The sequence below is a fragment of the Pseudomonas sp. LG1D9 genome, assembly GCF_002949995.1.
Lineage (GTDB): Bacteria > Pseudomonadota > Gammaproteobacteria > Pseudomonadales > Pseudomonadaceae > Aquipseudomonas > Aquipseudomonas proteolytica.
This window is the reverse complement of the sequence record NZ_CP026881.1, coordinates 2,278,225-2,334,210: the sequence shown is the minus strand read 5'-3', so window position 1 is coordinate 2,334,210 and position 55,986 is coordinate 2,278,225. Positions and strand designations below refer to the sequence as shown.

Genomic DNA, 55,986 nt, shown 5'->3' with positions numbered 1-55,986 from the left:
CTACACCTACATCGAGCAGAAGCTGGAGGTGGTGCTCAACCTGGCCAACTACAGCCTGCTGGCCGGCGACGAGCTGTACATCGCCGCCTACCTGGGCTCGTTGAAGATGGCGTTTTTCAGCACGGCCTTGTGCCTGCTGATCGGCTACCCGATGGCCTACGCCATCGCCAGTGCGCGCAAAGAGATGCAGACCGTGCTGGTGCTGCTGATCATGATGCCGACCTGGACCGCGATCCTGATCCGCGTGTATGCGTGGATGGGCATCCTCAGCAACAACGGCTTGCTCAATGGCTTCCTGATGTCCATGGGGTTGATCAACGAACCGTTGCAGATCCTCAACACCAACATTGCGGTGTATATCGGTGTGGTCTATTCGTACCTGCCGTTCATGATCCTGCCGCTGTACGCCAACCTGGTCAAACATGACCAGAGCCTGCTGGAAGCGGCATCGGACCTGGGTTCGAGCACCTTCAACAGCTTCTGGAAAATCACCGTACCGCTGTCCAAGAACGGCATCATCGCCGGCTGCATGCTGGTGTTCATCCCGGTGGTGGGCGAGTTCGTGATCCCGGAACTGCTGGGCGGCCCGGAAACCCTGATGATCGGTAAAGTGTTGTGGCAAGAGTTCTTCAACAACCGCGACTGGCCGGTGGCTTCTGCCCTGGCGGTGGTGATGCTGGCGATCCTGATCGTGCCCATCATTCTGTTTAACCGCAGCCAAGCCAAAGAGATGGAGGGCAAGGTATGAAGCGCTTCAGTTTCTCCAGCTTCATGCTGGTCGTAGGGCTGCTGTTCATCTACCTGCCGATGCTGATCCTGGTGATCTATTCGTTCAACGAATCGAAACTGGTGACGGTGTGGGGCGGTTGGTCGATCAAGTGGTACGTGGGCCTGCTGGACAACACCCAGTTGATGGGCTCGGTGGCGCGCTCCCTGGAAATCGCCTGCTACACGGCGGTGGCCGCGGTGGCGCTGGGTACGTTGGCGGCGTTTGTGCTGACCCGTATCAGCCAGTTCAAGGGCCGCACGCTGTTCGGCGGCCTGGTGACGGCGCCGCTGGTGATGCCGGAAGTGATCACCGGTCTGTCGCTGTTGCTGCTGTTCGTGGCCATGGCGCAGATGATCGGTTGGCCCCAGGAGCGTGGCATTGTCACCATCTGGATCGCCCACACCACGTTCTGTGCGGCGTATGTGGCGGTGGTGGTGTCGGCGCGCCTGCGTGAGCTGGACCTGTCGATCGAAGAAGCGGCCATGGACCTCGGTGCGCGGCCGTGGAAGGTGTTCTTCCTGATCACCATCCCGATGATCGCGCCGTCGTTGGCGGCGGGCGGCATGATGTCGTTCGCGCTGTCCCTGGATGACCTGGTACTGGCCAGCTTCGTCTCGGGCCCGGGCTCCACCACCTTGCCGATGGAAGTGTTCTCGGCGGTGCGCCTTGGGGTCAAACCCGAGATCAACGCCGTGGCCAGCCTGATCCTGCTGGCGGTGTCGCTGGTGACATTCCTGGTGTGGTACTTCAGCCGTCGCGCTGAAGAGCGGCGCAAGAAGGCGATCCAGCAAGCCATCGAAGAAGCGGCAGCGGATGGCTGGAAACAGCCGGATGTACGCCGGGCGCCCGCACCGGTCTAAAGCCCGGTACGCGGTCAAAATGTGGGAGCAGGCAAGCCAGCTCCCACATTTGATTGCATTTCAAGTTGATTAGGCAGTCCACGGCGACTGGCGAATCACCTCGACAAAGTTCAGCGGCTTGAACCCCGGCTCCTGATCCACCAACACATCGGTCTTCACGTTGCCAAACGTGGTCTGCGGGCGATGGCGCAAGCCGTCGGCAAACGCGCAGATGATGCATTCCTTGAACCCTTCGCCCCGTGGATGCGCATGCACCACTGCCTCGCGCTGCACGTGGGTAAACGCGGCGTAGTCCATGCCCAGCACATCCATCTCCACGCCAGCGGTCACCAGGGCGACGGTAGGGCGCAGGTGCTGAGGTACCCCCGGCGTGGTGTGCAGGGCAATGGACAGCCACACTTGCTCGATATCGTCGTCGCTTAAACCATAGGGCTTGAGAAAGGCGGCGGCAGCGTTGGCGCCGTCCACTTCAAAACGCTCGTTGTCGCTGCGATGGCCTGCCACCAGGCCCAGGTCATGGAACATTGCGCCGACGTAGAGCAGCTCCGAGTTGTAGGTCAATTGCTTGCGCTCGCCGCTCAGGGCGCCAAACAGGAAGACGCGACGGGAGTGGTGGTAGAGCAGGTCGGATTCAATGTCGCGGATGTATTCGGTGGTAGCCTTGGCCAGGGCACTGTCGGGGATTTTGATGCCGGCGATGGTGGTGCTCATGGTCATGCTCCTCACGAGGGCGCCGGGTTGGCGCTGGTGAGTGCAGTCTGGACGCGCCTGTGCGCGAGGGCCATCGGGGTGAGGATGCGATCCCGGCCAATGTGCGGTCACATCGTGCCACGTGAAATCGGCTAGGGTGTAGCAGGCACTGCTATCCCTTGAAGCCTGCAACAATCCAAATGTGGGAGCGGGCTTGCTCGCGAATGCGCAGTGTCAGTCACCAGATGTATAGACTGATCCACCGCTTTCGCGAGCAAGCCCGCTCCCACATTTGTTTCTTCGTTTATTCCGGTAGAAAGGTGTGCCATCCATGCACAAGACCGTCGCGATCCTGATCTTCCCCGGCGTCCAGTCACTGGATGTGACCGGTCCCATGGACGTGTTCTGCGAGGCCAATCGCTTCCTGGCGCCTGCGGATCATTACCAGCTCGAAGTCATCGGCCAGGTCCAGGGCCAGATCGCCTGTTCCAACGGTCTGTCCTTGCAGGCCCACATCCACTACAGCGAGGCATTGCAAGCCTATGACCTGTTGCTGGTAGCCGGTGGCCCGCAGTTGCCCTTCGAGGATTTCGGCCCGGGGTTCAATCAGTGGTTGCAGGGCGCCAGTGCCAGGGCTCGGCGTTTCGGCTCGATCTGCAATGGCGCGTTCATGCTCGCGCGTGCCGGTTTGCTGGAGGGGCGCACGGTCACCACGCACTGGGGCGACGCGGCGGATCTGGCGCGACTGTGCCCCTCGACCCGGGTCGACGCCGACCGCCTGTACGTGCAAGACGCCAACCTCTACACCTCGGCCGGGGTCACGGCGGGCATCGATCTGTCGTTGTACCTGCTGGCCCAGGACCACGGCCCGGAAGTGGCGTTGAGCGTGGCCAAGCGCCTGGTGGTGTTTACCCAGCGCAGCGGCGGGCAGTCCCAGTTCAGCCCGTTCCTGACGCCCCATGCCGAATCTTCCTCGGCCGTGGCGCAGGTGCAGTTGTACGTGCTGGCGAACCTGACCGGTGACCTGGGCATTGCCGACCTGGCCCGCGCGGCCAACATGAGTGCGCGCAACTTTTCGCGGGTATTTGCCCGGGAGGCGCGGATCACCCCGGCGGAATTTGTCGAGCGGGCGCGGGTGGATGCGGCGCGGGTGATGCTCGAAAGCAGCAGCGCGCCGCTCAAGACCGTGGCCTATCAATGCGGCTTTCGCGATGCCCAGCACCTGCGCAGTGTGTTCAACCGCCGGCTGGGCGTGACGCCGCAGCAGTTTCGGCTCAACTTTGCGGCGCCGGTTTAAGCGTGTCGTAGGCTTCCAGCGCGCGCAGCGAGTAGATGTAGGCGGCGCCGGCATTCAGTGAAATGGCAGTGGCCAGCGTTGCGGCGACTTCTTCGCGGGTGGCGCCGGCCTTGATCGCGGCGTCGGCATGTACGCCGATACAACCGTCGCAGCGCGTGGTGATCGCCACTGCAATCGAGATCAGTTCGCGGGTCTTGGCATCCAGGACGTTGTTTTCCTCGGCGGCTTCGCCAAGCGCCATGTAGGCTTTGACCATCTTCGGGTTGCTCTTGCCCAGTGTGCCAAAGGCTTTCTTCACGGTAGGCAGCAAGTCGGACCAGTTATTGAACATTGCGATGACTCCTGAACGGGTTGGGTGTGAAGCCAGTGTGTGCCGTTCGGGTTTGGCGGTATTGTTCGATCCGCTCAACTTTTTGACCGATATTCGCAAATGAACGCTATCGACACCCTGATCACCCTGGCCAACCTGCGCGGCAACCTCGATGTACGTTGCCAGTTCCAGGGCGACTGGGCCCTGGACCATGCGCCCGAGGCCCTGGGCGTGGCGCCGTACCACATTGTGGTCAGTGGCACTTGCCGCGCCGAACTTTCGGGTGGGCAACGAGTGACCCTGGAGGAGGGCGACATCCTGCTGTTGCCCGGCGGCGCGACTCACCTGTTGCGTAGCCAGGGCGCGACGGTGCCGGCGATGTTACCCAGGGTGATCGACGACGGTGTCCTCACGGTGCATCGCCTGGGTGGCGATCAGCCGGAGGTGGAGATGCTCTGTGGCAGTTTTCACTACAACCGCCAGTCGTTGCTGTTCGCGGCCTTGCCGACGTATCTGGTGGTGTCCAGCCGGCAATGGCAGACCGATGGGCAACTGGCGGCCCTGATTGCCCTGATGCGCAGCGAAGCGGATGGCGAACGGCTCGGTGCGCGGTCGTTCATTGATGCGCTGTCGGTGGCCCTGTTCACCTTGCTGGTGCGCACCTGGCTGGCACAACAGGCCCCGCTGGCGGGGACGTTTGCCTTGCTCACCGACAAACGCCTGGGCCGCGCCTGGCAGGCGATGCTGGCCGAGCCCGGGCATGACTGGACCATCGACAGCCTGGCCGGCGCGGCGTCGATGTCCCGAGCCACGTTCATGCGCGCGTTTGTCAAAGCGGCGGGCGTATCGCCGTGGGTGCTGCTGACCCAGTTGCGCATGGAGCTGGCGTTCAACCTGTTGCAGCAGTCGCGGTTGAGCCTGACGGATATCGCCGCCCGGGTGGGTTATCAATCCCAGGCGGCGTTCAGCAAGAAATTCAAGGAGGCGTATGGCCAGGCGCCCGGTCGGATGCGCAACGCAGATTAAAACTGTGGGAGATTAAAGTGTGGGAGCGGGCTTGCTCGCGAATGCGGTGGATCAGTCTATACATGTGGTGACTGACACTACGCATTCGCGAGCAAGTCGAATCGTCGCACCGCCCCTCCCACATTTCTTAAGCCATGTTTCGTCAGGGCTGTTGTGGGGGGCGGGCCGGCAATAGCTTGAGGGTGCCGCGAGTATTGGCCTGGACCTCTTCTTCATCAAAATGCGCTTGCTCGTACCCGCCTTCGATGTAGGTCTCGGCCTGGTCGGCATAGTGCTTGTCGAACGGTACGCCGCTCTGTCCCACCGGGTTGATGGTCAGGGCGTGGGCGGCGTCGGCGAAGTCGACCAGGCGCCGGGTAGACGGACCATAAGTCACCGGCCATGGCGCCGGGCCAATGATTGCGGACAGGTTGTTCGGCACTTCGTGGCTGCCCGGTGAGGCAAACGGGCCGACATTGACGATCTGGTCCAGCGGCTTCTTGATGCCCAGCGGATGGCCATGGGTCAGGGTATGGGCCTTGCCCCATTGCCATTGTGCCGGGTCGTCGCCGAAGGTGGTTTTCAGGTGGGCCAGGCTCTTGTCCCAGGCGCGCTTGACCGTCTCGGCACGCTGCCCGTTCCACCACGGCGAATCGGCGGCGGCGGCCAGGCGTGGCAGGGCGGCGTCGACCACGCGGGTGGTGATCAGGGTCTTGAACATGTCGTCGCCCAGCTTGGGGCGGAAGGCGGCGTCCGTCAGGTCATACAGCAACTGGTTGAACAACGTGGCCGGGATCGACTCCACCGGGTAATCACCTTTCCATCCTGCCAACTGCTCCACCAGTTTGAGCTCGGACGGCTCCTTGACCACCTCACGCAGCACCGGCAACAGCGGCGCCAACAGGCGGGGCCCGTAGGCGGTAGTGGTGCCCAGTTGCAGGGCCTGGCTGTTGTCCAGGTCCCATTTGACCTGGTTGTCGCTCAACTGCGCGTTCAACTGTTGGCCGCGGTCCGCCAGGTTGTAATAGCCGGGGATCTGCAGGCCAGTAGGCGATACCGGCTGGGCATTGGCCGAGACCACATAACCCCGCGCCGGGTTTTCTTCCTGGGGGTTGGCGCTGAACGGGTAGAAGCCCAGCTTGTCAGCCTGAGACGTGCTGCCGTCGAGGATAAACCCGGCATTGGCCCCGGCCGGGCGGATCGGCAACTGCGCCGCGGCCCACCAGCCGATATCGCCCTTGGCATTGGCCCACACGATATTCAGCCCCGGTGCATGTACCTTGGCCACGGCCTGACGGGCCTTGGCCAAGGTGTCGGCGCGGTTGAGTTGGTAGAACCCGTCGAGGATCGGGTTTTCGGTGTCGAGGAACGCCCACCACATGGCAATCGGCGTGGTGCCGGCATTGGCGCCGAGCACGTCGTTGATGATCGGGCCGTGGGGCGACTGGCGTAGCGTCAGCGTCACCGGTGCCTGGCCCTTGACCGCGATCTGTTGCTCGCTGGTGGTCATGTCGACCCACTGGTCGTGGTAGCGCACCTGGTTGGGGTTGTCCGGGTTGACCTTCTCGGCGATCAGGTCGAGGTCATCGTTCTGGAACATCGTCAGGCTCCAGCCAAACGCTTTGTTGTGGCCCAGGAACGCCACCGGGACCAGAGCGTTGTGATAACCGTAGAGTTCGAAACCGGGCGCCGACAAGTGCGCCTCGTACCACACCGACGGCACCGAGAAGCGGATATGCGGGTCGCCCGCCAGCAACGGCTTACCGCTCTTGGTACGGTTGCCACTGATGGCCCAGGCGTTGCTGCCCTCGAACTGCGGCAGGCCGTTGTCGGCCAGGGCCTGCTCGCTGAGGCGGGCGATGGCACTCAAGCCTTGCCAGTCGGCGGCGGCCAGGCCGAGGTCGCCCTTGGGCTTCCAGTCGAGGTCAAACACCTTCAGGTAGTCGCTGCCCAGTTGGTCCCGCACATAGGTCAGCAAGGGCTCGGTCCGGAAGGCTGCGGCAAAGCTGTAGGCCAGGTAGCCAGCGATGCTGATGGTGTCTTCGGCGGTGAATGGCCGCTTGGGGATGCCCAGCACGTCGAACTCCATGGGGCTGGCGTGGCTGTCCTGATACTGGTTGATCCCGTCCAGATAGGCTTGCAAGGCCTTCCAGTGCGGCGACTGGCGGTCCATCTGCGCCGCATAGGTCGTGGCGCGCTCGCGGATGCGCAGGCTGCGGAACAGTTTGTCGGTGTCCAGCAACTTGACGCCGAGCACTTCGGCCAACTCGCCTTGGGCCAAGCGCCGCATGATCTCCATCTGGAACAGGCGGTCCTGGGCGTGCACATAACCCAGGGCGCGATACAGGTCGGCCTCGTTCTCGGCGCGGATGTGCGGCACGCCCCGGTCGTCGTAGCGCACCGTGACCGAGCCCTGCAGGTTGGCCAGCTCCACCGTGCCCTGGCGGGTGGGTTGCTTGCTGTAGACATACCAGCCGGCCCCGAGGGCGATCAACACCAGCAGGGCCGCGAGACCCGACAAGACGCGCTTCATGAACAATCCTTATTATTAGAAGTGGGACTTTTAGCCTTGTGGCCAGGAACAATAGCAGCCCACCGCCAGGGTGTGGGTCGCATTCACCGCCCGCCCGCTCTTGAGCGCCTGCAGGATCGGTTCGATAAAGCTGTTGCTCGAATTACAGGTCAGGCCCTCACTGTAAGGGCCGAAGTACGCCAGTTTGCCATTGCTGTCCCAGATGCCCACCGCCGGGCTGGCGGGCACTTGGTCGGCGCCGGGCAAGGTGGTGAGGATTTTCATGGCGCCAAGGGTCGCGGGCAATTGGCCGTGGCTGCCGGTTTTTTGCAGGGCATAGAACTCCACGCCCTGGGGCGCGTATTGCTCGATCAGTTCACTCAGGTGCTGTTGGTTGCCGACATTGCACGGGCAGGCCGGGTCCCAGAAGTGCACCAGGCGGATCGGGCCGGGGCCTGCCAGGTCGTCCGGCAGGCGCAGCAGGTCGCCGGAAAACACCGCCGTATGCTCGCTGAATGCCCGCAGATAGCGACCCTGGAACCAGTCATACGCGGCCCACAGCACGGCGGCGCAGATCAGCATGATCAGGCTGGCGAGCAGGGCAGTGCGGTAGGGTTTTCGCATTCAGAACAATCCTCGACGGTGGCGTAGCTTGCCATGCTTGCCCTGACAGATGAATATCGCGACTCGATATTCATCTGTTCAAGGCTGTGAAGCCCTAGTCTGGAAGTTCTTATGCCCGTTACCTTTGACCCCGATCATCTGCGCGAAAGCTTGCGGCCGCTGGTGGACGCGCAACCGCTTTCGGCCGAGGCCAGGGTCTACCAGCGCTTCTATGGGCTGGACCTGGCTGCGCGCAAAGAGCCTGTGATCAGTCGCCTGGGGCGCTTCGAGGTGGACGGGTTTGAGGTGGTCAGCCAGGTCTGGTGGCCGTCGAAACCGGTGGCCACACTGTTTATGTTCCACGGTTTCTACGACCACATGGGGCTGTACCGCAGCGTGGTGGAGTGGGGTCTGGACCAGGGCTTCGTGGTGATTGCCTGCGACTTGCCGGGCCATGGCCTGTCCAGTGGCGCGCGGGCCAGCATCGATGATTTCGCGGTGTACCAGCAGGTGGTGAACGGCTTGTTCGAACAGGCCGACGCGCTGCAACTGCCCAAGCCCTGGCATCTGTTCGGGCAAAGCACCGGCGGGGCGATTGTGGTGGACCATCTGCTCAACCATGGTCCGGACAGCCCGGCGCAAGGCCAGACCTTCCTGTTGTCGCCGCTGGTGCGGCCGCGAGCCTGGGGCTGGTCGCAGCTCAGCTATTACCTGCTCAAGCCGTTCGTCAAAGGCATCGCCCGGCGCTTCAGCGATAACAGCAACGACCCGGCGTTTCGTCCGTTCCTCGAAGCCGACCCCTTGCAGCCCCGGCAACTGCCTACCGCCTGGGTGGGTGCGCTGGCGCGCTGGATCAAGCGCATCGAAGCTGCCCCGCGCAGCACGCGGCGGCCACTGATCGTGCAGGGCGAGGAGGATATGACGGTGGATTGGCAGCACAACTTGCAGGTGCTACGCGGCAAGTTCGATCAGCCGCAGGTCCTGATGGTGCCGCGTGGGCGGCATCACATGGCCAATGAGCTGCCTGAAATCCGCGAGCAATACTTCAAGTTCCTCACCGACCACCTGAAATAACCCACCCCCCTCGTAGGAGCGAGCTTGCTCGCAAAGAACGTCAACGATAACGCGTGCTGCTTGGTTAGACGCGGCGTCCTTGAGTTCTTCGCGAGCAAGCTCGCTCCTACAGGGGAGGGGCGTCAGGGGGCCAGGCTGGAGGTGCTTTGGCCGACCGCCAGGCCGGCGCGGATCGCTGCCAGCGCTGCTTGGTAATACGCCTTGCCTTCCGGCGATTCGGCAAACGTGGCGAACTCTTCCAGCTCCGGGTCTGACAGGTCCCGATACACGTACAGCAAGGTGTTGTTCAGGTCATTGCCGATCTGCTGCATCAACCGCTCGCGCTGGCCGTTGAGCATGCCTTGCGCCTGACCGCCGCCCAACAGGCCGGGGATCATCTGGCTCAGGCTGTCTGCTGCCACGCCGGCAATCGCCAGGCTGACCTCGGCCCCGGCTTCGCGGGCGGGCAACGCCTGGGCCAGGTGGCCGATGATCAGGCTACGAGTGGCGTCGGCCTGGATCTGCGGCAAGCCCTGGGCGTTCTTGGCCAATTGGTCGCGGCGGGTCGCCAGCAACTCGGCGGCGACAATCTTGCGCCCCAGCGGCGACTGGAAAAACGCCAGCGCGGGTTTTGGATCGGCCAGGTTCTGGCGCAACTGGGCTTCGGCGCGCTGATCCATGGCCTTGGGGGCGAAGCGTTTATTGCTGTTGTCCACCAGCGCCTGGTACACCGCCGGCGGCAAGCTGTTGCGGTAGCGCTGCTGGGCGGCACTCAAGGCGTCATTAAAATGCGCACGTTGTTCCGGCCAGCCGGCGACCGCGTACAACTGGTCATGGCTGTCTGCCCAGGCGGGCAACACGCAGAACATCAGCAAGGATAAAAACAAACGACGCATAGGGACTCCTGTCAGTCGGCCACTATTGTCCGTGTCGGGCGTAGGATTTGTCGAGAAGTCCTATCAATCGCCTGACTAAAGTGTATTTAGGCGCTAGGCGGCGCTGTCGGTTTGCCAGGCGTATGGATACTATGCGCGCCATGCAAATATCCCCTGATGACCCGCTGCTGCTACGCATCGTCGACGACCTGGCCGTGAAAGGCTGGTCGCAGCAGAACATCTTCCTGCCAGAGGCTCTGACCCTGGAACTGGCGGCTGAGTGCCATAAACGTGCCGCTGAAGGTGAATTGGCACCGGCCGCTGTCGGGCGCGGACCGGCCCAGGAGATTCGCGAGGGGATTCGTGGCGACCATATCCAATGGCTGGAGCCCGGCCAGGCGGCTATCTGCGACCGCTACCTGGTGTTGATGGACAGCCTGCGGCTGGCGATGAACCGGGGGTTGTTCCTGGGGTTGGAAGAGTTTGAATGCCACTTCGCCATGTACCCGCCGGGAGCGTTCTACCTCAAACACCTTGACCGTTTTCGCGATGATGACCGGCGCATGGTCTCGGCGGTGGTCTACCTGAACCAGGACTGGCTGCCCGAGCACGGCGGCCAGTTGCGCATGTACCTCAAGGATGGCATTGAACACGATGTGGACCCCACCGGCGGTTGCCTGGTGGTGTTCCTGTCGGGGGAAGTGCCCCATGAAGTCCTGCCCGCCCACCGCGAGCGCCTGTCGCTGACGGGCTGGTTTCGCCGGCGGGGCAACGAGCCGTTTTGAGCATGCAAAAGATTCTGGTCAGCCGCTGCCTGCTGGGGCATCGCGTGCGTTATGACGGTGGGGCCAGCGGGCCGTTCGACCAACTGGCCGCCTGGCAGGCCGAAGGGCGAGTGGTTGCGGTGTGCCCAGAGGTCGCTGGCGGCCTGCCTACGCCACGCCCATCCGCCGAGATTCCGGGCGGGCAGGGGATGGATGTGTGGGAAGGCCGCGCCCAAGTGTTGACCGCCGATGGCCAGGACTTCAGCGAAGCCTTCCTGGATGGGGCGCGCCAGGCCCTGGCTCTGGTGCAGCGCCACGGCATCCGTATCGCGGTGCTCAAGGCCAACAGCCCGTCATGCGGCAACCTGCTGACTTATGACGGCACGTTCAGTGGGGTGAAAGTCACGGGTGAAGGGGTGACGGCAGCGTTGCTCAAGCGCCATGGGGTGCAGGTGTTCAGCGAGTTGGAGTTGGCCGAGGCGGCTGCGGCCCTGCTCTCAAACCCCGCCTAAATCCCATGTGAGGGTGGGCTTGTGTGGGAGCGGGCTTGCCCGCGATGGCGCTATATCAGTGACAGATTTTTTGGCTGACCCACCGCAATCGCGGGCAAGCCCGCTCCCACACAAGCCCGCTCCCACACAAACCTGGCCCCACATTGGTTATTTGGCAGGTTTGCTGGTGTCAGCCTCGAACCACTTCTCCGACAGCGCCGTCAGCCGCCCATCGGCCTTGATCCGTTCCAACGCCATGTCCAGGCTCGATTTGAACGCCGGGTTGCCCTTCTGGAAGGGGATGGCCAGGGTCAACGTGGCCTTGGCATCGACACGGCTGCGCAGATCCACGCCCTCGGTGGGCTTGGCGGCAAATTGACTGCTGGTGAGGGTATTCAGGCCGCTCAACAGGGGTTTTTGCTGCTTGTTGGCAAGCATCTGGGCATTGGCATAGCTATACGGTGCGCTGAAATCGAAACGATCGCGCAATTGCGCAGTCACAGCGATGTGGTTGATCGCCACGTCGTACTTGCCGCTTTCCACGCCGGGCAGCAAGTCTGCTTCGTCGGTGGTGATAAAGGAGGCGCGTACGTCCATTTCCCGAGCCAGCAACTCACCCAGTTCCACTTCAAAACCGGTGAGTTTGTCGCCTTCCTTGAAGTTGAAGGGCGGCGTATCGGCCTCCAGGGCAATGCGCAACTCCCCACGGTCAAACACGTCGTCAAACAGTTCGGCGTGAGCCAAAGGGCTCAAAAAAGGCAGGACAAGTAACAGGCCAGGCAAAAAACGCATGGTCACTCCTAAAGAATTCGAAGGTGCGAGACGCGGTTCAGGCTCGCTTTGCTATGGTGTCGAGTGCCTTGGACAACGTTTCGTCACTAAGTTGTCATAACCCTACAGATTTCACAGAAAAACTGGAGAAGTTAATGAAAGCCATTTTGTCTCGTGCAACCCTGGCCAGTCTTTTGCTGGGGGCTTCCATGCTGGCGTCTGCCGCCGATATCCCACGTACACCTGCGCCCAAGGGTGCTGAAGTGTTTATTGTCTCGCCTAAGGATGGCGCTACCGTCGACAAGACCTTCACCGTTGAGTTTGGCATCAAGGGCATGGACCTGGAACCTATCGACAAACAAGTCCCGGGTGCCGGCCATCACCACTTGCTGGTTGATCAGAAGGAGTTGCCCGACCCAAGCCAGCCGATTCCCGCCACCGATACCGTGATCCATTTCGGCAAGGCACAGACCAAGACTGAACTGACCCTGGCCCCAGGCAAGCACACCCTGCAACTGGTGGCGGGCGATAACGTTCACCGTCAGTTTGAACCTACTGTAGCTTCAAAAGTGATCACCGTTACCGTCAAGTAAGATTTGTTCAGACGAAAAAAAGGGAGCCCTCAGAGGGCTCCCTTCTTCGTGGTGCGTCTGAAACCTTAGAACAACACGCGGCTACGGATAGTACCGCTGATGTGCTGCAGCTTCTCTTGCGCCAGGTCCGAGTACTCGGCGTCGACGTCGATTACCACGTAGCCAACCTTCTCGTTGGTCTGCAGGAACTGACCGGAGATGTTGATGCCGTTTTCCGCGAAGACCTTGTTGATCTCCATCATCACACCCGGGATGTTCTGGTGGATGTGCAGCAGGCGGTGCTTGCCAGGGTGAGCCGGCAGGGCCACTTCCGGGAAGTTGACCGAGGACACCGACGTACCGTTGTCGCTGTACTTGACCAGCTTTTCCGCTACTTCCAGACCGATGTTGGCCTGGGCTTCAGCGGTGGAACCGCCGATGTGCGGGGTCAGGATCACGTTGTCCAGGCCACGCAGCGGGCTTTCGAAAATGTCGTCGTTGGAGCGCGGCTCCACCGGGAACACGTCGATGGCGGCGCCGATCAGGTGCTTGTCCTTGATCGCGTCGGCCAGGGCATCCAGCTCGACCACGGTGCCGCGAGCGGCGTTGATCAGGATCCCGCCCTTCTTGATGGCGCGGATTTCCTTTTCGCCGATCATCCACTGGGTCTCAGCGGTTTCCGGCACGTGCAGGGTCACGATATCGGACATGCCCAGCAGTTCGGTCAGGCTCGACACCTGGGTGGCGTTGCCCAATGGCAGCTTGGTCAGGGTGTCATAGAAGAACACCTGCATGCCCAGGCCTTCGGCCAGTACCGACAATTGCGTGCCGATCGAACCGTAACCGACGATACCCAGCTTCTTGCCGCGGATTTCGAAGGAGTTGGCCGCGCTTTTGATCCAGCCGCCACGGTGGCAGGAAGCGTTCTTCTCAGGGATGCCGCGCAGCAACAGGATGGCCTCGGCCAATACCAGCTCCGCCACGGAACGGGTGTTGGAGTACGGGGCGTTGAACACTGCGATACCGCGCTCGCGCGCTGCATTGAGGTCAACCTGGTTGGTGCCGATGCAGAAACAGCCGACAGCTACCAGCTTCTTGGCGTGGTCGAAGATCTCTTCGGTCAGCTGGGTGCGGGAGCGAATGCCGATAAAGTGCGCGTCGGCGATCTTTTCCTTGAGCTGGGATTCCGGCAGAGAACTGGTGATGTACTCAATGCTGGTGTACCCGGCGGCCTTTAGGACGTCGACGGCCGATGGGTGGACGCCTTCCAGAAGAAGGAACTTGATCTTGCTCTTATCGAGAGAAGTCTTGCTCATCTGCGTAAACCTGTATCCCGGAGAAAAATGGCAGGGAATCGGATCGCTTAAGCTGACCCGGACGGCAGGAAAGCCGTCACCGCAGAAACGCCCTTGGGCTCTGTCCTGCGGGGGCGGTATGCTAGCATACGCGCCCCGCTAAACACTCATTCCTGCGACGTGAAGCGTTCTCAGGATGACCATGAATTGTTCGAGAGTTCTGTCGATGACCCATCCTGCCCTGATTGATGAGCTAAAGACCCTGGTTGAGCCCGGCAAAGTGCTGACCGATGCAGACTCCCTGGAGGCTTACGGCAAGGATTGGACCAAGCATTTCGCCCCCGCGCCGACCGCTATCGTCTTCCCCAAGACCATTGAGCAGGTACAGGCCATTGTCCGTTGGGCCAATGAACACAAGGTGGCGCTGGTGCCATCCGGTGGGCGTACCGGCTTGTCGGCGGCGGCCGTTGCCGCGAATGGCGAAGTGGTGGTGTCGTTCGACTACATGAACCAGATCCTCGACGTGAACCTCACCGACCGCACCGCCGTGTGCCAGCCGGGCGTGGTCACCAAGCAATTGCAGAACGTCGCCGAAGAAAACGGCCTGTATTACCCGGTGGACTTCGCTTCGTCCGGTTCCAGCCAGATTGGCGGCAATATCGGCACCAATGCCGGCGGGATCAAGGTCATTCGCTACGGCATGACCCGCAATTGGGTGGCCGGCATGAAGGTCGTCACCGGCAAGGGTGATGTGCTGGAGCTCAACCGCGACCTGATCAAGAACGCCACCGGCTACGACATGCGCCAGCTGTTTATCGGTGCTGAAGGCACCCTGGGCTTTGTGGTCGAAGCCACCATGCGCCTGGACCGTGCGCCGAAAAACCTCACCGCCATGGTGCTTGGCACCGCTGACTTCGACTCCATCATGCCGGTGTTGCATGCGTTCCAGAGCAAGCTGGATCTGACGGCCTTTGAGTTTTTCTCCGACAAGGCCCTGGCCAAAGTCCTCGGCCGTGGCGATGTGCCGGCGCCGTTCGAGACCGATTGCCCGTTCTATGCCCTGCTGGAATTTGAAGCCACCACCGAAGAAGTCGCCAACCACGCCCTGGAAACCTTTGAGCACTGTGTCGAGCAGGGCTGGGTGCTGGATGGCGTGATGAGCCAGAGCGAAACCCAACTGCACAACCTGTGGAAGCTGCGCGAGTACATCTCCGAGACCATCTCCCACTGGACGCCATACAAGAACGACATTTCGGTCACCGTGTCGAAAGTGCCGGCGTTCTTGAAGGAAATCGACGCGATCGTCGGCGAACACTACCCCGACTTCGAAATCGTCTGGTTCGGCCATATCGGCGATGGCAACCTGCACTTGAACATCCTCAAGCCGGAAAACCTGTCCAAGGACGAGTTCTTCGCCAAGTGCGCCACCGTCAACAAGTGGGTGTTTGAAACCGTCGAGAAGTACAACGGTTCGATCTCCGCCGAACATGGCGTGGGCATGACCAAGCGTGACTACCTGACCTACAGCCGCTCCCCGGTTGAAATCGAATATATGAAGGCAGTGAAGGCCGTGTTTGACCCGAACGGGATCATGAACCCGGGCAAGATCTTCGCTGTTTAACCATCACGAAAGAGGAAGCGGTCCATGAGCTATCAGCACAAGTACGTCGACGGCACCAATATCCACTTTCCGCTGGGCAAAGTGGTCTGCATCGGGCGCAACTACGCCGAACACGCCAAGGAATTGGATAACCCGGTGCCGACCGAGCCCCTGCTGTTTATCAAGCCGGGCAGTTGCGTGGTGCCATTGGAAGGCGGTTTTGCCATTCCAGCCGACCGTGGGTCGGTGCACTACGAAGCGGAAATCGCGGTGCTGATCGGCAAGCCCTTGTCGAAAACCCCGAGCCGTGAAGAAGTGCTGGACGCCATCTCCGGCTTCGCCCCGGCCCTGGACCTGACCCTGCGCGACAAGCAGTCCGAGCTCAAGGCCAAGGGCCTGCCGTGGGAAATTGCCAAGTCCTTCGACGGTGCGGCAGTCATTGCGCCGTTCGTGGTGGGCAGCACCTTCCCGGACCTGACCGACATCGGCATTCGCCTGACCATCAACGGCCAGGTGCGCCAGGACGGCAACAGTGCGCAGATGCTCAACCCGATCGTGCCGATGATCCAGCACATGGCCGGCTGCTTCTCGCTGCAGGCCGGTGATGTGATCCTGACCGGTACGCCTGTGGGCGTGGGCCCGCTGGAAGTGGGTGATGAACTGGTGCTGGAACTGCCCGGCGTGAGCCGCTTCGAAAGCTCCGTACGCTAACCCCATCCCTCTGTAGGCGCCGGCTTGTGTGGGAGCTGGCTTGCCTGCGATAGCATCACCGCGGTGTGCCTGATACACCACAGTGCTTGCACCGCGGGCAAGCCCGGCTCCCACACAAGCTCGTACACAGATTATTTGTGCGTACTGCGCAAATCGGCGCTTTGCATTTTTTTCACACGCCATCTGGATAATCCTCGGCCATATGGCACGCAGGCGGTCTAAGCCTGGGCTATCACCTACAGCCGATTATCTGGAATGCCTCTATGGCCGTACCTCTCCCTTCTGTGAAACCCGCTCCGCGCCCGCGCCTGAATATGCGTTGGTACTCCTGGCTGTTCCTGGTCGGGGCCGTCATGTATGGGATTTCCTGGTTGATGCACTGGGACGACCGGGGCGCGTTATGGGTGTTGGAGCGGTTTGAAAGCCCCATGGAGCGTCGGGAGAGTGTCTGGCTTCCGGATTACCAGACGGTGATTGACGCCAAGCCGTTGCCCGGCATGGAAAAGGACGAAGCGTCGGATCTGGCCTACGACCCCAGGACCAAGACCCTGTACGCGGTCATGGGCCGCAACCCGTTCCTGGTGGAGCTGAGCCTGCAGGGCGATGTGTTGCGCAAGATCCCCCTGGTGGGCTGGAGCAACCCGGAAGGCGTGACGGTCATGGAAAACGGCGTGCTGGCCATCGTGGATGAGCGCAGGCACAACATGACGCTGGTCAAGGTCGATGCCGACACGCGCCAACTGGCCTTCGCTGACTTCCCCAGCTACGACCTTGGGCCCTCCGAAAACCAGAACAAGGCATTCGAGGCCATCACCTGGGACAAGCGCAATCAACAACTGGTGTTGGGTATCGAACGGCCAGCGCAGTTGTTCACCTGGCACAGCGACGGCGGCCAGGTCCTGGCTGGCAACAAGCAGAAACTGCCCAGCTCAGAGTTGGATATTCGCAACCTCTCGGCCCTGAGCGTCGATCCGCGTACCGGTCACCTGTTGGTACTGTCCGCCGACTCCCATCTGCTGCTGGAGCTGGACGAAAAAGGCAAGCAAGTCAGCTTCATGACGGTGCTTGGCGGCTTCAATGGCCTGAAAAAAACCATCCCCCGCGCCGAAGGCGTGACCATGGATGAAAACGGCACGCTGTACATGGTCAGCGAGCCCAATCTGTTCTACCGCTTCGAAAAGCAGAAATAGCCGACTGATACGTCGGATTCTTCTCTATGAGCGGCATTCCCCAGACACTGAGCTGCGTTTAAGTTTAAATTCAGATGGCTGTGATATTCATTTGCCAGTTTTGACTTTGAGCCAGCCCCCATGCGCCGATTTGCCCGCCCCAAACCCGCCCTGTTTATCCTGTTGTTGATCGCCCTGGTTGCTGTGGGCGTGGTCGCCCAGCAGTTTCGTTTATTCGAGCGTGCCTGGTTCAACTGGCAGGCTTGGCGCCAGCCGGTGGACGAACGATCCATTGGCCTGGCGGATTATCACGTGGTGCTGGAAGCCCAGGTGATCGACGGCCTGGACGATGACGTCTCGGCACTGACCTTCGATCCGGTGCGCAAGAGCCTGTTTACCGTGACCAACCAAAACGCCGAACTGGTCGAACTGTCCCTGGACGGCAAGATCTTGCGGCGTATCAACCTGGTGGGCTTTGGCGATGCCGAAGCGGTGGAGTTCATCAGCGAGAACACCTATGTGGTCAGCGATGAACGCCAACAGCGCTTGATCAAGATACATCTGGAGGACGACACGCAGTTCCTCGACGCGGCCGACGCCGAGCAGATGACCCTGGGTGTGCACCTCAAGGGCAATAAAGGGTTTGAAGGGCTGGCCTATGACTCGGTGGGCAAGCGCCTGTTTGTCGCCAAGGAGCGGGACCCGATGTTGATCTACGAAGTGCATGGGTTTCCCCATTTCAAACCCGAAAAGACCTACTCGGTCCATGTCGTCAACAACCCACGGCGCGATGCCGGGCTGTTTGTGCGCGACCTGTCCAGCTTGCAATACGATGAGCGCAGCGGCCACTTGCTGGCGCTGTCCGATGAGTCGTACCTGGTGTTGGAATTGGATATCGACGGTCGCCCCTTGAGCAGTCTGTCATTGCTCAAGGGGCGCCATGGCCTGAAGAAGCGCGTGCCCCAGGCCGAGGGCATCGCCATGGATGACGATGGCACGCTGTATTTGGTCAGTGAGCCGAACTTGTTCTACGTGTTCAAGAAAAAAGCCGACCCACTGTAGGCGCGAGCAAGCTCGCTCCTGCAAGGATCAGAACATCCACTGTACGCCCAGGGAGTAGCCGGTCTGGCTGCCTTCGGCATGGCCCAGGCGCCCGTTCACTTCGGCGTACACCCCAAGCTGCGGGGTGATCGCCAATTGGCTGCCGACCTGTGCGCGGCCAAAACTCTTGTCTACTGAACCCAGGCGCGCAGTGCGCACCTGGCCATCAGCTCGTGCGGTCAGGTCCAGGTCGTCCAGGCGGCCGTCGGCCAGTTCCTTGACCCAGGCGATATCGCCGTAGGGCATCAGGCTCAGGCCGTAAGGCAGGGCCACAGCACCACGCACGCGCCAGCCGAGGCTGGCTTCCAGGGAATCGAAAGACTGCTCTTCATATTCAAGGGCCGTGCGCAGGTTCTGCTTCTCGTGGAACTTGTCGATACGCGAGTGGCTGTAATCCAGGCCGGCAAACGGTCCGGTCTTGATCGCACCCAGGTCGAAGTCATAGCCGCCGAGCACCCGGGCACCCAGGGACAAGGCATCGGTCTCGCCAGTCAGTTGCTGGTCAAGCAGCACGGGGCCGCCATTGGCCTGGATCACCAGGTTACGTTTTGAGTCAAAGCTGCTGTGGCCCACGCTCAGGTCGCCGGCCAGCCAGGTCGGGCCGCCATCGTTCAACAAGGCATAGACTGCGGCTTGCCAGGTGTCGCTTTCCAGCTTGCCACGGTGCTCGAGTTTGTCGCGACCGTTGAGGTAGCTGAGGCTGGCGCCGATGTTCAAGCTGCTGCTCAGTTGATAGTCGCCCAGGGCATGCAGGCCCAGGCGTCGCGCTTCGGGATTGGGAGCGGTGTCGAAGCCACTGTCCGGGTTGTACTCGCCGTCCACGCCGATCTCGCCATCGAAGGTGCCCACTTCACGGCTGGCCGATTGCAACGTCAGCCAGCGGCGATCGTGCAAACGCACCATGGCCTGGTGCTGGCGCTGCAGGTTGTCCTGCATATTGCGCGCAACCGCGCCGCCCGAGGTGGTGGAGGCCATCAAGTCGGCATTGGTCAGCTCCAGCACCAGGCGGCTGAGCAGGCGCGAATAATCGCGCAGGCGCTGGTCGATGCGTTCCTGGCCGAAAGCATTGGTCAGGACGCTCTTGTTGTCTTCGTTGGGGTCGTGCCAGGTCGAGCCGCCGGGGATCGCCGGGTTGTCGGTCTGGGTGTAGCCGTCCAGGTCGCCCAGTTCCCAGTTGGTGGCTTCGATATACAGGATCGGGATATTCAGCGCCTCGAAGGCTTCGCCATCACTGCAGCAACCGGTGCCGGCGGGGTATTGCGCGTCCAGTCCGGGGTTGGTGAACAGGTTGATGTTCAATTCCTTGGCGATCTGGAGCGTGTGTTCGCGCAACGATGCCAGGGCCGGGTTGGCGGCGCTGTTCTGGCCGGCGTGGGCGTACATCATGTCGCCGGTGATCAGGCTGTCGAGGTTGATCATGGCCAGCATATTGGCGCGCTGGCTGGCGCTCAGCGAATCGACAAATGCCCGGGAGCCGCGCAGGCCTTCCTCTTCGGCGCCGAAGCCGACGATCTGCAAGCCGTTTTCCAGTTGCAGGCCGCCAAGGTTCTTCGCCACTTCGGTCAGCACACTGGCGCCGGAGCCGTTGTCGTCCAGGCCTTGCAGGGTCGGGCGGCCAAAATAGGTATCGAAGTGCGCGCCAATCACCACGTATTGCGGTTTGGTGCCGGCGGCATAGGCCACCACGTTTTGCGAAGCGCGGCTGCCGCCATTCCAAGTGAAGTCCTGGCGGCTGATGTTATAGGCGTTGCCCATCTGGCTCTGCATCCAGTCGGCAGCGCCGGCGAAGTTGGCCGTGCCTCGGTAGCGGCCGGGGTAGTCGGTGATCAGCTTTTCCAGGGTGGTATTGGCGTGCTCGCCGTAATCGTAGGCATTGGATTGAGTCGACAGCAGGGCACAGGCAACGCTGACAGCGAGAGCTAGGGGCTTGATCACAAGGTCTTCCTTGAAGAGGTTGAGGGAGTTGCTCGGCGGGACCGATTGCACAATGCGCGCCTCATTCCGTGGGGCGGTCGCGAATTGGCGCGTTGTTGGAAGTGGGGGTCGCCTGGCTATAAGTTGTAACGGATTTGATACCAGATGCGGCAGGGGATGCCGTGACTTGGCGCACAAATTGGGGCAGGCGGGGGAGAGGCTGCTGCGAAAAGTAGCGTTTTTGTTACATGTTCATCGAACGGAGCGCGGTCAAAAATGTGGGAGCGGGCTTGCTCGCGAATGCGGTGTGTCAGCCAGCAAGTTCGGTGACTGGCACGCCGCATTCGCGGCAAGCCCGCTTCCACAGGGGTTCTGCGTGTACTCAGGCCTTGAGGGTTTTCACGCCTTCACTGGTCCCCAGCAGCAGCACATCCGCAGGGCGCGCGGCGAACAACCCGTTGGTGACCACGCCGACGATCGCATTGATCTGGGTCTCCAGCTCCACCGGGTTGGTGATCTGCATGTTGAACACATCGAGGATGATGTTGCCGTTGTCGGTCAGCACGCCTTCGCGGTACACCGGGTCGCCGCCCAGTTTTACCAGCTCGCGGGCCACGTGGCTGCGGGCCATGGGGATCACTTCTACCGGCAGCGGGAAGTTGCCCAGTACCGGCACCAGTTTGCTGGCGTCGGCGATGCAGATAAAGGTCTTGGCCACGGCCGCGACGATTTTCTCGCGGGTCAGGGCAGCGCCGCCGCCCTTGATCAGGTTCAGGTGCTCGTCGCTTTCATCGGCGCCGTCGATGTAGAACTCCAGGTCGCTCACGGTATTGAGCTCGTACACCGGAATGCCATGGCCCTTGAGGCGCGCGGCGGTGGCTTCGGAACTGGCCACGGCGCCGTCGAACGCGCCCTTGTGCAGGGCCAGCGCGTCGATAAAGCAATTGGCGGTGGAGCCGGTGCCAACACCGACGATGCTTTTATCGTCGAGTTTAGGAAGGATTAAATCGACGGCGGCCTGGGCCACTGCCTGTTTGAGTTGATTCTGGGTCATGCGGGCTCCGGAACGGGCGGGGAGTAAAGAGGGGCGCGAGTATAACCCAACAAAACCTCTGGATTCGTGTGGTCGTCCGGCCAAAAGGCGGGTTAGACTCCTCGGCCCTGCCCAACCCGCCCAGTGATGCTTTCCGATGCTCGAACAGTACGTCAAAAAGATCCTCACCTCGCGCGTTTACGACGTTGCCGTGGAAACCCCGTTGCAGACCGCCCGCCAGCTCTCCGAGCGCCTGGGCAACAAGGTCTGGCTCAAGCGCGAAGATTTGCAGCCGGTGTTTTCCTTCAAGATTCGCGGTGCCTACAACAAGCTGACCCAACTGACCGCTGAAGAACGCGCGCGTGGCGTGGTCACCGCCTCGGCCGGCAACCATGCCCAGGGCCTGGCCCTGGCGGCCAAGGTGCTGGGGGTCAAGGCCACGATCGTGATGCCTAAGACCACCCCGGAAATCAAGGTTGAAGGCGTGCGTTCCCGTGGCGGCAAAGTGGTGCTGCATGGCGACTCCTTCCCGGAAGCGCTGGCGTATTCGCTGAAGTTGGTCGACGAAAAAGGCTACGTCTACATTCACCCCTACGATGATCCGCACACCATTGCCGGGCAGGGCACCGTGGCGATGGAGATCCTGCGCCAGCACCCAGGGCCGCTGGATGCGATTTTCGTCCCGGTCGGCGGCGGCGGCCTGATCGCCGGTATCGCCGCGTACGTGAAGTACCTGCGCCCGGAGATCAAGATCATCGGCGTCGAGCCGGACGACTCCAACTGCCTGCAAGCCGCCATGGCCGCGGGCGAACGTGTGGTGCTGCCAGCCGTGGGGATCTTTGCCGATGGCGTGGCGGTGGCGCAGATCGGCCAGCACACGTTCGATATCTGCAAAGACTATGTCGACGAAGTAATCACCGTCAGCACCGATGAAATCTGCGCGGCAATCAAGGATATCTACGACGACACCCGCTCCATCACCGAGCCAGCAGGGGCCTTGGGCGTGGCCGGGATCAAGAAGTACGTGGAGACCCGTGGCGTCAGCGGCCAGACCTTTGTTGCCATTGATTCCGGGGCCAACGTCAACTTCGACCGCCTGCGCCATGTGGCCGAGCGCGCCGAGTTGGGCGAAGGCCGTGAAGCGATCATCGCCGTGACCATCCCCGAGCGCCCAGGCAGCTTCAAGGCCTTCTGCGAGGCCGTGGGCAAGCGCCAGATCACCGAATTCAACTACCGCTACCACTCCGGCAGTGAGGCGCACATTTTTGTCGGGGTGCAGACCCACCCGGAAAACGACCCGCGCAGCGCACTGATTGCGAGCCTGACCGAGCAGGGTTTCCCGGTGCTGGACCTGACCGAGAACGAGCTGGCCAAGCTGCATATCCGCCATATGGTCGGTGGGCATGCGGCGCATGTCAGCAATGAAGTGGTGTTCCGTTTCGAATTCCCGGAACGTCCGGGAGCCTTGTTCAACTTTCTTAACAAATTGGGCGGTCGCTGGAACATCTCGATGTTCCACTATCGCAACCACGGCGCGGCTGACGGTCGGGTGGTCGCTGGGCTGCAAGTGCCAGCCAACGAGCGGCACCTGGTGCCGGCAGCGCTGGAAGCCATTGGTTACCCGTATTGGGATGAAAGTGACAACCCGGCCTATCAACTGTTCCTCGGTTGAGCGACTACGCTGACTGGGCGGCCTTTAAGGAATCAAGAGCATGGAATATCTGACAACCCTCAAGACCATCCATATGGTGGCAACGGTGCTGCTATTGGCCAGCGGCCTGGCCCTGGCGGTGCTGAGCTGGCGCAAGCGCGCAGCCGGGCCGGCGATTACATTGCAACGGCCATGGCTGTTTGTGTGGTTGTTGATGGGCGTAAGCCTGGTGAGCATGCCATTCACCGGCTGGTGGCTGGTGCACCTGATCGGCTGGCCATTGGGGCAGACATGGATCCTGGGCTCCAGCGTGATCTATAGCGTGGCGGCGCTGGCCTGGTTCTGGCTGGTGGTGCGCCTCAATCGCCTGCGCCTGGGCGGTACGGGCAGCGCGAAATTCACCCTGGCCCTGGCGGTTGTCAGCCTGGTGGGGTTTGTGGCGATTGCCGGGTTGATGGGGGCCAAGCCGGTCTAGCGTTCGTCAAACCATTGTAGGAGCGAGCTTGCTCGCGAAAAACGTCAACGATAACGCGTACCCGCTGATTAAACGTGTCGCGCTCAGGTTTTTCGCGAGCAAGCTCGCTCCTACAGGGATCTGGGTGATCAGCCGCGCAGGCTGATTACCGGCCATCCACGCTTCTGGGCCTCAGCCCGCAAATTCGCATCTGGATCCACCGCCACCGGGTGAGTCACCTGCTCCAGCAACGGCAGGTCGTTCATCGAATCGCTGTAGAAATAGCTGTCGTCCAGGCTATACCCGGTCTCTTCCAGCCATCGATTCAAGCGCGTCACCTTGCCCTCGCGAAAGCACGGAACATCCGTGCTGCGCCCAGTGTAGCAGCCATCGGCCATCTCACACTCGGTGGCGATCAGGGTTTCAACCCCCAAACGTGCGGCAATCGGCGCGGTGACAAAGCGGTTGGTGGCGGTGATGATGACCAGCGTGTCACCGGCGGCGCGGTGTTTGGCCAGCAGTTCAGCCGCCTTGGGCAGCATCAGCGGTTCGATGCAGTCGCGCATGAAGTCGCGGTGCCATTCGTCGAGTTGGGCCATCTCGGTGTTGCCGAGGATTTCCAGGCTGAAGTTCAGGTACGCGGCGTTGTCCAGCTTGCCGGCCAGGTAATCCTGGTAGAACTCGTCGTTGCGGGTTTTGTAGGCAACGGCATCGAGGATGCCACGCTCACACAGGTAATCACCCCAGGCGTGGTCACTGTCGCCGCCCAAAAGCGTGTTGTCCAAGTCGAATAAAGCCAGGCGCATTGCGGTTACTCGCTGAAAAGTCTGTAAAAAGGCGTCCAGAATACGGTCTTTTCACAAGAGTGCACATAAGGTAAGCAGCCTCGTTGCCGCTGCAACAAGCTTTGTGGAACAATGCGGCGACATGCGTTTGCGAGGTTGTTGCCGTGATCGACCCCGATGGTTTCCGTCCAAATGTCGGGATTATTCTTACGAATGATGCCGGACAGGTGCTATGGGCTCGCCGTATCAACCAAGATGCCTGGCAGTTTCCCCAGGGCGGGATCAACCCCGACGAAACCCCTGAAGACGCCTTGTACCGCGAGTTGAACGAAGAAGTAGGCCTGGAACGCGAAGATGTGCAAATTCTCGCCTGTACCCGAGGCTGGTTGCGCTATCGTTTGCCGCAACGCCTGGTGCGTACCCACAGCCAACCACTGTGCATCGGCCAGAAGCAAAAGTGGTTTCTCCTGCGCCTGATCTCCAACGAGCAGCGGGTGCGGATGGATTTGACCGGTAAACCGGAGTTCGATGGCTGGCGCTGGGTCAGTTATTGGTATCCGTTGGGCCAGGTGGTGACATTCAAGCGCGAGGTTTATCGTCGCGCTCTCAAAGAGCTTGCCCCGCGCCTTTTAGCGCGCGACTGACGACGGAGTTCGACCCCGAGCCATGCTCAATACGCTGCGCAAGATCGTCCAGGAAGTTAACTCCGCCAAGGATCTCAAGGCGGCGTTGGGGATTATTGTGTTGCGCGTCAAGGAAGCCATGGGCAGCCAGGTCTGCTCGGTTTACCTGCTGGACCCCGAGACCAACCGTTTTGTGCTGATGGCCACGGAGGGCTTGAACAAGCGCTCCATCGGCAAGGTCAGCATGGCGCCCAATGAAGGTCTGGTGGGCCTGGTGGGGACGCGTGAAGAACCCCTGAACCTTGAGAACGCGGCCGATCACCCGCGTTATCGCTACTTTGCCGAAACCGGCGAAGAACGCTACGCCTCCTTCCTCGGCGCCCCGATCATCCACCACCGCCGTGTTGTCGGCGTATTGGTCATCCAACAGAAAGAACGCCGCCAGTTCGATGAAGGTGAAGAAGCCTTCCTCGTGACCATGAGCGCGCAGCTGGCCGGGGTTATCGCCCATGCCGAGGCCACCGGCTCGATTCGCGGCCTGGGTCGCCAGGGCAAGGGCATCCAGGAGGCCAAGTTCGTTGGCGTGCCGGGTTCACCGGGCGCTGCGGTCGGTACTGCGGTGGTCATGCTGCCGCCGGCTGACCTGGATGTGGTGCCGGACAAGTCCATCGACGACATCGATGCGGAAATCAAACTGTTCAAGACCGCCCTGGAAGGGGTGCGCGCCGACATGCGCAACCTGTCGACCAAACTGGCCACCCAGTTGCGCCCCGAAGAACGGGCGCTGTTCGACGTGTACCAGATGATGCTCGACGACGCGTCCCTGGGTAACGAAGTCAAGACCGTGATCAAGACCGGCCAGTGGGCCCAGGGCGCGCTGCGCCAGGTGGTCACCGATCACGTCAACCGCTTCGAGCTGATGGACGACGCCTACCTGCGCGAGCGCGCCTCGGATGTGCGCGACCTGGGCCGGCGCCTGCTGGCCTACCTGCAGGAAGACCGCACCACCAACCTGGTGTACCCCGACAACACCATCCTGATCAGTGAAGAACTGACCGCCACCATGCTCGGCGAAGTGCCGGAAGGCAAACTGGTGGGCCTGGTCTCGGTATTGGGTTCGGGCAACTCCCACGTGGCGATCCTGGCCCGGGCCATGGGTATCCCGACGGTAATGGGCCTGGTGGACCTGCCGTATTCCAAGGTTGACGGCATCTCGATGATCGTCGACGGGCACCGGGGCGAGGTCTTCACCAACCCCAGCGAGTTGCTGCGCAAGCAGTACGCCGAAGTCGTAGAGGAGGAGCGCCAGCTGTCCCAGGGTCTCGATGCCCTGCGCGAACTGCCCTGCGTGACCCTCGACGGCCACCGTGTACCGCTGCTGGTCAACACTGGCCTGCTGGCGGACGTGGCGCGTGCTCAACAACGTGGCGCTGAAGGGGTGGGCCTGTACCGCACCGAAGTGCCGTTCATGATCAACCAACGTTTCCCGAGCGAGAAGGAGCAGCTGGCGATCTATCGCGAGCAACTGTCCGCCTTCCACCCGCTACCGGTGACGATGCGCAGCCTGGACATCGGCGGCGACAAGTCACTGTCTTATTTCCCCATCAAGGAAGACAACCCCTTCCTTGGCTGGCGCGGCATCCGCGTTACCCTCGACCACCCCGAAATATTCCTCGTCCAGACCCGCGCCATGCTCAAGGCCAGCGAAGGCCTGAACAACCTGCGTATCCTCCTGCCGATGATCTCCGGCACCCACGAACTGGAAGAGGCCCTGCACCTGATCCACCGGGCCTGGGGCGAAGTGCGCGACGAGGGCGCCGATGTGCCGATGCCTCCGATTGGCGTAATGATCGAAATTCCGGCAGCGGTGTACCAGGCCAAGGAACTGGCGCGGCAGGTGGACTTCCTGTCGGTGGGCTCCAACGACCTGACCCAATACCTGCTGGCCGTGGACCGTAACAACCCACGGGTGGCCGACCTCTACGACTACCTGCACCCGGCAGTGCTGCAAGCCCTGCAACACGTGGTGCGCGACGCCCATGCCGAAGGCAAGCCGGTGAGTATCTGTGGGGAAATGGCCGGTGATCCGGCAGCGGCGGTGCTGTTGATGGCCATGGGCTTTGACAGCCTGTCGATGAACGCCACCAACCTGCCGAAGGTCAAGTGGATGCTGCGCCAGATCAACCTGAGCAAGGCCAAGGAGCTGTTGGCGGAGTTGATGACCATCGACAACCCGCAAGTTATCCACAGCTCGCTGCAGTTGGCCCTGAAAAGCCTGGGGTTGGCGCGGATGATCAATCCGACGGCGACGAAAACCCTGTAGGAGCGAGCTTGCTCGCGAAAAACGTCAACGATAACGCGTACGCGCTGATTAAACGTGTCGCGCTCAGGTTTTTCGCGAGCAAGCTTGCTCCTACAGGTTGATGTCTACCTCGCCGAGTCGTCCACCATGGGGCCCGAAGCTACGTTCCACCATCCGCCGCGTCCCATCGGCATGCACAATCAGTGCGGTACTCGCCCGTGTTCCATAACTGGGGCTGGCGATAAACACACTCGACAACAAACTCTCGGTGGCGAGCCCGACCCCGGTATCCGGCAGCTCGGCAAACGGTGCGGTCTGGGGGTCGCTCAAAATCCCCAGCAGGGCTTCAGGATGGGGATCGTCCAGCACTTCGGCCAGCGCGGCCTTGGCCTTGAGCAGTTTGGGCCACGGCGTGTCCAGCCCGGCATTGGATAACCCATAGATCCCGTTCATCAGTTGCGTGGGCGTCGACTCATTGGCGTTGTAATGCCATAACTCATCCCGCGTGCCGATCAACAGGTTGAACCCGGCATATTCAATCGATCTGCCGTTAACATCGGCTAAATAGTCATCAACCGGTAGGGAACCGTTGAGAAAGCGCGCCACCAACTCGCCCCGGGACTTGCGCGCCGGTGGCTGGTGCGGGTCGCGGATATTGGTCAGCGCGGCAAACCGCCCATCGGCACCGATCCCCAGCCAGGAGCCACCCGCTTCCTGGTCGCGGCCGGCATATACCTGCGGTGCATCCGGCCACTGGGCCAGGGGCAGGCTGGGCCGGGCGTAGAATTCGTCACGGTTGGCCGCGACGATCAGCGGCTGGGCGTGGCCCGGCCGCCAGGCGAAAACAATCAGGCACATAAGGCGATCCTTTTGTGTTTTGTTCACTCTACCCATAGAACCGCCGGCTATCCATCGTATCGAAGTTGGGCCAGATGCCTCCCATCCGTTAACATGCCAGGCTGCTTGGCGTGGGGGCGAACTTCTTCATTTGATCGAACTGCTGTAACGCAGGCTTAATCGCCCACCGGCATGGTCCGTGCGCAATAACGAATGATTTAACGAGGAGTCGCAATGCTGCCTTACCCGCAGATCGACCCGGTGGCCCTGGCCATCGGTCCGCTGAAAATCCACTGGTACGGGTTGATGTACCTGATCGGCATCGGCGGTGCCTGGCTGCTGGCTTCTCGGCGCCTGAACCGCTTCGACCCGACCTGGACCAAGGAGAAACTCTCCGACATGGTGTTCTGGATGTCGATGGGGGTGATCGTCGGCGGTCGCCTGGGCTATGTGCTGTTCTACGACTTGAGCGCGTACCTGGCCAACCCGACCCTGATCTTCGAGGTGTGGAAGGGCGGTATGGCGTTCCACGGCGGCTTTATCGGCGTGATGCTCGCGGCCTGGTGGTTTGGCCGGCGCAACGGCAAGTCATTCTTCCAGTTGATGGACTTCGTCGCGCCGATGGTGCCGATTGGCCTGGGGGCCGGGCGTATCGGTAACTTCATCAATGCCGAATTGTGGGGCAAACCGACCGACGTGCCGTGGGCGATGGTGTTCCCACCCTTCAGCGACCCGGCGCAACTGCCGCGCCACCCGTCGCAGCTTTACCAGTTCGCCCTGGAAGGCGTGGCGCTGTTCCTGATCCTTTATATCTTCTCGCGCAAGCCGCGCCCGACCATGGCGGTTTCCGGGATGTTCGCCCTGTTCTACGGGATCTTCCGCTTTATCGTCGAGTTCGTGCGGGTGCCGGATGCGCAACTGGGCTACCTGGCGTTCGGCTGGCTGACCATGGGCCAGGTGCTGAGTATCCCAATGATCCTCGCAGGCCTGGGCATGCTCTGGTGGGCTTACAATCGCCCGCAGGCGATCAAGAACGCCGCGCTATAAATTCGAACGCCGAGGCCTGAGGGCCTCGGCTTCACCGATACAGGTAATGTCATGAAGCAATATCTCGAGCTGGTTTCCCACGTCATCAACAACGGCACCAAGCAGGCCAACCGCACGGGCGTGAACACCATCAGCTTCCCTGGTGCGATGTTGCGCTTTGACCTGCAGGAAGGTTTTCCGGCCATCACCACTCGCAAAATGGCCTTCAAGTCGGCGATTGGCGAGATGTGCGGCTTTTTGCGCGGGGTGAACAACGCCGCCGAATTCCGCGCCCTGGGCTGCAAGGTGTGGGACCAGAACGCCAACGAAAACGCGCAGTGGCTGGCCAACCCGTTCCGCCAGGGCGAGGACGATCTGGGCGAGATCTACGGCGTGCAATGGCGCAAGTGGCCGGCGTACAAGCAGATCCCGCTGAGCAACCAGGCCGCTATCGAGCAGACTCTGGCCCAGGGCTATCGCCAGATCGCCGAAGGCGAGGAAGATGGCCAGGCCTACGTGGTGCTGTACAAGGCCATCGACCAGATCCGCCAGTGTGTCGACACCATCATCAAGGACCCGGGCAGCCGGCGCATCCTGTTCCACGGCTGGAACTGCGCCCAGCTCGATGAAATGGCCTTGCCGCCGTGCCACCTGCTGTACCAGTTCCACCCGAATGTCGAGACCAAGGAGATTTCCCTGACCCTCTACATCCGCTCCAACGACCTGGGCCTGGGCACGCCGTTCAACCTCACCGAAGGCGCCGCGCTGCTGAGCCTGATCGGCCGCCTGACTGGCTACACGCCGCGCTGGTTCACCTATTTCATCGGTGATGCGCACGTCTACGAAAACCACCTGGACATGCTCAACGAACAGCTCAAGCGCGAGCCATTCGCCGCGCCGAAGCTGGTGATCAGCGAGCGTGTGCCGGAGTTTGCCAAGACTGGGGTGTACCAGCCGCAGTGGCTGGAATTGATCGAACCGGGCGACTTCTCGCTCGAAGGCTATGAGCACCATGCGCCGATGACGGCGCCGATGGCGGTCTGATCTAAACGCGGTCAAAAAAGTGTGGGAGCGGGCTTGCCCGCGATAGCGGTGTATCAGTCGACATCTTAATTGACTGGTCCACCGCTATCGCGGGCAAGCCCGCTCCCACATTTGGTTGGCGTTCACATTAGTTAGTGGCCGTGGCTTCTACCCACATGTGAATGCTCCGCCTCACTGGCCGCCACACTCCCACTGACCTCCAACCGCTGCAAAATCCCGCACTGGTCAATCTCCGGCCCTTCGCCACAGCGCTGGCGCAGGTCGATCAATTGTTCCTGCAGGGCCAACAACCCATCAATCCGCGCCTTGACGTGATGGATGTGCTCGTCGATCAGCGCATTGACGCTTTCACACTGGTCCTGGGGGCTGTCGCGCAGGCCCAGCAGGCTGCGGATCTCTTCCAGGGTCATGTCCAGGCTGCGGCAGTTGCGGATAAAGGTCAGGCGCTCGGTGTGCGCCTGGGTGTACAGCCGGTAGTTGCCCTCACTGCGCGCCGGGGGCGGCAGCAGGCCTTCCTTCTCGTAATAGCGGATGGTTTCCACCGGGCAGTCGGTCAGTTTTGCCAGTTCGCCGATCTTCATCGCAGCAATCTCCAAAAGGGTGCTTGACCCTATAGTGGCTACAGGGTCTTTACTTGGCAACAGGCACCTTCACGGACGCGAGACAATGAGCGATTCCATTCACACCCCGCATAAGCATGACCACGATCACGATCATGATCACGGCGAAAAACTGCAGCCTGTGCAAAAGCACGATCATGGCGGCTCCTGCTGTTCCGGCGCGGCTGCGCCTTCTCTGGTGACGTTGACCGAAGCGCCCAGCGCCAACGCGCGGCTGAGCACTTTCCGCATCGAAGCCATGGACTGCCCCACTGAGCAGACGCTGATCCAGAACAAGCTGGGCAAGCTGGCCGGTGTGCAGCAACTGGAGTTCAACCTGATCAACCGCATCCTTGGCGTGACCCACGATTTGCCGAGCACCGCGCCGATCATCGAGGCCATCAAATCCCTGGGCATGCAGGCCGATCCGATCGAAGAGGGTGCGCCTGCCGCCGAGCCTGCTGCCAAGAAACCCTGGTGGCCGCTGGCCCTGTCCGGCGTGGGTGCGCTGGCAGCGGAGGTGATCCATTTCACCAACGCTGCACCGACCTGGGTGGTGGCGCTGGTGGCGCTGGTGTCGATCCTCAGCGGCGGCCTCACTACCTATAAAAAGGGCTGGATTGCCCTGAAGAACCTCAACCTGAACATCAACGCGCTGATGAGCATCGCCGTGACTGGTGCGATCCTGATCGGCCAGTGGCCGGAAGCCGCGATGGTGATGTTCCTGTTTACCGTGGCCGAATTGATCGAGGCCAAGTCCCTGGACCGCGCGCGCAACGCGATCAGCGGCCTGATGCAGATGACACCGGAACAGGCCACGGTGCGCGAGGCTGACGGTAGTTGGGTCGAACAGGAAGTCAAAGTCATTGAACTGGGCGCCATCGTGCGGGTACGTCCCGGTGAGCGCATTGGCCTGGACGGGGAAGTCACCGCGGGCCAGTCCACCATCGACCAGGCGCCGATCACCGGCGAAAGCCTGCCGATCGAGAAAACCGTGGGCGATAAAGTCTTCGCCGGCACCATCAACCAGGCCGGTTCCCTGGAATACCGGGTGACCGCCGCCGCCAACAACTCCACCCTGGCGCGCATCATCCATGCGGTGGAGCAGGCCCAGGGCTCACGGGCGCCGACCCAGCGCTTTGTCGACAGCTTCTCGAAAATCTACACCCCGGCGGTATTCCTGTTTGCCTTGGGCGTGGCATTGATTCCGCCGCTGTTCATGGGCGGGGTGTGGTTCGACTGGATCTACCGTGCGCTGGTGCTGCTGGTGGTCGCCTGCCCATGCGCCCTGGTGATTTCCACTCCGGTGACCATCGTCAGTGGCCTGGCCGCGGCCGCGCGCAAAGGCATCCTGATCAAGGGCGGCGTGTACCTGGAAGCCGGCTACAAACTGGACTATCTGGCCCTGGACAAGACCGGCACCATCACCCATGGCAAACCGGTACAGACCGACTACCTGGCGCTGTCCACCCAAGACAACGCCCCGGCCCTGGCCGCGAGCCTGGCCGGGCGCTCCGACCACCCGGTGTCGCTGGCCATTGCCAATGCGGCTGTGGATAAAAACCTGGCGCTGCTCGCTGTGGATAACTTCGAGGCCCTGGCTGGGCGCGGGGTACGTGGCGAGATCAACGGCGAGGTCTATCACCTGGGCAACCACCGCCTGGTGGAAGAACTGGGCCTGTGCTCGCCAGCCCTTGAAGAAAAACTCTTCGCCCTGGAAAAACAAGGCAAGTCCGTGGTGCTGCTGCTCGACAAGTCCGGCCCGCTGGCGCTGTTCGCCGTGGCCGACACGGTCAAGGACAGCAGCCGCGAAGCCATCGAGCAGTTGCACGAGCTTGGCATCAAGACCCTGATGCTCACCGGCGACAACACCCACACCGCCCAGGCGATTGCCGCCCAGGTGGGTATCGACCAGGCTCAAGGCGACCTGCTGCCCACTGACAAACTCAAAGCCATCGAGGATCTGTACGGCAAAAACCACCGGGTTGGCATGGTCGGCGACGGTATCAACGACGCCCCGGCCCTGGCCCGCGCGGAGATTGGCTTTGCCATGGCCGCGGCAGGCACCGACACCGCCATCGAAACCGCCGACGTAGCGCTGATGGACGACGATTTGCGCAAGATTCCGGCATTCATACGTTTGTCGCGACAAACGTCGAGTATCCTCAAGCAGAACATCGCCCTGGCGCTGGTGATCAAGGCGATCTTCCTGGCAGTGACCTTCCTGGGCATGGCCACCATGTGGATGGCGGTGTTCGCCGACGTGGGCGTCAGCCTGCTGGTGGTGTTCAATGGTCTGCGCCTGTTGCGCAAATAGTCGATGAGAGGGTGGTGTGCTGAGTGCCGAGCTGAAGGCGTTTTACATGGTTGCCCGCCTGGGCAGCATTACCCAGGCGGCGAAGAAACTCGGCCTGAGCCAACCCACGGTGACCACCCAGATCCGCCACCTGGAAAGCCAGTACTCGGTTGAGCTGTTCTATCGCGGTGGCCGGCGCCTCACCGTCAGCGACGAGGGCGCGCGGCTGTTGCCGATGGTCAAGGCGCTGTTGCAGCAGGAAGCGGATATCGAGTTTTTCCTGCGCAACAGCGGTCAGGTCCAGGGCACCTTGCGGATCGCCGCGACCGCGCCTTACTACATCCTCGACCTGGTGAAGACCTTTCGCGAACGCTTGCCCCACGTGGAAGTGGCGGTGGAAATCGGCAATTCCCAGCAGGTGCTCGAAGCGCTGGATGATTACCGGGTGGATGTCGCCGCGTCCTCGCAACTGCTGGAAGACCCCCGCCTGATCCGCCGGGTGCTGGGCACTGACCCGCTGGTGCTGGCGGTGCATCGCAATCACCCGTTGGCCGCGCTGGAACATGTTCCACTCAGTGCGTTGGTGGGGCACACCCTGTTGATGCGCGAAGCGGGTTCCACCACCCGGCGCCTGACCGAAGAGATGCTCGATGGCGCTGGCGTAAGCTATGGGCCACTGCTGGAGATCGGCAGCCGCGAGTCGATTCGCGAGGCGGTGCTGCGCAATATCGGCATCAGCATCATTGCCCGCCAGGAAGTGCCCCATGACCCGCAACTGCGGGTGCTGACCATCGAGAATGCGCCGCAGATCCCGGAGTATCTGTATTGCCTCAAGGAGCGCAAAGGTGCGCGGTTGCCGGCGGCGTTTCTGGGGTTGGCGCAGGAAATGTCGCCACTCTGAGGGTGTTGGTGGCTTTGAAATCGCCATCGCAGGCAAGCCAGATCCCACATTTGCATGTATTCACAGCCCCAAATGTGGGAGCGGGCTTGCCCGCGATAACGCCAGGCCAGTCACCACAACGCCACAACCCTACCCAAATCCACCAATACCACTATCACCCGCTTTTGCCTTCCTGCCACACCAGGGACGCATTTGCTCCCTAGCATGGCCTTCATCAGTTTGATGAGGTGCCACCATGAACACAGCCCAGCTCAACCCCGGCGCGCCGATGAAGGTGCGTGGTATCCAGAAGCGCTTCGGCGCCTTTACCGCCCTGGACCATGTGTCCCTGGACGTCGCTGCCGGTGAGCTGGTGTGCCTGCTTGGCCCTTCGGGCTGTGGCAAGACTACCTTGCTGCGCTGCATCGCCGGCCTGGAACGCCAGGACAGCGGCGAGTTGTACCTGGGTGATCGCGATGTCTCCCTACTGGCACCCCAGGCGCGGGACTACGGCATTCTGTTCCAGTCCTACGCGCTGTTTCCCAACCTCAGCGTCGAGGCCAATATCGGCTACGGCCTGACCGGCAGCGGCCGCGATGAAGTGCGCAAGCGCGTGGCGCAGATGCTGGAGTTGGTCGGCCTGACCGGCAGCGAAAAGAAATACCCCGGCCAACTGTCCGGTGGTCAGCAACAACGGGTCGCCCTGGCCCGTGCCCTGGCGCCGGCCCCGTCGCTGTTGCTGCTGGACGAACCCATGTCAGCCCTCGACGCCCGGGTGCGTGAGCACCTGTGTACCGAACTGCGCCAACTGCAACGCCGCCTGGGCATCACCACCTTGATGGTCACCCACAACCAGGACGAGGCCATGCTGATGGCCGACCGCATCGCCGTGATGAACAACGGTAAGGTCGAGCAATACGCCACTCCTCAAGAGATTTATGATCGCCCGGCCACGCCGTTCGTGGCCGAGTTTGTCGGCCAGGGCAACTGGCTGCCGTTCAGCCGCAACAGCGCCAGCCACGCCCAGGTCGGCGGGATGAACGTGCGCCTGGCCGAAGACAGCGGCAAGGCCGCGTCGGGCCGCTTGTTCTGCCGGCCGGAAGCAATCAGCGTCAACCCGCCGGTACACGAAGAAAACCTGTTCCCGGCCAAGGTCCGCGAGATCACCTTCCTCGGCAACCGTTGCCGCATGAGCTTTGAACTGGACCAGTTGCCCGGCCATCCGCTGCTCGCCGAACTGGCGCCGGAAGCCATGCCGCGCCTGGGCGCCCAGGATATCTGGGTTGCACTGCCGCCGCGCAGCCTGCAGGTGTTTGCCTGAGATGGCCGCCGATATGACCCTGCCGGTACCCGGCCGCGTGGCTCGCCAGGTTTCCCGTGCCGAAATCGGCGACCGCATCTTTGTAGTGGGCGGCAAGGTGCTGTTGCTCTGCCTGTTGGGCATCGCCGTGCTGCTGCCGTTGCTGGCGATCTTCTGGCGCGGCTTCAGCGCCGAAGACGGCCAGGGCGGCGGGCTGGTGGCGGCGCGCGAGTTGCTGACCAGCGCCAACTTCCATTGGCTGCTGGGCAATAGCCTGAAGGTTTCCCTGAGCGTTGCGGCCATCGTCGTACCCCTGGCCTACCTGTTTGCCTACGCCCTGCAACGCACGCTGATCCCCGGCAAGACGCTCTGGCGTGGCCTGTCATTGCTGCCGCTGATGGCGCCCTCGATGTTGCCGGGCATCGCCCTGGTGTATCTGTTCGGCAACCAGGGCATGTTGCGCGGCCTGCTGTCAGACAACATCTACGGCTTCTGGGGCATTGTCCTCGGTGAAGTGATCTACACCTTTCCCCATGCCCTGATGATCCTGCTGTCGGCGCTGTCTTTGGCGGATGCGCGGCTGTTCGATGCTGCCTCAAGCATGGGTGCCAGCCCCGCGCGGGCGTTTCGCAGCATCACCTGGCCGGCGACGCGCCAGGCTGTGTTTGCCGCGTTCTGCCTGGTGTTCACCCTGACCATCACCGACTTCGGCGTGCCCGTGGTGGTGGGCGGCGACTATCAAGTACTGGCGCTGGAAGCCTACAAGGCGGTGGTCGGCCAGCAGCAGTTCGGTCGCGGCGCCTTGATCGGCATGGTGTTGCTGCTGCCGGCGCTGCTCAGTTTTGCGGTGGATACCTGGCTGCGCCGGCGCCACGGCGACTCCATGAGTGGCCGCGCCCAAGTGTTCCAGCCGGCGCCGTCGCGCCTGCGCGATGGCTGCTACCTGGCGATTGTGTTGCTGATCTGCGCGGTGCTGCTGTTGGTGTTCGGTATGGCGGTGTATTCGTCGCTGGTGAAATTCTGGCCGTACAACCTGTCGCTGTCGCTCAACCATTACCAGTTCAACGACACCGCCGGTGGCGGCTGGCTGGCCTATCGCAACAGTTTGACCATGGCGATCTGCACCGCATTGATCGGCAGTGTGCTGATCTTCACCGGCGCCTACCTGATGGAAAAGACCAAAGGGCAAAAAGGCCTCAACCTGGCGCTGCGCATGCTCAGTTTTGTGCCGATGGCAGTGCCGGGCTTGGTGCTGGGCCTGGGTTATGTGTTCTTTTTCAACCTCAACGGCAACCCGCTGCATGTGCTCTACGGGACCATGACGCTGCTGGTGGTGTGCACCATTGCGCACTATTTGACCACCGCGCAGATGACCGCCACCACCGCCCTGCGCCAACTGGACGCCGAGTTCGAAGCCGCCGCGCTGTCGCTCAAGGCGCCGTTGTACCGCCACTATCTGCGGGTCACCGTGCCGATCTGCCTGCCGGCGCTGTTGGACATCCTGCGCTACCTGTTTGTCTCGGCGATGACCACTGTGTCGGCGGCGATCTTTCTCTACAGCCCCGACACCATCCTCGCCGCAGTCGCCGTGTTGAACATGGACGACGCCGGCAACGTTGGCGGCGCGGCGGCCATGTCGACCCTGATTCTGTTCACTTCAGCCGGCGTTTCGCTGCTGCTGGCGTGGGCCTCACGCGGCTTGTTGCGCCGCTCCCAGGCCTGGCGCCAAACCGCGCCCGGTCAATAACCCTGCCCCACACAAGGAAACGCACCATGTTCAAGCCCCTGGCCCTCGCCGCTGCTGTGCTCACCGCGTTCAGCCTGAATGCCTTTGCTGCCAAGACCGAGTTGACCGTGTACACGGCCCTTGAAGCCGAGCAATTGAAGACCTACAAAAAAGCCTTCGAAGCGGCCAACCCGGACGTCGAGATCAAGTGGGTGCGGGACTCCACCGGCATCATCACCGCCAAGCTGCTGGCGGAAAAAGCCCGCCCGCAAGCCGATGCGGTGTGGGGCCTGGCGGCTTCCAGCCTGGCGATCCTCGATCAGCAAGGCATGCTGCAAAGCTACGCGCCAAAGGACCTGGACAAGATTGGCAAGAACTACCGCGACGCCGCCAACCCACCGGCCTGGGTCGGCATGGACGTATGGGCTGCGACCATCTGCTTCAACACCGTCGAAGCCGAAAAGCAGGGCCTGAGCAAGCCGATCAGTTGGCAGGACCTGACCAAGCCGGAATACAAAGGCAAGATCGTCATGCCGAACCCGGCGTCGTCCGGCACCGGGTTCCTCGACGTCAGCGCCTGGCTGCAGACCTTCGGCGAGAAGCAGGGCTGGCAGTACATGGATGACCTGCACCAGAACATCGGCCAGTACGTGCACTCCGGCTCCAAGCCGTGCAAGTTGGCGGCGTCCGGCGAATTCCCGATCGGTATCTCCTTCGAGTACCCGGCCGTGCAGTTGAAGCGCCAGGGCGCGCCGCTGGATATCGTCTTGCCCAAGGAAGGCCTGGGCTGGGACATTGAAGCCACTGCGGTGATCAAGGGCACCGCCCACCAGGAAGCGGCGCAGAAACTCGCCGACTTCTCTGCAAGCCCGGCGGCGATGGAGTTGTACAAGGAAAACTTTGCGGTCCTGGCCCAGCCGGGAATCGCCAAGCCACAGACCGAATTGCCGGCGGACTACGAGCAGCGCCTGATCAAGAACGACTTTGCCTGGGCCTCGAAAAACCGCGACAACATCCTGACTGAATGGCGCAAGCGCTATGACGGCAAGTCGGAAAAACAATAACTTCAACCGTTTCTAAAACTGTAGGAGCGAGCTTGCTCGCGAAGAACGTGAACGATAACGCGGGCCGTCAGAATCCACGCTGCGCCCTCAAGTTCTTCGCGAGCAAGCTTGCTCCTACAGGGGGCGAACACCATGACACACCACAGTGATTTGCTGATCGTCGGCGCCGGTATCCTCGGCCTGTCCCACGCCTACGCCGCCGCCAAGCGCGGCCTCAAGGTCAGGGTCTTCGAACGCACGGCCACGCCCCTGGGTGCCTCGGTGCGTAACTTCGGCCAGGCCCTGGTCACTGGTCAACCGCCTGGGCAGATGCTCGACCTGGCCCGGCAAAGCCGCGAGATCTGGGGCCAGTGGGCACAACTGGCGAACCTGCAACTCAAGCGCAATGGCTCTTACCTGTTTGCCCGCACCGAAGCCGAAGAGCATTTGCTGCAAGCCTTTTGCGCCGGTCGCGCCAAGGCGCACGGCTACCGCGTCAACCTGCTGCAAGGCGCCGCCATGAATGATCTGTACGGCGGCCAGTTCCGCCATCATCGCGCTGCGCTGCACGGCCTCGACGATCAGCAGCTGTATTCCCGTGAGGCGCTGCCGGCGCTGATCGACTACCTGCGTCGCGAACTCAAGGTAGAGTTTCACTTCTCCACCCTGGTACGCGACATCGAGCCCGGCCAACTGCACACCACCGCCGGCAGCTTTCGCGGCGAGCAGATCATTGTCTGCTCCGGCCACGACTATCAGACCCTGCTGGCCGAGCAGATCGCCCAACTCACACCGCAAATCTGCCAGTTGCAAATGCTGCGCGCGCGGCCCAAGGCCGACTTGAACCTGCAACATGCGCTGCTCACGGGCCTGAGCTGCGTGCACTACGGCGCCTTCGCCGACTTGCCGCAAGCCGCCGCCGTGCAGGCACAGATCCTGCGCGACACGCCGCACCTGGATGAACATGGCATCCACCTGTTGATCAGCCCGACGCCCCATGGCGAGTTGATCATCGGCGACTCCCACCATTACGGCAGCGATCCGTCGCCATTCAATGCCGAACAGGTGGACAACTGGATGATCGAGTTGGCAGAACAGACCCTGGGCTGCCAGATTCAGGTCGTGGAACGCTGGCAGGGCGTCTATGGTTCCCGGGGGCCGGGGCCGTTTTCGTTCCTGCGCGCTGCAGATGGCGTGCGCGTGGCCTTGATGCATACGGGCGTAGGCATGAGCGTGGGGCCGGCGATGGCCGAGCGCAATATCACTGAACTGTGGGGGGAGGCGTGATGAACGCTGAGCAGGTAGTCGCCGAAGTCTTCGGCCTGTACGAACAGCATGGCGCCGCCGACTACATCGGCGAGCCGGTGTCGCAGATCGAGCATATGTCCCAGGCCGCACAACTGGCGATGGCCGAGGGCTTCGACGATGAAGTGGTGCTGGCGGCGTTCTTCCACGATATCGGGCATATCTGCGGCCAGGGTGGCGCGAACATGGGCGGCTACGGCGTAGTCAGCCACGAACGCCTGGGCGCCGACTATCTGCGGCGCGCCGGCTTCAGCGAGCGCCTGGCGAAACTGGTGGAATATCACGTACAGGCCAAGCGCTACCTGACCTTCAGCCAGCCGGACTATTACCATCGCTTGAGCGAGGCCAGCCGCCGCACCCTGGGCTACCAGGGTGGGGTGATGACGGCCGATGAGGCCCTGGCGTTCGAGCAGGACCCGCTGTGCGCGGTGAGCCTGCGCATGCGCCACTGGGATGAGCAGGCCAAGGACATGCACGTGCCGGTGCTGGACCTTGAGGTGCTGAAGGCCAAGGCCCGGCAATTGCTGGCGGCTTAAGCCTCGTCCAGGCGCTGGGCCAGGGCTTCGATCTGTTCCTGACGTTCGGCCTGGCTTAACCTTGGGTGAGGGTTGAGCGACGACCATTGCGGATGGGCGCGGGCCTTGTGCAGGGCGTCCGGCAGTTTGCCTTCACGCCAGGTCTTGTCTTGCGGAGTGTCGACCTTGATGCTGTGCATCGCCGCGTGCCCGCGCAGGGCCAGGGCCTTTAGCAATTGCCGTTGGCGCAGGGCCAGCAGGCGCAGCACGCTGTCATCCACCGTCAGCTCGCGCTGGCCCTTGATCTTGCCCAGCAGGCGGCTGCCGTAGCTGCGCGCGGTTTGCAGTGCGCCGCCGGCAATCGCTCCGGCGAGGGCGGCGGCGCCCAGGGTCAGGCCGCCGACCAGCAAGTCCACACCGGCACCGGCCGCTGCCCCCGCCGCAATCCCGCCGCCGACCCGTACCCCCAGTTGCTTGAGGGTTTCGGGGTTGAACAAATCATCGCCCCAACGCCCGTCCAGCAACGGCAGGTCGCTGGCCGCAGCGTCCTGCGGGCGGAAGCCGAACAACTTGAGCAGGGCTTCGACGCAACGTTGTTCGCGCTGGCGTACGGCTTTGCGCAGATCGCTGATGGCTTGCTGTTCATCCTCGGTGACCACACTGCGCCGGCATGCGGCGCAGTCGATCAGCAGCTCGGCGATCAGGCGTGCGGCGCTTTGCTGGCGCGCCTGGCGTTGAGCCTGCTGATCAAGGATCAGCCGTTCCAGCTGGGGGCGTGAGCTTTCCAGCAACAGGGCCAGGCTTTCATACAGCCGTCGCTCGCCATCTTCGGGGGGCGCCACGCTGTCAAAGCGCACCAGTGCATGCAGGCCCAGGCGGGCCAGGGCTTCGCGCCAGTCCGGCTCGCGGTGGTCGCTGCTGCTGACAAAGTTGAGCACCGGCAACAGCGGCTTGCCGCAACTGGCCAGTACTTGCAGCTCGTCGCGGTATTTGGCCAGCACCGGTTCCCGGGCGTCGATCACGTACAGACCGGCGTCGGACGCCAGCAACTGACGCAACACCTTGGCTTCCTGTTCGAAGCGTTGACGGGCTTCGCTGCCTTCCAGGAAACGGGCGAGGCGAGCCGGGCCGTCGAGGCGTTCGCCCGGTCGGTCGAGGCGCTCAAGGTAATCGAGCAAGGCGATGGCATCTTCCAGGCCTGGCGTGTCGTACAGCTCCAGCAAGGCTTGGCCGTCGACCGACAAACGCGCGCCTTCGACATGCCGGGTGGTGCTGGGGCGGTGGGACACTTCGCCAAAACCCACGTCACGGGTCAGGGTGCGCAGCAGCGAGGTCTTGCCGACGTTGGTGTGGCCGACCACCGCCAGTTTCAGGGGTTTAGTCATGACCGGTCTCCAGCCAGGTGAGTGGCGCGCAGTCGGCGAAGGGCAGGTCCAGTTGCTGCAAGGCCGTGTGCCAATCGCCGAGGCGCTCGGCATCCAGCGCCTGGCCCGGTGGTGCTTGCAGCAGCCAGACACGGGTGGCGCTGGCGCTGCGGGCCAGTTCGCCGATCAGCGCCAGGCTGCCACGATCCGGCGAGCGGCGTGGGTCGCAGGCGATCACCAGGCGCGCGGGCGGGAAGCGGGTCAGTTGCTCCAGCAGTTTGTGGCGTGATTCGCGGCTGTCGAGGATGCCGGCGTTTTTGACCGTGGCCGGTAGTTTGGGCGGCCAGGGGTGTTGGTCGTCCAGTTCGATGGCCACCAGCAGGGCGCCATCGCTGTGCAGTTCGCTGGCGCCGCCGCTGACGTGATGCAACTGTTCTGGAGCTGCATCGTTGACACCCAGGCGTTCGCTGCTGGGCATCAAGGCTTCGCGCAAGTGGCTGTAGCCGGGCAGGTTGAGGTCCAGGCCCAAGGCGGCACGCCCGCGTCGCCAGCGCCATAGGCAGAGCAAGGCGAGGAGCAGTCGGGGCAGCAGGCCGTAGACCAGCAATACGCCCACCAGCCAGGCGGCCCAGGCTTGGCGGGCGCTTTCGATATTGAGGGCAGAGTCGCCACTGGCGCGGATCATCTCGACGGTCGGCACGCTGAAGCCGAGCAGGGCGGGCAGGCTGCCCAGGGCCTGGGTCACGCTGACAAAGGTGTCGGTGCCGAGGATGGTGGTTTCCCAGACAAACCCGTAGCGCCGGGTGGCCATTAATGTCAGCAGGATCACCAGCGCGCTGCACAGCGCCAGCAGCCACAGGCCATTGACCAGCACACCGACCGCCCAGCGGTTGAGCTTGTGGCGTTGCAGCAGCAACAACAACGCCGGCGCCAGTTGCGCGGCCTTGGCATCACGGGCGAATTTTTCGCTGAGCCACAACCACAGGCGGCCGAGGCTGGCGCTGTGCTCGCCGGCAAACACCAGGCCCAGGGCCCAGCTCAGCAGCAGGATCAGGTTCAAGCCCAGCAGGCTGCCCAGGGCCCAGAACACATTGACCGGGGCCAGGCCGTTGCCCAGGGCGGCGAACGCCAGGCCGGCGCCGCTGACCACGGCCAGCACCATCAGCGCGATCAGCGCCAGCCGCGCACCTTGCAACCAGTGCAGCAGGGCGGCGCTCAGGCCGTCGCGCTCGGCCAGCCACAGTGCACGGTTTTGAATACGTGTCGGCAGGTCGCCGCCGTTGCTGCGGGCCAGGCGATTGGCTTCCTGGTCTTCCAGGGGGCCGGCGTGTTCTTCACGCAGGCGCACGGTTTCCGTCAGCCACAGTTTTTGCAGAGGGTTCAGTGCTGTCACGCGCGGTCCTGTTGTGTCAGTGAGCCTGGAGCATAACCCCTGGCCCGCGCCTCTGGTATTCTCGTTGCCATGAAAAAAACTCTCCCTTTAAGCCTGATCGCAGCCCTCGGTGAAAACCGCGTGATCGGCGTCGACAACAGCATGCCCTGGCATTTGCCGGGGGATTTCAAATATTTCAAGGCCACCACCCTGGGCAAGCCGATCATCATGGGGCGCAAGACCTGGGATTCCCTGGGCCGACCGTTGCCGGGGCGCTTGAACATTGTGGTCAGCCGTCAGACCGATCTTAAGCTTGAAGGTGCGCAAGTTTTTCCTTCACTGGATGCAGCCGTTGCGCGGGCCGAAGCCTGGGCGCTGGAGCAGGGTGTGGATGAGCTGATGCTGATCGGCGGCGCGCAGCTGTATGCGCAAGGCCTGGAGCAGGCGGATCGCCTGTATCTGACGCGGGTTGCGTTGAGCCCGCAGGGGGATGCGTGGTTTCCGGAGTTTGACTTGAACCGGTGGAAGCTGGTGTCGAATGTGCAGAATCCGGCAGAAGGCGACAAGCCGGCCTACAACTTCGAAGTCTGGGAAAAGGCCTAGCTCTCTGTGGCAAGGGGGCTTGTCCCCCGCTGGGCTGCGAAGCAGCCCCAAAACCAGCCGCTACAGAGTATCTGATACAGCGCACTCGGCTTACTGGGGCTGCTACGCAGCCCAACGGGGGACAAGCCCCCTCTCCACAGGGGGGCTTTAGGCTTGCGCCAACTCAGGATGCTCATCGGCATTGAGCAGCTCTTTATCGGTCTGCTGCATGATCTGGCTGGTAATCGCCCCCGCGGTCATCGAACCATTCACGTTCAACGCCGTGCGGCCCATGTCGATCAGCGGCTCCACGGAAATCAGCAGCGCCACCAACGCCACCGGCAAGCCCATGGCCGGTAGCACGATCAGCGCGGCAAACGTCGCACCGCCGCCCACACCGGCCACGCCGGCTGAACTCAAGGTCACAATCGCCACCAATGTTGCGATCCACAGTGGGTCCAGCGGGTTGATGCCCACGGTCGGCGCGACCATCACCGCCAACATCGCCGGATACAGGCCGGCGCAACCGTTCTGGCCAATCGTCGCGCCAAACGAGGCGGCAAAGCTGGCGATGGACTGCGGGATGCCCAGGCGACGGGTTTGCGCTTCGATGCTCAACGGGATGCTTGCTGCGCTGGAGCGACTGGTAAACGCGAAGGTCAGCACCGGCCACACCTTGCGGAAGAAGCGCAGTGGGTTGATCCCGGCCAGCGACAGCAGCAGGCCGTGGACTACAAACATCAGCCCCAGTGCCAGGTAGGAAACCAGCACGAAGCTGCCGAGCTTGATGATGTCTTGCAGGTTGGAGCTGGCGACCACTTTGGTCATCAACGCCAGCACGCCGTAAGGGGTCAGCTTCATCACCAGGCGCACCAGGCGCATCACCCAGGCTTGCAGGGTGTCGATGGCGTTGATCACTTTCTGGCCTTTTTCCACATCGTCCTTGAGCAGTTGCAGCGCGGCAACGCCCAGGAACGCGGCGAAGATCACCACGCTGATAATCGACGTCGGCTTGGCCCGGGCCAGGTCGGCAAACGGGTTCTGCGGGATGAACGACAGCAGCAACTGCGGGATATTCAGGTCGGCGACCTTGCCTGCGTAATCACTCTGGATCACTTGCAGGCGCGCCAGTTCCTGAGTGCCGGCCACCAGGCCTTCGGCGGTAAGGCCGAACAGGTTGGTCAGGCCGATACCGATCAGCGCCGCAATGGCGGTGGTGAACAGCAGCGTGCCAATGGTCAGGAAGCTGATTTTGCCAAGGGATGCGGCGTTATGCAGGCGGGCTACGGCGCTGAGGATCGAGGCGAACACCAGCGGGATCACGATCATCTGCAACAGTTGCACATAACCGTTGCCGACCAGGTCGAACCAGCCGATCGAGGCTTTGAGCACCGGGTGGCCTGCGCCGTAGATCGTATGCAGGGCCACACCGAAGGCAACGCCCAGGACCAAGGCGAACAACACCTTCTTGGCCAGGCTCCAGTTAGTACGGCGGGTTTGTGCCAGGCCCAGCAATAATGCGAGGAACACCAACAGGTTGAGAATCAGCGGCAGATTCATTGAAGCTCCAGGTAAAGGACTGCCAATCGCATGAGCGTGCGACTGCGAACCGGAAATCCTAACAGCTTGAAATATATTGATTTAATACCGTTATGGAATGGCGACTGTCGTTTTTGGAATAAGGCGTTGACGCTCCTGTGTAAGTGGGTGACGGGATCAGGACGCCGTCGGTCGTGCGTGTGGCGGGGGCTGTCATACAGATTTGTTAGCGTTGGTGCTTTTCACTCAGGGAGAAAACGCACATGAAGCTCGCGCCGAGACTGTTTGCCGCCGCGCTGTGCCTGGGGCTTGCCAGCCAGGTCATGGCCGCCACCGAGTTGAAACACTGGCCGGCACCCGCCGCCAAGCAACTGAATGAAATGATCACCGCCAACGCCAACAAGGGTAACTACGCGGTATTCGACATGGACAACACCAGCTACCGCTTCGACCTTGAAGAGTCGCTGCTGCCGTACATGGAAAACAAGGGCCTGATCACCCGTGACAGTCTCGACCCGTCGCTCAAGCTTATGCCGTTCAAAGACACCGCCGACCATAAGGAAAGTCTGTTCAGTTACTACTATCGCCTGTGCGAAGTGGACGACATGGTCTGCTACCCGTGGGTCGCCCAGGTGTTCTCTGGCTTCACCCTCAAGGAACTCAAGGGCTACGTCGATGAGCTGATGGCCTCCGGCAAGCCGGTGCCGGTCACCTACTTCGAAGGCGATGTGGTGAAGAACATGGAGGTGCAGCCACCGAAAATCTTCACTGGCCAGACCGAGCTGTACAACAAATTGATGGAAAACGGCATCGACGTGTACGTGATGACGGCGGCCTCTGAAGAGCTGGTGCGCATGGTCGCTTCGGATCCCAAGTACGGCTACAACGTCAAGCCGCAGAACGTCATTGGCGTCACCACCCTGCTCAAGGACCGCCAGACCGGCGAGTTGACCACCGCGCGTAAGCAGATCAGCGCCGGCAAATATGACGAAAAAGCCAACCTGGGCCTGGAACTGACCCCCTACCTGTGGACCCCGGCAACCTGGATGGCAGGCAAGCACGCGGCGATCCTCACCTACATCGATGAATGGAAAAAACCGGTACTGGTCGGCGGCGACACCCCCACCAGCGACGGCTACATGCTGTTCCACGATGTGGACGTGGCCAAGGGCGGCATTCACTTGTGGATCAACCGCAAGGACAAGTACATGACCCAACTCAACGGCATGATCGCCAAGCACGCCGCGGCCCAGGCCAAAGAAGGGCTGGCGGTGACGGCGGACAAGAATTGGGTGATCGTCAAGCCCGACGAAATCCAGTAACCCTGTAGGAGCTGGCTTGCCTGCGATGGCATCGACGCGGTGTATCAGGTACGCCGTGGTGTCCCCATCGCAGGCAAGCCAGCCCCCACATTTGATCTCCTGTGGCTTGGCGATTCAGGCAGGCAAAAAAATGCCCCGCACCTGGCGGGGCATTTTCATGGGCGGGGCTTACAGGCCGTCGAGCATGGCCTTGTTACGCACCGCACCCTTGTCGGCACTGGTGGCCAGCAGGGCGTAGGCTTTCAGCGCGGTGGTGACTTTGCGCGGACGCTTCTCCACCGGTTTCCAGCCTTTCTTGTCCTGCTCAACCCGGCGTGCGGCCAGTTCTTCATCGCTGATCAACAGGTTGATCGAGCGGTTCGGAATGTCGATCAGCACCTTGTCGCCATCCTGTACCAGGCCAATCGCGCCACCGGCTGCGGCTTCTGGCGAAGCGTGGCCGATTGACAGGCCGGACGTACCGCCAGAGAAGCGACCATCGGTCAGCAGTGCGCAGGCTTTGCCCAGGCCCTTGGACTTGAGGTACGACGTCGGGTAGAGCATTTCCTGCATACCCGGGCCGCCTTTCGGGCCTTCGTAGCGGATGATCACGATGTCGCCTTCTTTCACCTCGTCGGCGAGGATGCCGCGCACCGAGCTGTCCTGGCTTTCGTAGATCTTGGCGCGACCTTCGAACACATGGATCGACTCATCCACGCCGGCGGTTTTCACCACGCAGCCGTCGAGGGCGATGTTGCCGTACAGCACGGCCAGGCCGCCTTCTTGCGAGTAGGCGTGCTCGACGCTACGGATGCAGCCGTTTTCACGGTCGTCGTCCAGGGTGTCCCAACGGGTCGACTGGCTGAATGCCGTCTGGGTCGGGATCCCGGCAGGGCCGGCCTTGAAGAAGGTGTGCACGGCTTCATCGTCAGTCTGGGTGATGTCCCACTTGGCGATGCCTTCGGCCAGGGACTTGCTGTGCACTGTCGGCAGGTCGGTGTGCAGCAGGCCGCCACGGGCCAGGGAACCCAAGATCGAGAAGATGCCGCCGGCACGGTGCACGTCTTCCATGTGGTACTTCTGGATGTTCGGCGCGACTTTGCACAGTTGCGGCACGTTGCGGGACAGGCGGTCGATGTCGCGCAGGTCGAAATCGATCTCGGCCTCCTGGGCGGCGGCCAGCAAGTGCAGGATGGTGTTGGTGGAACCGCCCATGGCGATATCCAGGGTCATGGCGTTTTCGAACGCCTTGAAGTTGGCGATATTGCGCGGCAATACCGACTCATCGTTCTCGGTGTAGTAACGCTTGCACAGCTCGACGATGGTGCGGCCGGCCTGCAGGAACAACTGCTCGCGGTCACTGTGGGTCGCCAGCGTCGAACCGTTGCCCGGCAACGCCAGGCCCAGGGCTTCCACCAGGCAGTTCATCGAGTTGGCGGTGAACATGCCGGAGCACGAACCGCAGGTTGGGCAAGCGCTGCGCTCGTATTCCGCGACCTTCTCGTCAGAAGCGCTGGAATCGGCGGCGATGACCATGGCGTCCACCAGGTCTAGGCCGTGGGAGGCGAGCTTGGTCTTGCCGGCTTCCATCGGGCCGCCGGAGACGAAGATCACCGGGATGTTCAGGCGCAGGGAGGCCATCAGCATGCCGGGGGTGATCTTGTCGCAGTTGGAGATGCACACGATGGCGTCGGCGCAGTGGGCGTTGACCATGTACTCCACGGAGTCAGCGATGATCTCGCGGCTCGGCAGGGAATACAGCATGCCGTCATGGCCCATGGCAATGCCGTCGTCCACGGCAATGGTGTTGAATTCCTTGGCCACGCCGCCAGCGCGTTCGATCTCACGGGCGACCAGTTGGCCCAGGTCCTTGAGGTGGACATGGCCCGGTACGAACTGGGTGAACGAGTTGGCAATCGCGATGATCGGCTTCTTGAAGTCGTCATCTTTCATCCCCGTGGCACGCCACAGAGCGCGCGCGCCGGCCATGTTGCGGCCGTGGGTGGATGTTTTCGAGCGGTAATCTGGCATGGAGCACTCCGGGCGGCTAATCAGGAATCAAAGGGGAGTGAGCTTCTATTGACGTCTGGAACACCCGAAAAATGGCCCTGGTGTCCGGAAGTTGCCGCAAACGTGACGGGATCGCCGTGCGCATTGGCCTTGAGCTCATAAACCCGCCGGGGGATGACTGGCGATGAATACGGCCGATTCTACACCGTCTTCCTGTAGGAGCGAGCTTGCTCGCGAAAAACCCATAGGCGACGCAGGTTGCCGGGGGGCGCTGCGTTATCGTTGGCGTTCTTCGCGAGCGAGCTCGCTCCTACAGGGAGACGTTTCAAAGCCAGATGGCATCCCACAGTGGGTATTGGCCGATGTGTTCGACCAGACCGGCTCGCAAAGGATTGGCAATGATGTAGCGGGCCATAACCTTCAAGTCCTCTTCCCTGCGCAGCGCTCGGTCGAAGTAACCTTTTTGCCAAATCGTCCCGAAGGTGCGTTTCGACTGGTTGATGGCGCGGGCACTTCGCGATTTGGTGGTTTGCATCAGCCTAGGCAAATCGCCGTTATGCAATTCGACCAGCCAATGAAAATGGTCAGGCATGACTACCCAGGCCAGCGAAGTTGCCTCGCCGTCTTCCTGTGCCTTTCTGAACTCGCTGACAAGTAGGCGGCCGATACGCCAGTCCTTGAAGATTGCCTGCCGCTGGTGGGTCACGGCGGTCAGCAGATAGATTCTTCCAGGCTCTGAATAGCGCCCTGCACGCAGCCGATGCGCATTTTGCGGGGTGGACATTCCTTCGTTCTCTTCTGTGGTTAGAAGAGAAAAGGTAGGAGGCGCCAGCGTCTATGGGTGTTCAAACAGTAATTCTGAATATGCCACGGCCCACTGTAGGAGCGAGCTTGCTCGCGAAAAACCCATAGGCGACGCAGGTTACCTGGTAGCGCTGCGTTATCGTTGGCGTTCTTCGCGAGCGAGCTCGCTCCTACAGTGGAGCCGGTTTCAGGTTGGAACCGGGATTTGGCTTAGCTATTGGGCAACAACCGGCACGTAATGCTCTTGATATAGCGGGTCTCGGCAATCGCCGGGTGCACCGGGTGGTCCGGGCCCTGGCCGCCGCGTTCCAGCATCTGGATATTGCGGTCCAGGTGGCGGGCGCTGGTCAGCAGGATGTTTTGCAGGTCGTCTTCCGGCAGGTGCATGGAGCACGAGGCGCTGACCAGGATGCCGTCCTTGCTGAGCAGGCGCATGGCTTGCTCGTTCAGGCGGCGGTAGGCGCCTTCGCCGTTTTTCATGTCTTTTTTGCGTTTGATGAAGGCCGGTGGGTCGGCGACGATCACGTCGAAGCGTTCTTCGCTGGCTTTCAGTTCTTTCAACGCTTCAAAGACGTCGCCTTCGATGCAGGTCATTTTCTCCGCGACGCCGTTGAGCGCGGCGTTGCGCTCGACGCCATCGAGGGCGAAGGCCGAGGCGTCGACGCAGAACACTTCACTGGCGCCGAACGTTGCAGCTTGCACGCCCCAGCCGCCGATGTAGCTGTACAGGTCGAGGACGCGTTTGCCTTTGGCGTACGGGGCCAGGCGTGCGCGGTTCATGCGGTGGTCGTAGAACCAGCCGGTCTTCTGGCCCTGGATCACCGGGGCTTCGAATTTCACGCCGTTTTCTTCCAGCGCAACCCACTCCGGCACCAGGCCGAACACGGTTTCGACGTAGCGGTTGAGGCCTTCGGCATCGCGCGCGGCGGAGTCGTTCTTGAACAGGATGCCGCTGGGCTTGAGCACTTGGGTCAGTGCGGCGATCACGTCTTCTTTATGGGCTTCCATGGTCGCCGAGGCGATCTGCACCACCAGGATGTCGCCGAAACGGTCGACTACCAGGCCCGGCAGCAGGTCGGAATCGCCGTAGACCAGGCGGTAGAACGGCTTGTCGAACAGGCGGTCGCGCAGGGACAGGGCGACGTTGAGGCGGTGCACCAGCAGCGACTTGTCCAAAGGCAACTTGATGTCACGCGACAGCAGGCGCGCGCAGATCAGGTTGTTCGGGCTCATGGCCACGATGCCCAGGGTCTTGCCGCCGGCGGCTTCGAGGATGGCCTGGTCGCCTGCCTGGAAGCCGTGGAGTGGGGTGGCGGCTACATCGATTTCGTTGCTGTAGACCCACAGGTGGCCGTTGCGCAAACGACGATCGGCGTTGGCTTTGAGACGCAGGCTTGGCAGGGACATGACGTCGCTCCGGAAAAAAGAGCGGGAGTATACCGTGTTGTGTCGTTGTTGGCCGCGCCGCCGGACATGTGGGAGCTGGCTTGCCTGCGATCCAGGCGACTCGGTCTGTCTGTCGCACCGCAGCGATGCCATCGCAGGCAAGCCAGCTCTCACATTTTGCTCCGGTTTCCAATCCGGCTTTTGAGGTGTCGGTCAGGTTCCCATCGGGGTTAGAATCGCCCCCTAGCCCAGAGTATGTACCTATGTCCCAAGAGCTTTCCGCCGAACAGATCCAACAGGCCCTGCAAGGCATCAGCGTGCCGCCCCAACCGCAGATCATGGTGGATTTGCAGATGGAGCAATATATGCCCGACCCGGACCTGGAGGTGATTGCGCGGTTGATCTCCCAGGACCCCGGCCTGTCCGGCTCGTTGCTGAAAATCGTCAACTCGCCGTATTACGGCCTGAGCAACAAAATTGCCTCGATCCAGCGCGCGGTCAACCTGCTGGGCAGCCGCTCCATCGTCAACCTGATCAACGCCCAATCGATCAAGGGCGAGATGAGCGACGACACGATCGTCACCCTCAACCGGTTCTGGGACACGGCCCAGGATGTGGCGATGACCTGCCTGACCCTGGCCAAGCGCACCGGCTCCCAGGCGGTGGACGAAGCTTACGCCCTGGGGCTGTTCCACGATTGTGGCGTGCCGCTGATGCTCAAGCGGTTCCCGGACTACATGAGCGTGCTGGAAGATTCCTACGCCAAGGCCGGGCCTGATTGCCGGGTGGTCGACACCGAGAACCGCGCGTTCCATACCAACCATGCGGTGGTGGGTTATTACACCGCCAAGTCCTGGCGCCTGCCGGAACATGTGACCAACGCCATCGCCAACCACCACAACGCCCTGGCGATTTTCAGCGATGAGTCGGCGCGCAACAGCCCGCTGAAAAACCTGCTGGCGATCCTGAAAATGGCCGAGCATATCTGCGCGTCCTATCGGGTGCTGGGCAACCAGACGGTGGACCATGAGTGGGAGAGCATCGGCCATCTGGTCCTGGATTACGTGGGCCTGTCGGACTACGACTTCGAAAGCATGAAGTTGTCGATCCGCGAACTGGGCGCGCACTAACCTTTCTATCGCGAGACGAATATGCCTGAGCTGCCAGAAGTCGAAACCACCCGGCGCGGGATTGCGCCGCACCTGGAAGGCCAGCGGGTCAGCCGCGTGGTGGTGCGTGAACGGCGCCTGCGCTGGCCGATCCCCGAAGACCTGGATGTGCGCCTGTCCGGGCAGCGTATCGTGCTGGTGGAGCGGCGGGCCAAGTACCTGCTGATCAACGCCGAAGTCGGCACCTTGATCAGCCACTTGGGCATGTCGGGCAATCTGCGCCTGGTGGAAGTCGGTCTGCCGGCGGCCAAGCATGAGCATGTGGATATCGAGCTGGAGTCGGGCCTGGCCCTGCGCTACACCGACCCCCGGCGTTTTGGCGCGATGCTTTGGAGCCAGGACCCGCATAACCACGAACTGCTGCTGCGCCTGGGGCCGGAGCCGTTGACCGATCTGTTTGATGGCGAGCGCCTGTTCCAGCTGTCCCGCGGGCGCTCCATGGCAGTCAAGCCGTTCATCATGGACAACGCGGTGGTGGTGGGCGTGGGCAATATCTACGCGACCGAGGCGCTGTTTGCCGCCGGGATTGATCCGCGCCGGGAAGCCAAGGGCATTTCCCGTGGGCGTTACCTGAAGCTGGCGATCGAGATCAAACGCATCCTCGCGGCCGCCATCGAGCGTGGCGGTACGACCTTGCGTGACTTTATTGGCGGCGACGGGCAGCCGGGGTATTTCCAGCAGGAGCTGTTTGTCTACGGGCGTGGGGGCGAGGCGTGCAAGGTGTGCGGCAGTGAGTTGCGCAATGTGATGCTGGGGCAGCGGGCGAGTGTGTTTTGCCCTAAGTGCCAGAGCTGAAGACAGCAGGCGCTGCGGCTTGCCTCATCGCGGTATAGGTATCTACACAACTTTGCCGCAACGCCTAGATCCAGGCAGATAGCGCAGTTGTGGCGAGCGGGCTTGTCGGAACGCCGCATCGCCCGCGCTGGGCTGCGAAGCAGCCCCAATAAGCCGAATGCGTTGTACCAGATACACCGCAGCGGCTGGTTTTGGGGCTGCTTCGCAGCCCAGCGCGGGGCAAGCCCGCTCGCCACAGGGGAGTTCGTCAGTTTCTGAAAGTTGTGTAGATACTTATGCTCATCGCGGGCAAGCCCGCTCCCACATTTTGACTTGTTGGCACCTTCAAATGTGGGAGCTGGATTGCCTGCGATGAGGCCCGCCCAGCCGCCACAAGGTTTCAGGCCTTACCGGTAATCAACCGGTACTTCTCCATCAACTGCTCTTCCGTTTCCGGCCGGGCTTCATCCAGCGGAATGCAATCGACCGGGCACACTTGCTGGCACTGGGGTTCGTCGTAGTGGCCGACACACTGGGTGCACAGGTTGGGGTCGATCACGTAGATCTCTTCACCCTGGGAAATGGCAGCGTTCGGGCACTCGGGTTCGCAGACGTCGCAGTTGATGCAATCGTCGGTGATGATCAGGGACATGGAAACTCCTGCCAGGGCACTCTGCCAAGGCATCTGGAAAACTAATGCGCGCAATTGTGCCGCATTGGCGCCCGCAGTGCGAGCGGGCGCCGGTTGAGCGGTCTTACTTCTTGAAGCGCAGGGTCAGCGCATCCGCCACCGCAGGGTGTACGAACTTGGTGATATCACCGCCCAACGCCGCAATCTCTCGGACCAACGTCGAGGAAATAAACGAATAACGCTCCGACGGCGTGAGAAACAGGCTCTCTACGTCCGGCGCCAGTTGGCGGTTCATGTTGGCCAGCTGGAATTCATATTCGAAATCCGACACCGCGCGCAGGCCGCGCAGGAATACATTGGCGTTCTGTTCCTTGGCGAAGTGCGCCAGCAGTGTCGAAAAGCCCACTACTTCAACGTTCGGCAGGTGCTTGGTGACCTCGCGGGCCAGCTCCACACGCTGCTCCAGAGGAAACAGTGGGTTTTTCTTGGGGCTGGCAGCGACTGCGATGATCACATGGTCGAACAAGCGCGAGGCGCGTTCGACCAGATCGCCATGGCCTTTGGTAATCGGGTCGAAGGTACCTGGGTACAACACTCGGTTCATCGCGTCGTCCTGGCGGAGTCCGTTGGGGAACCGGATGGTATCGCAGCCATCCCGGTCGGCCAAGTCAACTTATTCAGAAGAAAGCACTATAGACACCGCGAATACCCCTATGAACCCCCTGTAGGAGCGAGCTTGCTCGCGAAGAACCCATAGGCACCGCGGGGTATCTGATAGCGCTGCGTTATCGTTGGCGTACTTCGCGAGCAAGCTCGCTCTTACACGGGCGCATAATCGGTTTTTCATGCTGTTTTCAGACGCTCGGCCAGTGCTGTCGCCAGTTGTGCGGTCAGGCCATACACCGACAATTGTGGGTTGGCGCCGATACTGGTGGGGAACAATGAACCATCGTGGATCGACAGGTTACGCAACTGGTGATGCCTTCCGAGGCTATCGGCTACCGCATTTTTTGGCTCTTCACCCATGGCACAACCGCCCATCACATGGGCGCTGCCCAGGCAGGTGCGATGCAGTTCCAGGTTCAGGCCGTCGATCAGGCTGCGTGCCTCGGTCAGTGTGCTGACGTAGCGCGCGTCATGGTGCAGCGGCTTGACCGACTTGGCGCCGGCGGCAAACTGGATCTCGGCCATGCTATGGAAGGCCCGGCGCAGGCCGTCCCAGGCGTAGGGCGAGACCTCATAGTCGAGTACCGGCGTGCCATCGCCGCGCAGGCCGACGCTGCCGCCCTGGCTGTCGGGGTGGAAGCCATCCCGCAGCAGCGCCAGCATCGCATGGGTCTTGGGCAACTGGCTCATGTCCAGAGCGTTCTGCGTGCCGTAACCGCCGAACAATGTGCTGGCCAGGGCCGGGTGTAAGGGCGGTGCTTCGAGCTTGTAGGACATTTTGCCGGTGGTGCCGTCCTGCCATTGAAAGTGATCAGAGTAAATCGACTGCGGCGCGCCGTAGAACGGGTTGATCACCTCGTCGAACAACCCCGCGGAAAAATTTACCAGGTGCAGGAAGGTGCGCTTGCCCAGGCGCGAGTGTGGGTCGGGTGCGTCCGAGCGCATCAGCAGCGCCGGGCTGTTGATGCCGCCGCCGGCCAGTACGTAATGCTTGGCTTTGACCGTGATCTTGCGGCCGGTGGGCGCTACGCAGCGCGCGTCCATGGCCACGCATTCGAGGCTGGTGATGGTGTCGCCGCTGAACTTCAGGCGCTCGGCGCGGGCCAGGTACAGCAGCTCGCCGCCTTGCTCCAGGGTCGAAGGAATGGTGGTCACCAGCATCGATTGCTTGGCGTTAACCGGGCAGCCCATGCCGCAATAACCCAGGTTGAAGCAGCCACGCACGTTGCGTGGGATCACGTGCCAGCTGTAACCGAGCTTTTCGCAGCCTTTGCGGATCACGTCATTGTTGGCGTTGGGCGGCAGGGCCCAGGGGGCGATGCCCAGGCGATGCTCCATTTTTTCAAACCATGGCGCCATCTCGGCGCTGCTATGGCCTTTGACTGCGTATTCACTGGCCCAGTGGGACAGGGTCGGATCCGGTGTACGAAAACTCGAAGTCCAGTTGATCAACGTGGTGCCGCCCACGGCGCGGCCCTGCAGGATGGTGATGGCGCCGTCCTTGCTCATGCGGCCGATGCCTTCCTGATACAGGCTGGCGTAGGCCTCGTCTTCCAGCAGCTTGAAGTCGCTGCTGGTCTTGAGCGGGCCTTCTTCGATCAGCAGCACTTTGTAGCCAGCGGCGCTGAGGATTTCTGCGGTGGTGCCACCGCCTGCGCCGCTGCCGATGATCGCGACATCGGCTTCCAGCACCAGGTCCTGGTCGAGGGCAGCGCCATTATGGGTTTTCCAGCCGCGGGCCATGCCATCGCGGAACACATCAGGTACGGGCATCAGCTTGTTCTCTTGTTTTTATCAGCGGTCATGACGTGTAGGAGCTATCACGGTCAGATTTTCGGCGGGCCGGGGTACCCGCAATGGGCCCAGGACTCGGGCCGGAAGTACCAGGCCATGATCGCCAGCTTGAGCAGCGAGCCCTGGCCCATGCGCAGCAGGTTGAGGAAGCTGTTCTCCCAGCGATGCAGGAAGTTGCGGATCTGCTCGCTGCTGGCGTTTTCCCAGCTGCCCCAGATGCCGGTCAGTGGGCCACGGGTGACGGCCATGCCCAGCACGTCGAACAACTGCTGGGTCAGCTTGAACATCTCCGGCGACAGGTGCAGCAGGCTGTAGTCGAGTTTTTTCAGGGTGTCTTCGATACCCGCCGCCACGACCTCGGCGCTGGCCGCGCCCTCTAGCAACACTGGGATCACCGCGCGCAAAAACGGCAGGTCGCTGTGGCGCAGCATGGCAAAGCCGCTGGCGGGAGTGCTGCTGGAGCAGCCGCTGAGGCTGGCACCAAGGCCTGCCGTCGCCAGGAAGGCGCTGGCGCACAGGCCGATTTTCAAGACGCCGCGCCGCGACAGCGCGGGTGATTCAGTCAGGCTAGGGTTCATTTTTATTGTTGTCCCAGTGATAACGGTTTTAGCGCACGAACAGCTTCTGGATCAGTTTCTGGATGGCTTTGCCATACGGTGGGTAAATCAGCTTGGCCGCATTCAGGCGTTGTTTGATCAGCACGCCCTTGGCCTTGCTGAAGGTGAGGAAGCCTTCATGGCCATGGTAGTGGCCCATGCCCGAGGGGCCGATGCCGCCAAAAGGCATATCGTCCTGGGCCACATGCAGCAGGGT

General features: G+C 62.0%; 52 protein-coding genes (2 of these 52 cut by a window edge). 29 read left to right on the top strand and 23 right to left on the bottom strand.

The annotated features are described in order from the left end of the window. A protein-coding gene (locus tag C5F71_RS11275; protein WP_029289447.1) for an ABC transporter permease subunit crosses the window boundary here: on the top strand, positions 1–748 show its 3' portion. It extends 173 nt beyond the left edge of the window; only the last 748 of its 921 coding nucleotides appear in the window; its start codon lies off the left edge, out of view; the stop codon is at positions 746–748. Further along, on the top strand, positions 745–1,629 hold the full coding sequence (locus tag C5F71_RS11270; protein ID WP_029289445.1) for an ABC transporter permease subunit: 885 nt from the start codon (positions 745–747) through the stop codon (positions 1,627–1,629). Before C5F71_RS11275 ends, C5F71_RS11270 begins: the two co-directional genes overlap by 4 nt. A gap of 69 nt (positions 1,630–1,698) precedes the next feature. Here C5F71_RS11270 and C5F71_RS11265 read toward each other — a convergent pair whose 3' ends face one another. Beyond that, complete coding sequence (locus C5F71_RS11265; protein ID WP_104911150.1) at positions 1,699–2,340, bottom strand: HD domain-containing protein; 642 nt, start codon at positions 2,338–2,340, stop codon at positions 1,699–1,701. A gap of 310 nt (positions 2,341–2,650) precedes the next feature. On the opposite strand from C5F71_RS11265, the gene C5F71_RS11260 reads away from it, so the two are divergent. Then, positions 2,651–3,616 carry a GlxA family transcriptional regulator gene (locus tag C5F71_RS11260; RefSeq protein ID WP_029289441.1) on the top strand — a complete coding sequence of 322 codons (966 nt, stop codon included), beginning with the start codon at positions 2,651–2,653 and terminating at the stop codon, positions 3,614–3,616. On the opposite strand, the gene C5F71_RS11255 is transcribed toward C5F71_RS11260, so the two are convergent. Further along, positions 3,594–3,947 carry a carboxymuconolactone decarboxylase family protein gene (locus tag C5F71_RS11255; protein WP_028618364.1) on the bottom strand — a complete coding sequence of 118 codons (354 nt, stop codon included), beginning with the start codon at positions 3,945–3,947 and terminating at the stop codon, positions 3,594–3,596. The two genes, C5F71_RS11260 and C5F71_RS11255, sit on opposite strands and share 23 nt — an antisense overlap. A 99-nt stretch (positions 3,948–4,046) precedes the next feature. Here C5F71_RS11255 and C5F71_RS11250 point away from each other — a divergent pair, with 99 nt between their 5' ends. Beyond that, positions 4,047–4,952, top strand: a complete 906-nt coding sequence (locus tag C5F71_RS11250; protein ID WP_104911149.1) for an AraC family transcriptional regulator — start codon at positions 4,047–4,049, stop codon at positions 4,950–4,952. A 142-nt stretch (positions 4,953–5,094) separates the two neighbouring features. On the opposite strand, the gene C5F71_RS11245 is transcribed toward C5F71_RS11250, so the two are convergent. Then, complete coding sequence (locus tag C5F71_RS11245) at positions 5,095–7,464, bottom strand: penicillin acylase family protein (RefSeq protein ID WP_104911148.1); 2,370 nt, start codon at positions 7,462–7,464, stop codon at positions 5,095–5,097. 30 nt (positions 7,465–7,494) lie between these two features. Then, positions 7,495–8,067, bottom strand: a complete 573-nt coding sequence (locus tag C5F71_RS11240; RefSeq protein ID WP_070994000.1) for a DUF6436 domain-containing protein — start codon at positions 8,065–8,067, stop codon at positions 7,495–7,497. A 111-nt stretch (positions 8,068–8,178) separates the two neighbouring features. Between C5F71_RS11240 and C5F71_RS11235 the strand changes: the two genes are divergently transcribed. Next, on the top strand, positions 8,179–9,120 hold the full coding sequence (locus tag C5F71_RS11235; protein ID WP_104911147.1) for an alpha/beta hydrolase: 942 nt from the start codon (positions 8,179–8,181) through the stop codon (positions 9,118–9,120). A 122-nt stretch (positions 9,121–9,242) separates the two neighbouring features. Here the strand turns inward: C5F71_RS11235 and C5F71_RS11230 are convergent, their stop codons facing one another. Next, positions 9,243–9,995: a DUF2059 domain-containing protein gene (locus C5F71_RS11230; protein ID WP_029289427.1), complete on the bottom strand. Its 753-nt coding sequence runs from the start codon at positions 9,993–9,995 to the stop codon at positions 9,243–9,245. A 131-nt stretch (positions 9,996–10,126) separates the two neighbouring features. Here C5F71_RS11230 and C5F71_RS11225 point away from each other — a divergent pair, with 131 nt between their 5' ends. Continuing rightward, positions 10,127–10,759, top strand: a complete 633-nt coding sequence (locus tag C5F71_RS11225; protein WP_070993998.1) for a 2OG-Fe(II) oxygenase — start codon at positions 10,127–10,129, stop codon at positions 10,757–10,759. Positions 10,760–10,761: 2 nt separating this feature from the next. Next, the gene (locus C5F71_RS11220) at positions 10,762–11,250 is read left to right on the top strand and encodes a DUF523 domain-containing protein (protein ID WP_029289423.1); all 489 of its coding nucleotides are present in this window, start codon (positions 10,762–10,764) and stop codon (positions 11,248–11,250) included. Between the two features lie 147 nt (positions 11,251–11,397). Here the strand turns inward: C5F71_RS11220 and C5F71_RS11215 are convergent, their stop codons facing one another. After that, positions 11,398–12,021, bottom strand: coding sequence for a transporter substrate-binding domain-containing protein (locus tag C5F71_RS11215; protein ID WP_029289421.1), 624 nt, complete (start codon positions 12,019–12,021; stop codon positions 11,398–11,400). Positions 12,022–12,155: 134 nt separating this feature from the next. On the opposite strand from C5F71_RS11215, the gene C5F71_RS11210 reads away from it, so the two are divergent. Continuing rightward, the gene (locus C5F71_RS11210; protein ID WP_104911146.1) at positions 12,156–12,593 is read left to right on the top strand and encodes a DUF4399 domain-containing protein; all 438 of its coding nucleotides are present in this window, start codon (positions 12,156–12,158) and stop codon (positions 12,591–12,593) included. Between the two features lie 65 nt (positions 12,594–12,658). Here the strand turns inward: C5F71_RS11210 and serA are convergent, their stop codons facing one another. Then, a complete protein-coding gene (gene serA / locus C5F71_RS11205; RefSeq protein ID WP_029289418.1) occupies positions 12,659–13,888 on the bottom strand; it encodes a phosphoglycerate dehydrogenase in 1,230 nt (409 codons plus the stop codon). A 205-nt stretch (positions 13,889–14,093) separates the two neighbouring features. On the opposite strand from serA, the gene C5F71_RS11195 reads away from it, so the two are divergent. From C5F71_RS11195 to C5F71_RS11180, 4 genes are all read left to right on the top strand, one after another. Then, positions 14,094–15,488, top strand: a complete 1,395-nt coding sequence (locus C5F71_RS11195; RefSeq protein ID WP_104911145.1) for an FAD-binding oxidoreductase — start codon at positions 14,094–14,096, stop codon at positions 15,486–15,488. 24 nt (positions 15,489–15,512) lie between these two features. Further along, entirely contained in the window at positions 15,513–16,178 is a 666-nt protein-coding gene (locus tag C5F71_RS11190; RefSeq protein ID WP_029289416.1) for a fumarylacetoacetate hydrolase family protein, read from the top strand. A gap of 263 nt (positions 16,179–16,441) precedes the next feature. After that, positions 16,442–17,368, top strand: a complete 927-nt coding sequence (locus C5F71_RS11185) for an SdiA-regulated domain-containing protein (RefSeq protein ID WP_092231201.1) — start codon at positions 16,442–16,444, stop codon at positions 17,366–17,368. Between the two features lie 120 nt (positions 17,369–17,488). Continuing rightward, positions 17,489–18,409 (top strand): SdiA-regulated domain-containing protein, encoded by a 921-nt coding sequence (locus C5F71_RS11180; RefSeq protein ID WP_070993995.1) that lies wholly within the window; start codon positions 17,489–17,491, stop codon positions 18,407–18,409. Positions 18,410–18,436: 27 nt separating this feature from the next. Here C5F71_RS11180 and C5F71_RS11175 read toward each other — a convergent pair whose 3' ends face one another. Then, complete coding sequence (locus C5F71_RS11175) at positions 18,437–20,383, bottom strand: autotransporter domain-containing protein (RefSeq protein ID WP_104912612.1); 1,947 nt, start codon at positions 20,381–20,383, stop codon at positions 18,437–18,439. 361 nt (positions 20,384–20,744) lie between these two features. Next, entirely contained in the window at positions 20,745–21,416 is a 672-nt protein-coding gene (gene rpiA / locus C5F71_RS11170) for a ribose-5-phosphate isomerase RpiA (RefSeq protein ID WP_104911144.1), read from the bottom strand. 136 nt (positions 21,417–21,552) lie between these two features. On the opposite strand from rpiA, the gene ilvA reads away from it, so the two are divergent. Continuing rightward, positions 21,553–23,067, top strand: a complete 1,515-nt coding sequence (gene ilvA, locus C5F71_RS11165) for a threonine ammonia-lyase, biosynthetic (RefSeq protein WP_029289404.1) — start codon at positions 21,553–21,555, stop codon at positions 23,065–23,067. A 40-nt stretch (positions 23,068–23,107) separates the two neighbouring features. Then, complete coding sequence (locus C5F71_RS11160) at positions 23,108–23,521, top strand: DUF2269 family protein (protein WP_029289402.1); 414 nt, start codon at positions 23,108–23,110, stop codon at positions 23,519–23,521. Between the two features lie 128 nt (positions 23,522–23,649). Here the strand turns inward: C5F71_RS11160 and C5F71_RS11155 are convergent, their stop codons facing one another. Continuing rightward, the gene (locus tag C5F71_RS11155) at positions 23,650–24,306 is read right to left on the bottom strand and encodes an HAD family phosphatase (protein ID WP_104911143.1); all 657 of its coding nucleotides are present in this window, start codon (positions 24,304–24,306) and stop codon (positions 23,650–23,652) included. Positions 24,307–24,449: 143 nt separating this feature from the next. On the opposite strand from C5F71_RS11155, the gene C5F71_RS11150 reads away from it, so the two are divergent. Both C5F71_RS11150 and ptsP read left to right on the top strand, forming a co-directional pair. After that, positions 24,450–24,929, top strand: coding sequence for an RNA pyrophosphohydrolase (locus C5F71_RS11150; protein ID WP_003176750.1), 480 nt, complete (start codon positions 24,450–24,452; stop codon positions 24,927–24,929). Positions 24,930–24,951: 22 nt separating this feature from the next. Continuing rightward, the gene (ptsP, locus tag C5F71_RS11145; RefSeq protein ID WP_029289388.1) at positions 24,952–27,231 is read left to right on the top strand and encodes a phosphoenolpyruvate--protein phosphotransferase; all 2,280 of its coding nucleotides are present in this window, start codon (positions 24,952–24,954) and stop codon (positions 27,229–27,231) included. Between the two features lie 90 nt (positions 27,232–27,321). On the opposite strand, the gene C5F71_RS11140 is transcribed toward ptsP, so the two are convergent. Then, a complete protein-coding gene (locus tag C5F71_RS11140; RefSeq protein ID WP_070993992.1) occupies positions 27,322–28,068 on the bottom strand; it encodes an NRDE family protein in 747 nt (248 codons plus the stop codon). A 213-nt stretch (positions 28,069–28,281) separates the two neighbouring features. Between C5F71_RS11140 and lgt the strand changes: the two genes are divergently transcribed. Continuing rightward, positions 28,282–29,094 carry a prolipoprotein diacylglyceryl transferase gene (gene lgt, locus C5F71_RS11135; RefSeq protein ID WP_070993991.1) on the top strand — a complete coding sequence of 271 codons (813 nt, stop codon included), beginning with the start codon at positions 28,282–28,284 and terminating at the stop codon, positions 29,092–29,094. 51 nt (positions 29,095–29,145) lie between these two features. After that, positions 29,146–30,117, top strand: a complete 972-nt coding sequence (locus C5F71_RS11130) for a thymidylate synthase (RefSeq protein WP_104911142.1) — start codon at positions 29,146–29,148, stop codon at positions 30,115–30,117. Between the two features lie 131 nt (positions 30,118–30,248). Here C5F71_RS11130 and cadR read toward each other — a convergent pair whose 3' ends face one another. After that, positions 30,249–30,698, bottom strand: a complete 450-nt coding sequence (gene cadR / locus C5F71_RS11125) for a Cd(II)/Pb(II)-responsive transcriptional regulator (protein WP_029289380.1) — start codon at positions 30,696–30,698, stop codon at positions 30,249–30,251. 85 nt (positions 30,699–30,783) lie between these two features. Between cadR and C5F71_RS11120 the strand changes: the two genes are divergently transcribed. The 7 genes from C5F71_RS11120 (at position 30,784) to C5F71_RS11090 (ending at position 39,802) form a co-directional block, all read left to right on the top strand. After that, positions 30,784–33,033, top strand: a complete 2,250-nt coding sequence (locus C5F71_RS11120; protein ID WP_104911141.1) for a heavy metal translocating P-type ATPase — start codon at positions 30,784–30,786, stop codon at positions 33,031–33,033. 16 nt (positions 33,034–33,049) lie between these two features. After that, positions 33,050–33,913: a LysR family transcriptional regulator gene (locus C5F71_RS11115; protein WP_029289375.1), complete on the top strand. Its 864-nt coding sequence runs from the start codon at positions 33,050–33,052 to the stop codon at positions 33,911–33,913. Between the two features lie 235 nt (positions 33,914–34,148). Beyond that, positions 34,149–35,213, top strand: a complete 1,065-nt coding sequence (locus C5F71_RS11110; RefSeq protein WP_029289373.1) for a putative 2-aminoethylphosphonate ABC transporter ATP-binding protein — start codon at positions 34,149–34,151, stop codon at positions 35,211–35,213. 1 nt (position 35,214) lies between these two features. Next, positions 35,215–36,939, top strand: coding sequence for a putative 2-aminoethylphosphonate ABC transporter permease subunit (locus C5F71_RS11105; protein WP_029289371.1), 1,725 nt, complete (start codon positions 35,215–35,217; stop codon positions 36,937–36,939). A 26-nt stretch (positions 36,940–36,965) separates the two neighbouring features. Next, positions 36,966–37,982, top strand: a complete 1,017-nt coding sequence (locus tag C5F71_RS11100; protein ID WP_029289369.1) for a putative 2-aminoethylphosphonate ABC transporter substrate-binding protein — start codon at positions 36,966–36,968, stop codon at positions 37,980–37,982. A gap of 132 nt (positions 37,983–38,114) precedes the next feature. Then, positions 38,115–39,248 carry a TIGR03364 family FAD-dependent oxidoreductase gene (locus C5F71_RS11095; RefSeq protein WP_070993988.1) on the top strand — a complete coding sequence of 378 codons (1,134 nt, stop codon included), beginning with the start codon at positions 38,115–38,117 and terminating at the stop codon, positions 39,246–39,248. Further along, positions 39,248–39,802 (top strand): phosphonate degradation HD-domain oxygenase, encoded by a 555-nt coding sequence (locus C5F71_RS11090; RefSeq protein WP_104911140.1) that lies wholly within the window; start codon positions 39,248–39,250, stop codon positions 39,800–39,802. Before C5F71_RS11095 ends, C5F71_RS11090 begins: the two co-directional genes overlap by 1 nt. Here the strand turns inward: C5F71_RS11090 and C5F71_RS11085 are convergent. Beyond that, entirely contained in the window at positions 39,799–41,166 is a 1,368-nt protein-coding gene (locus tag C5F71_RS11085; RefSeq protein ID WP_104911139.1) for a GTPase/DUF3482 domain-containing protein, read from the bottom strand. The genes C5F71_RS11090 and C5F71_RS11085 overlap by 4 nt on opposite strands. Next, positions 41,159–42,538, bottom strand: coding sequence for a DUF2868 domain-containing protein (locus C5F71_RS11080; RefSeq protein WP_104911138.1), 1,380 nt, complete (start codon positions 42,536–42,538; stop codon positions 41,159–41,161). The genes C5F71_RS11085 and C5F71_RS11080 overlap by 8 nt, the downstream gene beginning before the upstream one ends. Positions 42,539–42,607: 69 nt before the next feature. Between C5F71_RS11080 and C5F71_RS11075 the strand changes: the two genes are divergently transcribed. Beyond that, positions 42,608–43,120, top strand: a complete 513-nt coding sequence (locus tag C5F71_RS11075) for a dihydrofolate reductase (protein WP_092231169.1) — start codon at positions 42,608–42,610, stop codon at positions 43,118–43,120. Positions 43,121–43,267: 147 nt separating this feature from the next. Here C5F71_RS11075 and C5F71_RS11070 read toward each other — a convergent pair whose 3' ends face one another. Next, the gene (locus C5F71_RS11070) at positions 43,268–44,659 is read right to left on the bottom strand and encodes an L-cystine transporter (protein WP_104911137.1); all 1,392 of its coding nucleotides are present in this window, start codon (positions 44,657–44,659) and stop codon (positions 43,268–43,270) included. A 242-nt stretch (positions 44,660–44,901) separates the two neighbouring features. Here C5F71_RS11070 and C5F71_RS11065 point away from each other — a divergent pair, with 242 nt between their 5' ends. Further along, positions 44,902–45,960, top strand: coding sequence for a phosphorylcholine phosphatase (locus tag C5F71_RS11065; protein WP_104911136.1), 1,059 nt, complete (start codon positions 44,902–44,904; stop codon positions 45,958–45,960). Between the two features lie 168 nt (positions 45,961–46,128). Here the strand turns inward: C5F71_RS11065 and ilvD are convergent, their stop codons facing one another. The 3 genes from ilvD to C5F71_RS11045 all read right to left on the bottom strand — a co-directional run bounded on the left by ilvD (position 46,129) and on the right by C5F71_RS11045 (position 50,160). Next, complete coding sequence (gene ilvD / locus C5F71_RS11055; protein ID WP_029300604.1) at positions 46,129–47,970, bottom strand: dihydroxy-acid dehydratase; 1,842 nt, start codon at positions 47,968–47,970, stop codon at positions 46,129–46,131. Positions 47,971–48,274: 304 nt separating this feature from the next. Next, the gene (locus C5F71_RS11050) at positions 48,275–48,733 is read right to left on the bottom strand and encodes a transposase (protein WP_029300606.1); all 459 of its coding nucleotides are present in this window, start codon (positions 48,731–48,733) and stop codon (positions 48,275–48,277) included. A 230-nt stretch (positions 48,734–48,963) separates the two neighbouring features. Then, a complete protein-coding gene (locus tag C5F71_RS11045; RefSeq protein ID WP_029300608.1) occupies positions 48,964–50,160 on the bottom strand; it encodes a class I SAM-dependent rRNA methyltransferase in 1,197 nt (398 codons plus the stop codon). A 296-nt stretch (positions 50,161–50,456) separates the two neighbouring features. Between C5F71_RS11045 and C5F71_RS11035 the strand changes: the two genes are divergently transcribed. Both C5F71_RS11035 and mutM read left to right on the top strand, forming a co-directional pair. Then, positions 50,457–51,269 carry an HDOD domain-containing protein gene (locus C5F71_RS11035; protein WP_169851357.1) on the top strand — a complete coding sequence of 271 codons (813 nt, stop codon included), beginning with the start codon at positions 50,457–50,459 and terminating at the stop codon, positions 51,267–51,269. A gap of 21 nt (positions 51,270–51,290) precedes the next feature. Beyond that, complete coding sequence (mutM, locus tag C5F71_RS11030) at positions 51,291–52,103, top strand: bifunctional DNA-formamidopyrimidine glycosylase/DNA-(apurinic or apyrimidinic site) lyase (RefSeq protein ID WP_057440389.1); 813 nt, start codon at positions 51,291–51,293, stop codon at positions 52,101–52,103. Between the two features lie 379 nt (positions 52,104–52,482). Here mutM and C5F71_RS11025 read toward each other — a convergent pair whose 3' ends face one another. From C5F71_RS11025 to C5F71_RS11005, 5 genes are all read right to left on the bottom strand, one after another. Next, positions 52,483–52,734, bottom strand: coding sequence for a YfhL family 4Fe-4S dicluster ferredoxin (locus C5F71_RS11025; RefSeq protein WP_029300613.1), 252 nt, complete (start codon positions 52,732–52,734; stop codon positions 52,483–52,485). Positions 52,735–52,837: 103 nt separating this feature from the next. Beyond that, positions 52,838–53,317 (bottom strand): pantetheine-phosphate adenylyltransferase, encoded by a 480-nt coding sequence (coaD, locus tag C5F71_RS11020; protein WP_003176711.1) that lies wholly within the window; start codon positions 53,315–53,317, stop codon positions 52,838–52,840. Between the two features lie 239 nt (positions 53,318–53,556). Next, positions 53,557–55,152 carry a GMC family oxidoreductase gene (locus C5F71_RS11015; protein WP_104911133.1) on the bottom strand — a complete coding sequence of 532 codons (1,596 nt, stop codon included), beginning with the start codon at positions 55,150–55,152 and terminating at the stop codon, positions 53,557–53,559. 53 nt (positions 55,153–55,205) lie between these two features. Further along, positions 55,206–55,751 (bottom strand): twin-arginine translocation pathway signal protein, encoded by a 546-nt coding sequence (locus tag C5F71_RS11010; RefSeq protein ID WP_104911132.1) that lies wholly within the window; start codon positions 55,749–55,751, stop codon positions 55,206–55,208. A 28-nt stretch (positions 55,752–55,779) separates the two neighbouring features. Further along, positions 55,780–55,986, bottom strand: partial view of a coniferyl aldehyde dehydrogenase gene (locus C5F71_RS11005; protein WP_104911131.1) — the 3' end only. Its footprint extends 1,221 nt past the window's final position; only the last 207 of its 1,428 coding nucleotides appear in the window; the start codon falls outside the window, past its right edge; it ends in the stop codon at positions 55,780–55,782.

Bases quoted from the DNA above. Each gene is read 5' to 3' on its own strand.
- C5F71_RS11270 (WP_029289445.1), top strand. From the start codon at position 745: ATGAAGCGCTTCAGTTTCTCCAGCTTCATGCTGGTCGTAGGGCTGCTG.
- C5F71_RS11265 (WP_104911150.1), bottom strand. From the start codon at position 2,340: ATGAGCACCACCATCGCCGGCATCAAAATCCCCGACAGTGCCCTGGCC.
- C5F71_RS11260 (WP_029289441.1), top strand. From the start codon at position 2,651: ATGCACAAGACCGTCGCGATCCTGATCTTCCCCGGCGTCCAGTCACTG.
- C5F71_RS11255 (WP_028618364.1), bottom strand. From the start codon at position 3,947: ATGTTCAATAACTGGTCCGACTTGCTGCCTACCGTGAAGAAAGCCTTT.
- C5F71_RS11250 (WP_104911149.1), top strand. From the start codon at position 4,047: ATGAACGCTATCGACACCCTGATCACCCTGGCCAACCTGCGCGGCAAC.
- C5F71_RS11245 (WP_104911148.1), bottom strand. From the start codon at position 7,464: ATGAAGCGCGTCTTGTCGGGTCTCGCGGCCCTGCTGGTGTTGATCGCC.
- C5F71_RS11240 (WP_070994000.1), bottom strand. From the start codon at position 8,067: ATGCGAAAACCCTACCGCACTGCCCTGCTCGCCAGCCTGATCATGCTG.
- C5F71_RS11235 (WP_104911147.1), top strand. From the start codon at position 8,179: ATGCCCGTTACCTTTGACCCCGATCATCTGCGCGAAAGCTTGCGGCCG.
- C5F71_RS11230 (WP_029289427.1), bottom strand. From the start codon at position 9,995: ATGCGTCGTTTGTTTTTATCCTTGCTGATGTTCTGCGTGTTGCCCGCC.
- C5F71_RS11225 (WP_070993998.1), top strand. From the start codon at position 10,127: ATGCGCGCCATGCAAATATCCCCTGATGACCCGCTGCTGCTACGCATC.
- C5F71_RS11220 (WP_029289423.1), top strand. From the start codon at position 10,762: ATGCAAAAGATTCTGGTCAGCCGCTGCCTGCTGGGGCATCGCGTGCGT.
- C5F71_RS11215 (WP_029289421.1), bottom strand. From the start codon at position 12,021: ATGCGTTTTTTGCCTGGCCTGTTACTTGTCCTGCCTTTTTTGAGCCCT.
- C5F71_RS11210 (WP_104911146.1), top strand. From the start codon at position 12,156: ATGAAAGCCATTTTGTCTCGTGCAACCCTGGCCAGTCTTTTGCTGGGG.
- serA (WP_029289418.1), bottom strand. From the start codon at position 13,888: ATGAGCAAGACTTCTCTCGATAAGAGCAAGATCAAGTTCCTTCTTCTG.
- C5F71_RS11195 (WP_104911145.1), top strand. From the start codon at position 14,094: ATGACCCATCCTGCCCTGATTGATGAGCTAAAGACCCTGGTTGAGCCC.
- C5F71_RS11190 (WP_029289416.1), top strand. From the start codon at position 15,513: ATGAGCTATCAGCACAAGTACGTCGACGGCACCAATATCCACTTTCCG.
- C5F71_RS11185 (WP_092231201.1), top strand. From the start codon at position 16,442: ATGGCCGTACCTCTCCCTTCTGTGAAACCCGCTCCGCGCCCGCGCCTG.
- C5F71_RS11180 (WP_070993995.1), top strand. From the start codon at position 17,489: ATGCGCCGATTTGCCCGCCCCAAACCCGCCCTGTTTATCCTGTTGTTG.
- rpiA (WP_104911144.1), bottom strand. From the start codon at position 21,416: ATGACCCAGAATCAACTCAAACAGGCAGTGGCCCAGGCCGCCGTCGAT.
- ilvA (WP_029289404.1), top strand. From the start codon at position 21,553: ATGCTCGAACAGTACGTCAAAAAGATCCTCACCTCGCGCGTTTACGAC.
- C5F71_RS11160 (WP_029289402.1), top strand. From the start codon at position 23,108: ATGGAATATCTGACAACCCTCAAGACCATCCATATGGTGGCAACGGTG.
- C5F71_RS11155 (WP_104911143.1), bottom strand. From the start codon at position 24,306: ATGCGCCTGGCTTTATTCGACTTGGACAACACGCTTTTGGGCGGCGAC.
- ptsP (WP_029289388.1), top strand. From the start codon at position 24,952: ATGCTCAATACGCTGCGCAAGATCGTCCAGGAAGTTAACTCCGCCAAG.
- C5F71_RS11140 (WP_070993992.1), bottom strand. From the start codon at position 28,068: ATGTGCCTGATTGTTTTCGCCTGGCGGCCGGGCCACGCCCAGCCGCTG.
- lgt (WP_070993991.1), top strand. From the start codon at position 28,282: ATGCTGCCTTACCCGCAGATCGACCCGGTGGCCCTGGCCATCGGTCCG.
- C5F71_RS11130 (WP_104911142.1), top strand. From the start codon at position 29,146: ATGAAGCAATATCTCGAGCTGGTTTCCCACGTCATCAACAACGGCACC.
- cadR (WP_029289380.1), bottom strand. From the start codon at position 30,698: ATGAAGATCGGCGAACTGGCAAAACTGACCGACTGCCCGGTGGAAACC.
- C5F71_RS11120 (WP_104911141.1), top strand. From the start codon at position 30,784: ATGAGCGATTCCATTCACACCCCGCATAAGCATGACCACGATCACGAT.
- C5F71_RS11110 (WP_029289373.1), top strand. From the start codon at position 34,149: ATGAACACAGCCCAGCTCAACCCCGGCGCGCCGATGAAGGTGCGTGGT.
- C5F71_RS11105 (WP_029289371.1), top strand. From the start codon at position 35,215: ATGGCCGCCGATATGACCCTGCCGGTACCCGGCCGCGTGGCTCGCCAG.
- C5F71_RS11100 (WP_029289369.1), top strand. From the start codon at position 36,966: ATGTTCAAGCCCCTGGCCCTCGCCGCTGCTGTGCTCACCGCGTTCAGC.
- C5F71_RS11095 (WP_070993988.1), top strand. From the start codon at position 38,115: ATGACACACCACAGTGATTTGCTGATCGTCGGCGCCGGTATCCTCGGC.
- C5F71_RS11090 (WP_104911140.1), top strand. From the start codon at position 39,248: ATGAACGCTGAGCAGGTAGTCGCCGAAGTCTTCGGCCTGTACGAACAG.
- C5F71_RS11085 (WP_104911139.1), bottom strand. From the start codon at position 41,166: ATGACTAAACCCCTGAAACTGGCGGTGGTCGGCCACACCAACGTCGGC.
- C5F71_RS11075 (WP_092231169.1), top strand. From the start codon at position 42,608: ATGAAAAAAACTCTCCCTTTAAGCCTGATCGCAGCCCTCGGTGAAAAC.
- C5F71_RS11070 (WP_104911137.1), bottom strand. From the start codon at position 44,659: ATGAATCTGCCGCTGATTCTCAACCTGTTGGTGTTCCTCGCATTATTG.
- C5F71_RS11065 (WP_104911136.1), top strand. From the start codon at position 44,902: ATGAAGCTCGCGCCGAGACTGTTTGCCGCCGCGCTGTGCCTGGGGCTT.
- ilvD (WP_029300604.1), bottom strand. From the start codon at position 47,970: ATGCCAGATTACCGCTCGAAAACATCCACCCACGGCCGCAACATGGCC.
- C5F71_RS11050 (WP_029300606.1), bottom strand. From the start codon at position 48,733: ATGTCCACCCCGCAAAATGCGCATCGGCTGCGTGCAGGGCGCTATTCA.
- C5F71_RS11045 (WP_029300608.1), bottom strand. From the start codon at position 50,160: ATGTCCCTGCCAAGCCTGCGTCTCAAAGCCAACGCCGATCGTCGTTTG.
- mutM (WP_057440389.1), top strand. From the start codon at position 51,291: ATGCCTGAGCTGCCAGAAGTCGAAACCACCCGGCGCGGGATTGCGCCG.
- C5F71_RS11025 (WP_029300613.1), bottom strand. From the start codon at position 52,734: ATGTCCCTGATCATCACCGACGATTGCATCAACTGCGACGTCTGCGAA.
- coaD (WP_003176711.1), bottom strand. From the start codon at position 53,317: ATGAACCGAGTGTTGTACCCAGGTACCTTCGACCCGATTACCAAAGGC.
- C5F71_RS11015 (WP_104911133.1), bottom strand. From the start codon at position 55,152: ATGCCCGTACCTGATGTGTTCCGCGATGGCATGGCCCGCGGCTGGAAA.
- C5F71_RS11010 (WP_104911132.1), bottom strand. From the start codon at position 55,751: ATGAACCCTAGCCTGACTGAATCACCCGCGCTGTCGCGGCGCGGCGTC.